The 57671-nt window shown below is 57.3% G+C and carries 48 protein-coding genes and 1 tRNA gene; 18 read left to right on the top strand and 31 right to left on the bottom strand.

All coding sequences use genetic code 11. The features are described from left to right. Positions 1 to 30: 30 nt before the first annotated feature. Positions 31 to 231 carry a hypothetical protein gene (locus HEQ61_RS07865; protein WP_168020434.1) on the bottom strand — a complete coding sequence of 67 codons (201 nt, stop codon included), beginning with the start codon at positions 229 to 231 and terminating at the stop codon, positions 31 to 33. 232 nt (positions 232 to 463) lie between these two features. Here HEQ61_RS07865 and HEQ61_RS07860 point away from each other — a divergent pair, with 232 nt between their 5' ends. Then, positions 464 to 817, top strand: a complete 354-nt coding sequence (locus HEQ61_RS07860) for a hypothetical protein (protein ID WP_168020432.1) — start codon at positions 464 to 466, stop codon at positions 815 to 817. A 52-nt stretch (positions 818 to 869) separates the two neighbouring features. Here the strand turns inward: HEQ61_RS07860 and rlmN are convergent, their stop codons facing one another. The 4 genes from rlmN to HEQ61_RS07840 all read right to left on the bottom strand — a co-directional run bounded on the left by rlmN (position 870) and on the right by HEQ61_RS07840 (position 4680). Then, positions 870 to 2081, bottom strand: coding sequence for a 23S rRNA (adenine(2503)-C(2))-methyltransferase RlmN (rlmN, locus tag HEQ61_RS07855; RefSeq protein WP_415877253.1), 1212 nt, complete (start codon positions 2079 to 2081; stop codon positions 870 to 872). A 67-nt stretch (positions 2082 to 2148) separates the two neighbouring features. Next, positions 2149 to 2694: an invasion associated locus B family protein gene (locus HEQ61_RS07850; protein ID WP_168020430.1), complete on the bottom strand. Its 546-nt coding sequence runs from the start codon at positions 2692 to 2694 to the stop codon at positions 2149 to 2151. Positions 2695 to 2836: 142 nt separating this feature from the next. Continuing rightward, entirely contained in the window at positions 2837 to 3292 is a 456-nt protein-coding gene (mutT, locus tag HEQ61_RS11600) for an 8-oxo-dGTP diphosphatase MutT (RefSeq protein WP_168020511.1), read from the bottom strand. A 512-nt stretch (positions 3293 to 3804) separates the two neighbouring features. Next, a complete protein-coding gene (locus HEQ61_RS07840; RefSeq protein ID WP_168020428.1) occupies positions 3805 to 4680 on the bottom strand; it encodes a peptidylprolyl isomerase in 876 nt (291 codons plus the stop codon). Between the two features lie 229 nt (positions 4681 to 4909). On the opposite strand from HEQ61_RS07840, the gene secA reads away from it, so the two are divergent. Then, on the top strand, positions 4910 to 7615 hold the full coding sequence (gene secA / locus HEQ61_RS07835) for a preprotein translocase subunit SecA (protein WP_168020426.1): 2706 nt from the start codon (positions 4910 to 4912) through the stop codon (positions 7613 to 7615). Between the two features lie 25 nt (positions 7616 to 7640). Here secA and HEQ61_RS07830 read toward each other — a convergent pair whose 3' ends face one another. The 6 genes from HEQ61_RS07830 to HEQ61_RS07805 form a co-directional block, all read right to left on the bottom strand. Then, complete coding sequence (locus HEQ61_RS07830; RefSeq protein WP_168020424.1) at positions 7641 to 8021, bottom strand: MarR family winged helix-turn-helix transcriptional regulator; 381 nt, start codon at positions 8019 to 8021, stop codon at positions 7641 to 7643. A 188-nt stretch (positions 8022 to 8209) separates the two neighbouring features. Continuing rightward, positions 8210 to 8425, bottom strand: coding sequence for a hypothetical protein (locus HEQ61_RS07825; RefSeq protein ID WP_168020422.1), 216 nt, complete (start codon positions 8423 to 8425; stop codon positions 8210 to 8212). Between the two features lie 243 nt (positions 8426 to 8668). Beyond that, positions 8669 to 9316, bottom strand: coding sequence for an acetyltransferase (locus tag HEQ61_RS07820; protein ID WP_168020420.1), 648 nt, complete (start codon positions 9314 to 9316; stop codon positions 8669 to 8671). Positions 9317 to 9343: 27 nt separating this feature from the next. Then, positions 9344 to 10102, bottom strand: coding sequence for an SDR family NAD(P)-dependent oxidoreductase (locus HEQ61_RS07815; RefSeq protein ID WP_168020418.1), 759 nt, complete (start codon positions 10100 to 10102; stop codon positions 9344 to 9346). Further along, entirely contained in the window at positions 10089 to 10334 is a 246-nt protein-coding gene (locus tag HEQ61_RS07810; RefSeq protein WP_168020416.1) for an acyl carrier protein, read from the bottom strand. The genes HEQ61_RS07815 and HEQ61_RS07810 overlap by 14 nt, the downstream gene beginning before the upstream one ends. Before the next feature lie 52 nt (positions 10335 to 10386). Further along, a complete protein-coding gene (locus HEQ61_RS07805; RefSeq protein WP_168020414.1) occupies positions 10387 to 11514 on the bottom strand; it encodes an aminotransferase class I/II-fold pyridoxal phosphate-dependent enzyme in 1128 nt (375 codons plus the stop codon). 129 nt (positions 11515 to 11643) lie between these two features. Between HEQ61_RS07805 and HEQ61_RS07800 the strand changes: the two genes are divergently transcribed. Continuing rightward, entirely contained in the window at positions 11644 to 17430 is a 5787-nt protein-coding gene (locus tag HEQ61_RS07800; protein ID WP_168020412.1) for an AAA family ATPase, read from the top strand. Between the two features lie 47 nt (positions 17431 to 17477). On the opposite strand, the gene HEQ61_RS07795 is transcribed toward HEQ61_RS07800, so the two are convergent. From HEQ61_RS07795 to pseB, 4 genes are all read right to left on the bottom strand, one after another. Continuing rightward, the gene (locus HEQ61_RS07795) at positions 17478 to 18608 is read right to left on the bottom strand and encodes a hypothetical protein (RefSeq protein WP_168020411.1); all 1131 of its coding nucleotides are present in this window, start codon (positions 18606 to 18608) and stop codon (positions 17478 to 17480) included. Positions 18609 to 18965: 357 nt separating this feature from the next. Beyond that, positions 18966 to 21089 (bottom strand): UDP-2,4-diacetamido-2,4,6-trideoxy-beta-L-altropyranose hydrolase, encoded by a 2124-nt coding sequence (gene pseG / locus HEQ61_RS07790; protein ID WP_168020410.1) that lies wholly within the window; start codon positions 21087 to 21089, stop codon positions 18966 to 18968. Further along, positions 21089 to 22309 (bottom strand): UDP-4-amino-4,6-dideoxy-N-acetyl-beta-L-altrosamine transaminase, encoded by a 1221-nt coding sequence (pseC, locus tag HEQ61_RS07785; protein WP_322099226.1) that lies wholly within the window; start codon positions 22307 to 22309, stop codon positions 21089 to 21091. The genes pseG and pseC overlap by 1 nt, the downstream gene beginning before the upstream one ends. Positions 22310 to 22331: 22 nt before the next feature. Beyond that, positions 22332 to 23396: a UDP-N-acetylglucosamine 4,6-dehydratase (inverting) gene (gene pseB, locus HEQ61_RS07780; protein WP_168020409.1), complete on the bottom strand. Its 1065-nt coding sequence runs from the start codon at positions 23394 to 23396 to the stop codon at positions 22332 to 22334. A gap of 313 nt (positions 23397 to 23709) precedes the next feature. Between pseB and HEQ61_RS07775 the strand changes: the two genes are divergently transcribed. Both HEQ61_RS07775 and HEQ61_RS07770 read left to right on the top strand, forming a co-directional pair. Then, complete coding sequence (locus tag HEQ61_RS07775) at positions 23710 to 24630, top strand: flagellin (RefSeq protein ID WP_168020408.1); 921 nt, start codon at positions 23710 to 23712, stop codon at positions 24628 to 24630. Between the two features lie 145 nt (positions 24631 to 24775). Continuing rightward, on the top strand, positions 24776 to 25096 hold the full coding sequence (locus HEQ61_RS07770; RefSeq protein WP_168020407.1) for a DMT family transporter: 321 nt from the start codon (positions 24776 to 24778) through the stop codon (positions 25094 to 25096). A gap of 18 nt (positions 25097 to 25114) precedes the next feature. On the opposite strand, the gene HEQ61_RS07765 is transcribed toward HEQ61_RS07770, so the two are convergent. From HEQ61_RS07765 to HEQ61_RS07735, 7 genes are all read right to left on the bottom strand, one after another. Continuing rightward, the gene (locus HEQ61_RS07765; RefSeq protein ID WP_168020406.1) at positions 25115 to 25342 is read right to left on the bottom strand and encodes a DUF2892 domain-containing protein; all 228 of its coding nucleotides are present in this window, start codon (positions 25340 to 25342) and stop codon (positions 25115 to 25117) included. Then, positions 25339 to 25977, bottom strand: coding sequence for a 3'-5' exonuclease (locus tag HEQ61_RS07760; RefSeq protein ID WP_168020405.1), 639 nt, complete (start codon positions 25975 to 25977; stop codon positions 25339 to 25341). Before HEQ61_RS07760 ends, HEQ61_RS07765 begins: the two co-directional genes overlap by 4 nt. 14 nt (positions 25978 to 25991) lie before the next feature. Beyond that, entirely contained in the window at positions 25992 to 27806 is a 1815-nt protein-coding gene (locus tag HEQ61_RS07755) for a DUF294 nucleotidyltransferase-like domain-containing protein (RefSeq protein ID WP_168020402.1), read from the bottom strand. A 101-nt stretch (positions 27807 to 27907) separates the two neighbouring features. Beyond that, on the bottom strand, positions 27908 to 29581 hold the full coding sequence (locus HEQ61_RS07750) for a cation acetate symporter (RefSeq protein ID WP_168020400.1): 1674 nt from the start codon (positions 29579 to 29581) through the stop codon (positions 27908 to 27910). Next, complete coding sequence (locus tag HEQ61_RS07745; RefSeq protein ID WP_168020398.1) at positions 29581 to 29889, bottom strand: DUF485 domain-containing protein; 309 nt, start codon at positions 29887 to 29889, stop codon at positions 29581 to 29583. Before HEQ61_RS07745 ends, HEQ61_RS07750 begins: the two co-directional genes overlap by 1 nt. A gap of 435 nt (positions 29890 to 30324) precedes the next feature. Beyond that, on the bottom strand, positions 30325 to 31245 hold the full coding sequence (locus HEQ61_RS07740; RefSeq protein WP_168020396.1) for a DMT family transporter: 921 nt from the start codon (positions 31243 to 31245) through the stop codon (positions 30325 to 30327). Positions 31246 to 31286: 41 nt separating this feature from the next. Next, on the bottom strand, positions 31287 to 32048 hold the full coding sequence (locus HEQ61_RS07735) for a DnaJ domain-containing protein (protein ID WP_168020394.1): 762 nt from the start codon (positions 32046 to 32048) through the stop codon (positions 31287 to 31289). Positions 32049 to 32166: 118 nt separating this feature from the next. Here HEQ61_RS07735 and HEQ61_RS07730 point away from each other — a divergent pair, with 118 nt between their 5' ends. Then, positions 32167 to 32712, top strand: coding sequence for a prolyl-tRNA synthetase associated domain-containing protein (locus HEQ61_RS07730; protein WP_168020392.1), 546 nt, complete (start codon positions 32167 to 32169; stop codon positions 32710 to 32712). Here HEQ61_RS07730 and queF read toward each other — a convergent pair. From queF to queA, 3 genes are read right to left on the bottom strand one after another with little or no spacing between them, the layout of a single operon-like run. After that, a complete protein-coding gene (gene queF / locus HEQ61_RS07725) occupies positions 32709 to 33173 on the bottom strand; it encodes a preQ(1) synthase (protein WP_168020390.1) in 465 nt (154 codons plus the stop codon). The genes HEQ61_RS07730 and queF overlap by 4 nt on opposite strands. Continuing rightward, positions 33170 to 34315 (bottom strand): tRNA guanosine(34) transglycosylase Tgt, encoded by a 1146-nt coding sequence (gene tgt, locus HEQ61_RS07720; protein ID WP_168020388.1) that lies wholly within the window; start codon positions 34313 to 34315, stop codon positions 33170 to 33172. The genes queF and tgt overlap by 4 nt, the downstream gene beginning before the upstream one ends. Continuing rightward, on the bottom strand, positions 34315 to 35376 hold the full coding sequence (queA, locus tag HEQ61_RS07715) for a tRNA preQ1(34) S-adenosylmethionine ribosyltransferase-isomerase QueA (RefSeq protein ID WP_168020386.1): 1062 nt from the start codon (positions 35374 to 35376) through the stop codon (positions 34315 to 34317). The genes tgt and queA overlap by 1 nt, the downstream gene beginning before the upstream one ends. 375 nt (positions 35377 to 35751) lie before the next feature. Between queA and HEQ61_RS11275 the strand changes: the two genes are divergently transcribed. Together HEQ61_RS11275 and HEQ61_RS07680 are read left to right on the top strand one after the other, a co-directional pair. After that, the gene (locus tag HEQ61_RS11275) at positions 35752 to 40488 is read left to right on the top strand and encodes a hypothetical protein (RefSeq protein ID WP_280730276.1); all 4737 of its coding nucleotides are present in this window, start codon (positions 35752 to 35754) and stop codon (positions 40486 to 40488) included. Positions 40489 to 40720: 232 nt separating this feature from the next. Continuing rightward, positions 40721 to 42022: a calcium-binding protein gene (locus HEQ61_RS07680; RefSeq protein ID WP_168020384.1), complete on the top strand. Its 1302-nt coding sequence runs from the start codon at positions 40721 to 40723 to the stop codon at positions 42020 to 42022. A gap of 70 nt (positions 42023 to 42092) precedes the next feature. On the opposite strand, the gene purU is transcribed toward HEQ61_RS07680, so the two are convergent. Next, complete coding sequence (gene purU, locus HEQ61_RS07675; RefSeq protein WP_168020382.1) at positions 42093 to 42971, bottom strand: formyltetrahydrofolate deformylase; 879 nt, start codon at positions 42969 to 42971, stop codon at positions 42093 to 42095. A gap of 65 nt (positions 42972 to 43036) precedes the next feature. Beyond that, positions 43037 to 43121, bottom strand: a tRNA-Leu gene (locus HEQ61_RS07670). A 171-nt stretch (positions 43122 to 43292) separates the two neighbouring features. Between HEQ61_RS07670 and HEQ61_RS07665 the strand changes: the two genes are divergently transcribed. Both HEQ61_RS07665 and HEQ61_RS07660 read left to right on the top strand, forming a co-directional pair. Continuing rightward, on the top strand, positions 43293 to 43808 hold the full coding sequence (locus tag HEQ61_RS07665) for a disulfide bond formation protein B (RefSeq protein ID WP_168020380.1): 516 nt from the start codon (positions 43293 to 43295) through the stop codon (positions 43806 to 43808). Between the two features lie 3 nt (positions 43809 to 43811). Next, on the top strand, positions 43812 to 44417 hold the full coding sequence (locus tag HEQ61_RS07660; protein WP_168020378.1) for a demethoxyubiquinone hydroxylase family protein: 606 nt from the start codon (positions 43812 to 43814) through the stop codon (positions 44415 to 44417). 63 nt (positions 44418 to 44480) lie between these two features. Here HEQ61_RS07660 and HEQ61_RS07655 read toward each other — a convergent pair whose 3' ends face one another. Together HEQ61_RS07655 and purD are read right to left on the bottom strand one after the other, a co-directional pair. Beyond that, on the bottom strand, positions 44481 to 45479 hold the full coding sequence (locus tag HEQ61_RS07655) for a hypothetical protein (protein WP_168020376.1): 999 nt from the start codon (positions 45477 to 45479) through the stop codon (positions 44481 to 44483). A gap of 91 nt (positions 45480 to 45570) precedes the next feature. Beyond that, positions 45571 to 46851 (bottom strand): phosphoribosylamine--glycine ligase, encoded by a 1281-nt coding sequence (gene purD, locus HEQ61_RS07650; RefSeq protein WP_168020375.1) that lies wholly within the window; start codon positions 46849 to 46851, stop codon positions 45571 to 45573. Positions 46852 to 46962: 111 nt separating this feature from the next. On the opposite strand from purD, the gene xseA reads away from it, so the two are divergent. Both xseA and HEQ61_RS07640 read left to right on the top strand, forming a co-directional pair. Continuing rightward, the gene (xseA, locus tag HEQ61_RS07645; RefSeq protein WP_168020374.1) at positions 46963 to 48525 is read left to right on the top strand and encodes an exodeoxyribonuclease VII large subunit; all 1563 of its coding nucleotides are present in this window, start codon (positions 46963 to 46965) and stop codon (positions 48523 to 48525) included. A gap of 130 nt (positions 48526 to 48655) precedes the next feature. Further along, on the top strand, positions 48656 to 48991 hold the full coding sequence (locus HEQ61_RS07640) for a hypothetical protein (protein WP_168020373.1): 336 nt from the start codon (positions 48656 to 48658) through the stop codon (positions 48989 to 48991). Here HEQ61_RS07640 and HEQ61_RS07635 read toward each other — a convergent pair. After that, a complete protein-coding gene (locus HEQ61_RS07635) occupies positions 48972 to 49799 on the bottom strand; it encodes an alpha/beta fold hydrolase (protein ID WP_168020372.1) in 828 nt (275 codons plus the stop codon). The two genes, HEQ61_RS07640 and HEQ61_RS07635, sit on opposite strands and share 20 nt — an antisense overlap. 50 nt (positions 49800 to 49849) lie before the next feature. On the opposite strand from HEQ61_RS07635, the gene HEQ61_RS07630 reads away from it, so the two are divergent. The 4 genes from HEQ61_RS07630 (at position 49850) to infC (ending at position 54881) form a co-directional block, all read left to right on the top strand. After that, positions 49850 to 51016, top strand: coding sequence for a glycosyltransferase family 4 protein (locus HEQ61_RS07630; RefSeq protein ID WP_168020371.1), 1167 nt, complete (start codon positions 49850 to 49852; stop codon positions 51014 to 51016). Further along, positions 51013 to 51963 (top strand): glycosyltransferase family 9 protein, encoded by a 951-nt coding sequence (locus HEQ61_RS07625; protein ID WP_322099225.1) that lies wholly within the window; start codon positions 51013 to 51015, stop codon positions 51961 to 51963. The genes HEQ61_RS07630 and HEQ61_RS07625 overlap by 4 nt, the downstream gene beginning before the upstream one ends. A gap of 311 nt (positions 51964 to 52274) precedes the next feature. After that, entirely contained in the window at positions 52275 to 54185 is a 1911-nt protein-coding gene (gene thrS, locus HEQ61_RS07620; protein ID WP_168020370.1) for a threonine--tRNA ligase, read from the top strand. Positions 54186 to 54359: 174 nt separating this feature from the next. After that, positions 54360 to 54881: a translation initiation factor IF-3 gene (gene infC / locus HEQ61_RS07615; RefSeq protein WP_066134279.1), complete on the top strand. Its 522-nt coding sequence runs from the start codon at positions 54360 to 54362 to the stop codon at positions 54879 to 54881. Positions 54882 to 54982: 101 nt separating this feature from the next. Here the strand turns inward: infC and HEQ61_RS07610 are convergent, their stop codons facing one another. Then, positions 54983 to 55906 (bottom strand): SDR family oxidoreductase, encoded by a 924-nt coding sequence (locus HEQ61_RS07610; protein WP_168020369.1) that lies wholly within the window; start codon positions 55904 to 55906, stop codon positions 54983 to 54985. A 121-nt stretch (positions 55907 to 56027) separates the two neighbouring features. Here HEQ61_RS07610 and HEQ61_RS07605 point away from each other — a divergent pair, with 121 nt between their 5' ends. Both HEQ61_RS07605 and HEQ61_RS07600 read left to right on the top strand, forming a co-directional pair. Next, positions 56028 to 56777 (top strand): tetratricopeptide repeat protein, encoded by a 750-nt coding sequence (locus HEQ61_RS07605; protein ID WP_168020368.1) that lies wholly within the window; start codon positions 56028 to 56030, stop codon positions 56775 to 56777. Between the two features lie 146 nt (positions 56778 to 56923). Further along, the coding region (locus HEQ61_RS07600; RefSeq protein ID WP_168020367.1) for a matrixin family metalloprotease at positions 56924 to 57671 on the top strand (748 nt) is incomplete at its 3' end.

Below are 57671 nucleotides of genomic sequence, written 5' to 3'. Positions count from 1 at the left end.
ACACAGGCTTGACGTGAAGTACTCGTTGTCTCAGACCGAGATATCCACGTTCAGCCCGCGACCGGGTCCAAGTGCAGAGAGTATAGCGCTTCTCTGGCTTGCTTTGTCCAAGGTTTCGACCAGTAATTTATCGACATTTCCTTGCTGACGGACAAATGACGTCATCATGTTCCGGCGTGTTGCAAGGCGCCCCATGGTTTCCAAGGTGCTGGCCGTTGACAGTGCATCCATGGTTCTTCCCCCATTTTGAAATGGCATGGTGATTGTATTGTACGTCTTCATGCATCTCAAGGTGAAGGAATGTATTGATGCGTAAACACGGCTGCTGCGCAACAAAAGGAGATCACGCGGATGTGAGCGTTTCTTCTTTTCTTTTCAAGCTTCGCTGATATTGTACGCCTACACATTATTTGAGGTGGAGGTGAAAGAGCCTCTTTCTTTATTTTTCGGAGAATCGTGCAAGATGGAACTTGCCTTTGTTGCCACAGATGTTGAGTGGCACGATGATGGTCATGGTTTGGCCTGTGCTCTTCTTTCCAAGGATTGCTATCTGACCTTCCGTAGGAGCGCGGGCAACGCTGGACCCTCTGTATTGTCGATGGAATGTGATGGTATGCCTCCAGTTGAAGCCCGGCAAATCCATTTGTGTACACTTGGACTGTCCAGCCTGACTGTGCAATGGTCATGCCCTGTGCATGGAGAAACGACACTTCAGGTTGAATTTCAACTTGCCCCCACGCTTCTCAGCCTGGTTGGCGCTGTCATGCCGCGCTTGTTTTCTGAGAACAAGCGAATCCTGAGGTTCCTGAAAGCCTGATCGGGAAGAGAGGCTGCTATCCCGTATTCCCGTGCAGGAGACTTGTTTCTAGTCAGGCCGCAGAGGGCGTTTCGGTCGTTTGACGATTTTTCAGACGTTCTCTTTGACTGGCGCTCTTCAACTGTCCGCACGCAGCCAAGATGTCCCGTCCACGCGGGCGACGGACAGGAGCCGAGTAGCCAAGGTCGCACAGAATATCGGCAAACCGCTCGATTCGGTCCCACGACGAGCATTCCAGATCACTGCCGGGCCACTTGTTGAAGGGAATCAGGTTGAACTTGCAGGGAATGCCCCGGACCAGACGTGCCAGCTCGCGCGCATCGGCGTCGGAATCGTTGATCCCCTTGAGCATGACGTACTCAAATGTAATGCGGCGGGCATTCGATACAGCCGGATATTCCCGGCAGGCCTTGATCAGATCCTTCAGGGGCCATTTCTTGTTGATCGGCATGATCTGGTCGCGAATATCATCGCGGGCCGCATGCAGCGAAACCGCCAGGTTGACCCCGACATCCCGGCCAAGGTCATACATCCGCGGCACAACACCGGATGTTGACAGGGTGACCCGCCGCTTGGACAAGGCAATGCCATCTGGGTCTGTCAGAATCTTCAGGGCCGTGACCGTATTGTCATAGTTGAACAGCGGTTCCCCCATCCCCATGACAACCACGTTCGACAAAAGCCGCCCGGTTTCATTGGGTGTCGGCCATTCACCGTAGGAATCCCGTGCGGTCAGGAACTGGCCGACAATCTCGGCGGCACCCAGGTTCCGTACCAGTTTTTGTGTGCCGGTATGACAGAAGCGGCACGTTAGCGTACACCCGACCTGGGTGGAGATGCATACCGATCCCCGGTCCCGATCCGGAATGTAGACCGTTTCTGCTTCATTCCTGTCCCCGAACTTCAGAAGCCACTTGCGGGTTCCATCTTCGGAATCCTGCTGGCTTGTGATGCAGGGACGCGAGATATGGAAGACATCCTGCATTTTTGCTCGGGTCTCGCGCGAGATGTTGGTCATCGCGTCAATATCCCGGACCCCGCGATTGTAAAGCCAGCTCCAGACCTGATTCACCCGGAACGACTTCTCGCCAAGAAGAGCAAAACGCTCAGCCAGTTGCTCGCGGGAAAGCCCTATCAGGTCCTCGCGTCCCTGATGGTCGGGGTTGTTGGGGATGTGGCCGGCGGCAGAAACCGGGATCTCTACCTGCGGGGTTTTCATGAAGGATGTATCTGTCATGCCCGCTGTATAGCGCTCTCTGGGCATTCTATAAAGAGGTTTCCAGCCTCTTGTTGAGTGCCAAGGTGGCATTTAACCGCTGGGACGCTGCTCTTCAGCCGTTCTTGACCCCACAGGCCTCGCTGATGGCCTCCCAGGCCTGGGTAGCGCCGCTCAGGCTGTATGTATCTGTGGTAAGCGTGCCCCGGGAAGATGTTCCCCGAATCACCATTTCGTTGCCTTTGCGGATCTGGGTGCTGATGGTTGTGTCAGTCTTGGAGTCGTGAGCCCACGCCCGCCCCCCGCTTGTGAACAGGGAGAATGTTTTCTTGCCGATTTTCAGTTCAACCGAGCTTCCATCCTTGTACGTGTAACCGGCTACAATCTGGAACACATCAAGGGCATTCTGGGCAGGTCGATGCGTGATCAGGGCAAAGATGTCACCGCGGTTGATATAGTCACCTTCTGCCTTCAGGGGTTGGCTTGCCATGTAGCACAGCTTTTTCCCTTTCTCCGTTGCTGTGTAGGCGGTCCATTCTCCATAAGTCCCCAAACGCTGAAGCTCCCCTGTTTCGGTGGCATGGACCGGCTGGGCCAGCAGGCGCAGAAGCGTCAGTACCGGAAAAAGGAGAGTACAGGACAGGACCAAGCGCAGGAACATGGGTACGCCTCCGACGTCGGGGCTGCGGTGACAGCAACCAAGCTCTTGGCATTCTAGCACAATCAAGGCGTGTTAAAAACCCTGTGCCTGGCGGCCTCATGTGCTTCTGACTTGTTCTGACCTGTTATTGTTTGCCTCTGCCCTACAGCCACATGTCGAGGATTGGGATCAGGGGAAGGTCGGCCTCGGGCATGGGGTAGGAGCGCAGGGCTTGTCGAGAAACCCATGCCAGCTCCTGTTCCTCGTGGCTGCGCGGTGTTCCTTCCCATTGCCGGCAAATATAAAGAGGCATCAACAGGTGGAAATCATCATAGTGATGGCTGGCAAAAGTCAGCGGAGCCAGGCAGCCAGTGCGAATATCAATGCCAAGCTCTTCGTACAGTTCTCGTACCAAGGCCTGCTCGGGTGTTTCCCCCGGGTCGACTTTGCCCCCCGGAAATTCCCATAGACCTGCCATGGGCTTACCTGCCGGTCTTTTCTGGAGGAGAATCCGGTTGTCCGGATCAATCAGGGCCGCTGCGCTGACCAGAACCGTGCGCCGTGTTGTATGGCTGCGGAAGGAGCCGCGCTCCAGGATCAGGCCCTGAGGTGCCTGCATGAAGCCAAGGGCGTCAAGTATTGCATGTGCGTCATCGGCTTTGAAAGGATGATCGTTCAGCAGGATCTGTGCAACAGGTTGGCTGTTGAATACGAAATCGATAATGGTCCGCAGGACGATGGTTGCCTGTTGTCCACACAGCAGGGGTGTTGCGTTCTCCACCCACATTGTGCAGCAACCATCTATTGTGCAGCGTAACCGAACGTATCCAAGCTGTTCTTTTCCGGGCTTGCTTTCTGCGGTGAGCAGAAGGTCTTGATCTGGCGATGTATGGGTATGGCTGGGGTATATCAGCGTCTTCTGGGTTACGAGCGGGAAGTGGGCAAGGCAGCCGGCTGTCTCCACGTCGTGGAACCACGGATTCGCATGCGCTGTGACGGGCGGGGTGTGGTTTTCGGACATTGAGCCAGATTTCCCTTGATAGGGCGTGAAAGAGCACGCTTTCCGAAGAAAAATACCGGCTGCCCTAGCGGGGCCGCCGGTATGTCAAATGCCTGTATCAGGATGGCTTGTCAGTCGGTCGGCTTGCTGCCGTCGGCATTGAAGACTTCGATAGCAGCCTCTTTACGCAGGTCTGACAGAACCTCTGCCGCCACTTTTGCCGTAAGCTCCTCACGGATCTGTTCGGCTACGTCCTCGAATTTCGGGGGCTGAACCGGGCGCTTGTCACTGACCTGAATAATGTGCCAGCCGAACTGGGTCTTTACGGGAGCCTTGGAGATATCGCCTTTTTCCATGGCAAAGGCGGCATCGGCAAATTCCGGCACGACATTGGCGCGGGTGAAGTACCCAAGGTCACCATCTTCGGATGGGCCTGGATTCTGGCTTTCAGCCTTGGCCAGATCCTCGAACTTGGCGCCTTTGCGCAGCTTGGCGATCAGTTGCTTGGCCTTGCCTTCATCATCGACCAGAATGTGACGGGCACGTACCTCTTCTTCATTGGGTACGTCCTTGACCAGCTCTTCGTAGCGGGCCTTGATGCGTTCATCGGTCAGCTTTTTCTCTATGGCTTCTGCAATCCAGGCGTGGCGGACCAGCTCTCCCTCCACTTCCTTCAGGCGAGTCTTGATATCCGCACTGTCTGCAAGGCCGGTCTTTCCAGCCTCGCGCGCGACCAGCTTCTGGTCAATGGCCCGGTCCAGAAGCCCCTTGTAGACGGCGTCCAGATCAACGGATGCCAGCTGTGGAACCTGCTTTGTGATTTGTTCCTTCAGGCTTTCCAGATCGGATCTGTGGATCTTCTCGCCATCAATGGTGGCCACAACCGGATCGTTGGCTGGTGCCTGTTCGTCGGTGCTGATGTCACCATAGGCAAAATAGGCGGCCACAGCGGCAGCAGAGGCAACAACCACGGCCAGGATCGTACCGCGAATCAAGGAAACAGACATGACAAACCCTCTTTGAACCCCAATGGAGACAGCAGACCACACAATCCGGGTGTACAGGCAACCCCGGAACGGGCAGTACAACACCACAGATAGCGCTTTCTGGCAAGGCTTGCGGCGGCATAAAATCCGCGCTTTCGTTGACACTGCCGATGGCAGGCACTATGTGTGGTCGCGGCCTTGTACGATATGTCCCTGTGTCGTTACGCCCCATGATGTCTTGAGGTTTTTAATGTTTGGTGCTCTTGCCCGGCGGCTTTTCGGGACCGCCAATGATCGCTTGATAAAGTCCCTGCGCGGCACGGTTGATGCTGTCAACGCGCTGGAGCCGTCCCTGGAGTCCTTGTCTGACGAGGCCCTGAGAGGACGTACGCAGTGGCTGAGGGAGCGTCTGGCCGCGGGGGAGTCCCTTGACGATCTGCTGGTCGATGCCTTTGCCACGGTACGCGAAGGCTCCCGCCGGGTTATGGGCATGCGGCACTTTGACGTCCAGATCATGGGCGGGATTGTCCTGCATCAGGGTCGCATTGCCGAGATGAAGACCGGGGAAGGGAAGACCCTGGTGGCCACCTTGCCGACGTACCTCAATGCCCTGACGGGGAAGGGTGTTCACGTTGTGACCGTGAACGACTACCTTGCCAGCCGTGATGCGGAGTGGATGGGGCGTTTGTACCGGTTCCTGGGGCTGACGACCGGGGTGATTGTCAACGCCATGTCCGATGCCGAGCGCCAGGCCGCCTATGCCTGCGACATCACCTATGGGACCAATAACGAAATCGGCTTTGACTACTTGCGCGACAACATGAAGTTCCGCCTGGAGGATATGGTCCAGCGGTCCTTTCACTACGCCATTGTTGACGAGGTGGATTCCATTCTTGTCGATGAAGCCCGCACGCCGTTGATTATCTCCGGTCCGTCGGAAACGTCGACAAGCCTGTATGCGGATGTTGATCGGCTGATCCGCGATGTTCGTCCCGAGCATTATGAGAAGGATGAAAAAGCCCGTACTGTTACCTTTACCGAAGAAGGAACCGAGTTTGTCGAGCAGATCATGCGTCAGGCCGGGCTTCTGGGTGAGGGCGGGCTTTATGACCTGAACAATGTCAGCCTTGTGCACCATGCCCAGCAAGCCCTGCGGGCGCATGCCCTGTTCTCACGTGATGTGGATTATATCGTCAAGGACGGCCGGGTCGTCATTATTGACGAATTCACCGGTCGTATGATGGACGGGCGGCGCTACTCCGAGGGGTTGCACCAGGCGCTTGAAGCCAAGGAAGGCGTGGCTGTCCAGAACGAGAACCAGACTCTCGCCTCCATCACGTTCCAGAACCTGTTCCGCCTGTACCCCAAGCTTGCCGGTATGACCGGAACGGCCATGACCGAAGCTGGCGAGTTCATGGAAATCTATAATCTGGAGGTGGTCGAGATCCCCTCCAATCGTCCCTTTTCCCGTGATGACCAAGATGATGAGGTCTATCGCATGGCCAAGGACAAGTACAAGGCCATTGCCGACCTGATTGCGGAGTGTCACAAGCGGGGGCAGCCTTGCCTGGTTGGTACCACCTCGATCGAGAAGTCTGAATACCTTGCGGATCTTCTGCGCAAGGACAAGAAGATCAAGCCGCAGGTGCTCAATGCCCGTTATCACGAGCAGGAAGCCCATATCATTGCGCAGGCTGGTGTTCCCGGTGCCGTGACCATTGCGACGAACATGGCCGGTCGCGGGACGGATATCCAGCTTGGCGGCAACTTGGATATGCGTGTGGCGATCGAGCTGGCCAAGGTCACCGATGAGGCTGATCGTACCCGCCGTATTGCAGCTATTCGTGCCGACGTGGAAGACAAGAAGCAAAAGGCGCTTGCTGCGGGTGGCCTGTTTGTGATCGGTACGGAACGTCACGAGAGCCGTCGTATCGACAACCAGCTGCGGGGCCGTTCAGGGCGTCAGGGAGACCCCGGGGCATCACGTTTCTTCCTGTCACTGGAAGATGACCTGATGCGGATTTTCGGGTCGGAGCGTATGGATGGCATGTTGCGCAAGCTTGGTCTGCGTGAGGACGAGGCCATTGTTCATCCATGGATCAACAAGGCCTTGGAGAAAGCGCAGCAGAAAGTCGAGGCACGGAACTTTGAGGTTCGCAAGAATCTGTTGAAGTACGACGATGTGATGAATGACCAGCGCAAGGTCATTTATGAGCAGCGCCGCGAGTTGATGCAGGGTGACACTGTATCGGCTGATCTGGCCCAGATGCGGGCCGAGACAGTTGCTGATCTTGTGCAGCGCTGTATCCCCCGTCGGGCAATGGCGTCCCAGTGGGATGTGCCTACCCTGCATGAGGAATGCCTGAGGCTGTTCGGTCTTGATCTTCCGGTGCAGGGCTGGGCTGCCGAGGAAGGGATTGCCGAGGAGGAACTTCACGACCGTATTCTGGCGGCTGTCGAGGAAAAGATGGCGGCCCGGCGTGAACGCTACGGGGATGATATCTGGCTGATGATGGAACGCGGGCTGCTGCTCCAGATTCTGGATCAGGTCTGGAAAGATCACCTTTTGCAGCTGGATCATTTACGGCAGGGGATTACGCTTCGGGCCTATGCCCAGCGTGACCCGCTGAATGAATACAAGAGTGAAGCGTTTGAAATGTTCCAGGCGATGCTTGTGCATCTTCGCGAACGTGTGACGCAAGTCATGGCTTTGGTCGAGTTGCAGGTTGATCCGGAGCAGGACATTCAGGACCGTGTCCGTTCTCCACGCCGTCCGGAGTCCCATCCCCGGCATGAAATGGCGCATGCCATGGCCGGGTCTGCTGATGCGCCTCTGCGTCATCCTCCGATGCGTGATCCGGCCAACCCGGAAACGTGGGGGCGGGTTTCGCGGAACGAGGGATGCCCATGCGGGTCCGGGCGCAAGTACAAGCATTGCCACGGTTCCCTGAAATAATTGAATGGATCCCGGAGTCAGGGCATCAGCCATGCAGGCGGCCGTGCCTGTCTACAAGCTGTTCCCTGATCGTCTCACCTTTGGGGCTGAGTACGATGATACGCCGCCGCGCGTCGTCTTGGTCCGGTTGGGTTCTGACAAGCCCCAGTCCGCCAGCGCTTCCCGCCAGGACTGCAACTTGCCGCCCTATCGTTGGGGTTGAGGTTCGCAGTTGCCTTGCAAGGTCCCGGAAGCAGACATCCTTGGTGTGCCCAAGGCAGGCCTGCACGAAGACAATCACGCTGTTGAGCGGGATATCCGGATCAATGGTCTTGAACAGCATAAGGCAGCGCTCAAGGTATCTGAGTCCGGCGTCGGTATTCCGCGTTGTCATTGTTGCGGGTAGATGATTCAGGCGTATGGACATGCAGAGCTTCCCCATCAGTGCTGTCTGTCACCAGAGCCTAAACCTTATTCGCGTATAATTCCAGATTAATACTACTTTTAATGGTTCTGCCTTCTGTGGGTTCGGTCTTTTGTTGCTTTTGTGCAGACATAAAGAAGCGCACGCCAGTCTTGCAATATGGCGCGCGTTTCTTTTGGCAGCGGGATATCTTACTCGGCTGTTTCCAGTTCAACCTGGCGGAACCGGCGCTGGTCAGAAATGACATCACAGCTGTACGTTCTGGAATCCACACGGGTTGTCAGATTGCGCAACCGGGCATGCGGAACGCCGTGGCCATCCGTATAAAGGAACTCTACTTCCCAGAGCGAGCGCGGGTTTTCAACCCCCCTGAATCGCTGTCCGAGTTCTATTGGTTTGCGAGCCATAAAAGTCCTCTATTCTTGCACACGTCACACGCAACAACAAAAGATGCAGGCTATAAAAAAAACGCCGACACCATTCTGTTACCAGTTTCTGTCACAGCGCAGCATTCTAGTGCATTGGCGCATGGTGCGGCGAGCTTTTTTATGACGGCAAGGTGTTGCCCGGTTGTTGTTGTGCATTCATCTGGACAGGATAGCGGTATAAACGACGCTCTTTCCTGCATGCATCCGACAATGGCAGGCTTGTCATTTTCCGACTGCTGCGGGCATGGGGAAAGCCCGTGCCGGGTTCCCCGATGCAGTCAATCCTGGTCCGACATGTGTATAGACAACGGAGCCCGCAGCAACACGCCCATGATTTCCTATCTGGCATCGTGCTGTGACAACGGCCCCTGATCCAATCAGGACGCAGCGACCCGTTTCAACCCACCCATTGAGCACACTGTGTGGGCCAAGGGTTGATCCATCGCCAACTCTGGCATCATGACCTATGGCCGCGTGAGTATTGGCCAGCACATGTGCTCCTAGGCTGGCCCCGGTTCCTATGGTGACAAATGGTGCAATGACACAACCCGGGCCCGGTTGGATACCAGGCGCAGGCCATGCCAGTGGATGAACAAGCGGCGGGGCAAACAGGGCGCCCAGGTCGTGTAGTCGTTGTGCAAGGGAAAGGCGATTTTCTGGGTCACCCAGCGCAACAATAACCCTGTCGCCCTGCGAGGGTTGCCAGTGCTCTATGGGCTCAGGCTGTGGCAGGGAAAGACCCGCTATATCCGGCCTTGCACCCGTGTCATCCAGAAAAAGAACGGGAACCTGGAAGTCCGGGCACTGGCTGGCGTACACGGCAACTTCACGACCAAGGCTGCCTGCGCCAACAATGATCAGGCGTTGCATGCTCTTCCTCGCCTTTCTGCTGTCGTGTCAGATCACCATGCCGCCGTCGATGCCCAGTGTTTGACCGGTAATGTACGATGCGGCATCGGATGCCAGAAAGCAAACAGCGCTGGCGACATCATCGGGTGTACCTGGCCGCCCCATTGGAATGCTGTCCATGTGATTCTGTCGCGTTTTTTCATCCAGGTGTTCTGTCATGGCTGTATCGATGAAGCCCGGTGCTACGGCATTGACCCGTATGTGGTCACGCCCCAGTTCCTTGGCAGCAGACAGCGTCATGCCGATAAGGCCCGCCTTGGCCGAGGCGTAGGCAACCTGTCCTGCATTTCCGCGCAGCCCGATAATCGAGCTGATTGTAACCACAGCACCCCCGCGCTTTCCACGGCGCATTAGGCGGCTGGCTGTTTGCAGGTTCAAGAGGGCAGCCCCCAGGTTGGTTCGTAACATCTGGTCCATCCTGTCAGGACTGATCATGCCCAGTCTGGCATCGTCCAGAATACCGGCATTGTTGACCAGAATGTCCAGCCGTTTGCATCGGGTATCAATTGTCCTGTACAGATCGGATACAGCCTTTGGGTCAGCGGCATCTGAAAGCAGGGCAAGACAGTCCTGCCCTGTCTCTGCGCGGATTGCCGTGGCTGTTTTATTCAGGGTTTCCCGGGATTGTCGTCCGGTAATAATGACCTGTGCTCCGGATCGGGCCAAAGATCTTGCAATGGCTTGGCCAATGCCACGGCTTCCCCCTGTGACAAGGGCGACTTTGCCTGACAGATCAGCGTGATACATCGATACCGTACCGCTCAAGAATCTCGACGGCTTTATCAAAGCTCGACAGTTCTATGATATCCTGTGTTTCCATCATGACTTCGAAATTATTTTCTATGGCAGCGACCAACTGCATGTGTCCAACAGAATCCCAAGCGGGCACGGCGCGATAGGCCAAGGAATGGATATCAATACCCTCGGGCAAGTCCAGGCTGTGCAGGAATGTATCAATCAAACGACGACGGGCAGACATGGGTACGGGTATCCTTCTTTGGTATTTGGTGCCCTGAAGGCATATGGTTTGTTCATGCTGTGGGCTGTTTCTGGCGGATGTGTACGCGAGCCGTATTTGCAATGCGCTGTATCGTTTCGTGATCCATGTCTTCGGAAAAAGGAAGCCCGATTGTGCTGCGTGCCAGATGCTGTGCGACGGGTGTATCGTGTGCCGAGAAGGATGCGAAGGCGGGTTGCTCCGGCAAGGGACACGGCCACCAGCGGCGGGTTTCAATATGTGCCCGTGCCATATCCCTCTCCAAGTTTTCTATGATAGCGGGCTTTGCCGATACCAGGCATGTAGAGGTAATCCAGTCCTGCCCCCATCCGGGAAGCAGGCTTATCTCATCGACCGTGGACAACGACCGGCGCATGGCCCTGGCGACGCTGTATTGACGGGACCGGCGTTCCGGCCATTCCTCCAAAGCCGCGAGGCCTACGGCTGCGTGATATTCACTCAGCTTGCCATTGATTGCGATCCGCTCTGCATTGCGTACCCCGAGGTAACCGAAATTTCCGCAGCATGCGGCAGCACGACAGAATGCGAGATCAAGCGATACGATAAACCCACCTTCCCCGATACCAAAGCATTTGGTGGCGTGAAGGCTGACAACTTGCGGAATATGTGTAATACGCAGGCTGTCAAACCCTGATGCAGAGTCAATGACGACGGCAATGTTGTGATTGTCTTGCAGGTCTTCCCAGGCTGCTGGATCCAGTGGTTGTCCGAAGGCCCTGACAGGCATGGCTGCGCGCAAGGGGGGGGCACCTTTGTGGCGGTTGTGTGCTGCGGCCAGCACGGAATCCGGAGTGATGGTCCAGCCATTCTGGCTGACATCCAACAGTACAGGTTCCAGACCGGCAGCCAGGACAGCATGGGCGCAGGCCGGAAAGGTCCAGGCCGGAATGGCGCACGCCGAGGGACGCGGCAGATCCAGAGCCAGCAGTGCCATGGTCAAGGCTGCTGTTCCGCTGCTGGAAAGGACGATTGCGTCAGGAGGGGCACCAAGACAGGACGCAAGGTTGGCCCGGAACAGATTGGCCAGTGGTCCGTGGTTGGAATAGATGCGCGTTTCATCGATCTGTTTCAGCCATGGAAGGAGATGTTCCGTCCGTGGAAGGGAAGGGCGAAGGACCGGGACACTGTCAGGGAAAGACATGGAGCCATTCCAGAGAAGAGGACGAGATAATCCGGGGATGGAAATGAAAAGTAAAAGCCCCTTTATGGTCATGCCATTGCATGTCCCCGTCGTCAATATTTGCGCATAATCCGTTAATGGCGAGTGATTGTGACACGTTATCCTGCCATTGTGTATGATCGCTTCTTGACATTCAGCCGGGGAGTCCGGTTCTCTATGCGCCTGATTAGTGGTTACACTTTGGAATCATGCCTCCATGCTGGGCGTATACATACAGTATGGCGCGGTCGGCGCGATAGCGATGCCCTTGCTGTTGTGGTTAAATATATCAACACCGGCCTGCCGTCTCTGGATGCCGTCGAGCGTTTGTACCGCGAGTATCGGCTCCTTGTTCGTCTGGGGGGGACTGTAACGCCTCCGGCTGTCGATTTTCTGGAAGATCAGGCTGGCGTTGTTCTGGTTATGGCTGATACCGGTGCCCGGACATTGGCAACCGAGATCTCGCGTGGTCCCTTTGACCGTACGACATTCATTGATACCTCGATCGGGCTTGTGCGTGCGCTGTCGTATCTGCATGCGGCAGGCCTTCTGCACCGCAATGTATCAACTGTCAATGTTCTTCTTGATCATGATGGTACCGTACGTTTGGCTGACCTGGACGCGGTTCTGGACCGGACAGATCCGGCGACATTTCCCTTGCCACCCGAACTGCCACAAATGCGTTCCGTGCATGGTGATGGTCGCGGACCTGTCCGTCCGGATGATTTCCGTAATGATTACTATGCGCTTGGTTGCGTTCTTTTTGAGATGCTGACGGGGAACCTGGTACGCTCCGGTTCTTCGTCGGTTCAGGTTGCCTTGCGCAGTCCGGGTATTTCACGCCCGTTGGCAGCTATTGTACTCAAGTTACTGGCTCCGGCACCCGAGGACCGATACCAGAGTCTGGTTGGCCTTGAGGCTGACCTTCTGGCATGCCGGACACCTTCTGCTTCCCCTGTACCTGCTACGGATACGTCATCGCGTGCCGTAGGGTTCCACCCCGGTCGCTTTGATCGTTTTGAACGGTTTGCCCAGCCCAGTCGCTTGTATGGACGATCACGCGAAATCACGATGCTTCGCCGCTGTCGCGACAATGTTCTTAATGGCGAGGGTGGTTTTGTCATGGTTTGCGGACCGGCCGGGATTGGTAAGACAACCTTGGTGAATGAGGTGTTTCCGCTTTCCGGTCATTTGATGGCCGTCATGGTTGCCCGTTTTGGTGGACGCGAAAGCCGGTCTCCCCATGGTGTTCTGGCAGAAGCCTTCTCGGAGTTTGTTGCTGGTCTGCTGGGGGGTGGAGAGGCGGATCTGCACGCGGCCCGCGCCCGTCTTGAGGCTTTGCCACCGGATTATCTCGGAGTTTTGCTGGATCTGGTACCTGACCTTGCCTTGATTGTTGGCCGCCGTCCTTTGCCTGATCCCCTTCCGCTCCGTGAGAACCAGGCGCGATTGTTCCGGTCTGTTTTGCGTTTCCTGCAGGCTGTTGCCGGTCCATCCAGGCCCCTGGTTCTGGTCATGGACGATCTGCATGAAGCGGATTCCTCCAGTATTGCCCTGGTACGTTATATCCTGGCCGAGGGTGACCTTCGCCACTTACTGGTTGTTGTCGCGTGGCAGGAAGATGCGGTGGGGGCCAATCACCCTGTTTCGTCCTTGCTGCGTCGCAGTGACCGTAATGGAAGCATGCCACCTCTCGTCGCGCTTGGCGCCTTGTCGGTTGATCATGTCGTTGCCCTGCTGACAGATATGTTCGGCGGTGCTCCATCAGGTATAGAGGAGCTGGCCAACCTGCTTATTGTCCACAGCGGGGGGAATCCATTCTGGATTCACACGCTGTTGCGTATATTGAATGACCAAGGGAAAATTGTGCTGGACCGTACCACATGGACGTGGTCCTGGGATGGTGTTGCTCTTGCCGAATACCTGTCTGTCCATGAGCCCCGCGACGCTTTGGGTCAAGCCATTGATGACCTGGGGGCAGAGTGCTGCAAGATTTTGATGACGGCGGCGTGTCTTGGATCTCTTGTATCCATGGATCTCTTGACCCGGGTTGTACACCTTGCTCCCGCTGTTATTCTCGAGCGTCTCGGTATTGCCCTGGAGCGTGGCGTTCTGCTTTTGCCTCATGCTCCTGTTCCTGATCCGGATGGCGGTCACGGTGTTCCCTGCCTGATATTCAATCATCATCTTGTTCGTGATGCTGTTATTTCCCTGATATCGGAAGAGGATCAGGCGCTTCACCATCAGATGATTGGCCTGACCCTGTGTCAGGAATTGGGCACCGATGCCCCCTCTGTTCTTTTGTTTACAGCACTGGATCATGTGCGCGCCGGCCATATCGAGCCGGATGACCCCCGGCTTGGGGGGCGTCTGGCCGAGCTGGAGCACGAGGCAGCCCGGCGGGCTGCGGCCCTGGCAGCCTATGCTGTGGCCTATGATCATGCCGTCTCTGGTATCGACAGTCTTGGACCTGATCCATGGCAGTCTCACCCCGTTCTGGCCCATGATCTTTTTCTTGCGCAAGCGGAGTCAGCCTGTGCACTGGATTTCAGGGACAGTCTGCAACATGCTGCGGATGCCTTGCTTGCCGGGACGGGGGATGTTGCGGCGGCAGCACCGGCTCTCGAGTACCGTATTTTTTCCCTTGCCGCAGAAGGGAACCGGGCGGAAGCTATGGCTGTTGCCGTTTCTGCTCTTGCTTCCATGGGCCTGAATGTTCGGCCCGATGACAATTGGCTTGGCCGTATCCTGACCAAGATTCGGTTGTCTTGGCTTCTTCCTCGTTTGATGGCGACAGAACCTCGTGCAAATTCTGATGCCAGTCGCTCGCTGGATGCAGCAGTGGGGCTTCTGTTTACAGCGGCAACAGCTTGCTTCCCATCAGGGCCGGCCCTGTCTCCGCGGGCTGTTACCGTGCTCGTCCGGCTTGCGTTGGACAGTGGGACGCCGGGATCCCTTGCTGCCGCACATGCCTCGGCGGTTATGCAGGTTGCCAGTGAGGGGCGTATCCGTCTGGCTGAAAGTCTGGCCCGCCGTACAGTCCGTTTTATTGCCGCTCTGCCTTCCGGGATGATGCGGGTTCGGGCAGAGCTGGCTGCGCGTTGCCTTGGGCTGCATTGGGGGGAAAACCTGCATGCTGCCCGCGATGCGTTGCGTGCCTGTGCCGCCGAGGCAGGCCGTATCGGGGATGATGGCTCTGTTGTCATGGCCATGGGACTTTCTGTTGAACTGGCTTTCTACAACGGTGGGTCTTTGCCCCAGCTGGCCTCTGAAACCTCAGGAACCTTGGAGTTCTGCCAGCGCACGGGAAGCCGTGACTTTCGTCCCTGGTTGATGACGGTTCAGCGTACCTGCCGTCTTTTGATGCAGGACAGCCTTGTATCTGCCGATCTTCCCGGGCTTCTTGAGGAGGAGCGTGCCTTTCTGGAGCGTCTTTTCAATTCGGCACATCCTGCGCTGGCAGGCGGGGCTGGAATTGTTGTGCTGTTTCTCGCGGTCATTTGTGGAGAATACGGTCATGCCCTGGAGTTTGCACGTCGTATCGCGGCTGTTGCACGCCGTATCGAGGGTACATTATCTGTCGCCATTTATGACTGGCTCTATCTCCTGACGATTCTGAACAGTCGCAGTGTTGGCGAATCCGAGCGGCGGCTGGCACTGCGGCGCTTTCTGCCCCTGATGCAGGAGCGAGCTGATATCGGGCCGGTGAATCATCTGCAACGCCTGTTGCTGGTCGAGGCCGAAGTTGCCCGCGTATCGTTCCGCCTGACAGTGGCCGAGGGCCTGTATGCCAAAGCCTTCCAGACAGCAGCGGATAACGGTATTTATGCTGACGAAATCCTGATTTGTCTTATGGCGGCATCCTTCCATGACGGGCAACGCCAGTCCCGTATCGCCTTGTCGTGGCGGCGGCAGGCTCTTGATGTTGCACGCAGTTGGGGAGCAGAGGGACTGGTATCTCTTTTGCGCAGCCGTTGGGTTGATTTGCGTGATGATGTGGGAGAGCGCCCCGGGCGATCGGTTAAAACATCCCGCGAGGGAGGTCTTGATCTTGCGACCGCCATGCGGGCTGCCCGCGTTATTTCCGGCGAGCTTCAGCGCTCGGTCCTGCTGGAGAATATTCTACGAATTACAATGGGTGCTGCAAGTGCCAGCCGTGGGTTGTTATTCCTGAGGGGAGGCGATGGCTGGGCTATCGAGGCTGAAAGTGATGCCTCAACAGCGCGGGTGGACAGTATCCGGCGGCCGGTTGCTGTAACCGGGGATCCAGGGCAGAATGATGTTGCGATGCTGTTCAGTCCGGCTGTTTTTGCCTTGGCCGAGAGCACTGGCGAACCCGTGCTGCTGGATGATGCGACGAAAACGGGTCCGTTCGTTCTGGATCCCTATATCAGTCATACCCAGACGCGTTCCTTGCTGTGCATGCCCCTCTCAAAAGGCGGCGCACCCGGTGGAATGCTATGGCTGGAGCATGCCCGGACCGCCGGCCTTTTTACACCGGCCCGGATGGAGTTCTTGCACTATCTTGCTGCACAGGCTGTTGTTGCCTTGGAGAATGCAAGGCTCTACCAGCACCTGTCGGCCCTGAACAGTGATCTTGAGACCCAGGTAGCCGAATTGGCCAGAACGCTTGGTCGCCAGAGCCGGTTGGTGGATGCAACCCTGGAATCCATACCCGATGCGTTGATTGCCTGCGATCCAGAAGGGCGACTGGTGGCCTGGAACCGACGGGCCTGTGATTTGTTCCGTATTCCACCGGGTTTGCGACGACGGGGAACGCCCCTGTCATCTGTTATGGAAGCTGCCGTTGCACCGGGTTCTGCAGATACCGATGCTGTGCGTCTTCTGGAAAGGGGTGGGCGCTCGCAGGGTGCTGATGGTGGCTCGGAGATGGAGAGTGCTGACCTTGTTTTTGCCGATGGGCGGATACTGCGGGTCCGGCGGCAGGTGATGCCTGGCGGGGGGGAGGTCCTGATTTTCAGGGAAGTTACTGGCGAGCTGAAGCGCGAGCAGGAACTGGAAACGGCGCGCACGGCGGCAGAGCGTGCCTTGTCTGATTTGCGCAGCGCCCGCCATGACCTGATCCAGGCAGAAAAGATGGCATCCCTGGGTGAACTGGTAGCCGGCGTTTCCCACGAAATTAATACCCCGGTTGGTGTGACCCTGACAGCCGCTTCTTTCTTGATGGAGCGGGCCAATGTGATCAACCGCCAAATGGCATTAGGGGTGTTGCGTAAATCCGAGTTCGAACAGTTTGTGGCGCAGGCCACGGAAACGACGTCCCTGATGGTAGCAAATATCCAGCGCGCGGCAGATCTGATCAACAGTTTCAAACAGATTGCTGTTGATCGGAGCGGGGGTGAAAAAACGCGCTTCCGGTTGTCGGAGTATATCAATGATGTCTTGCGTAGTTTCGGGCCCATGCTGCGGAAAGCCGGTCATCGTCTTGAGGTTTCCTGCCCCGAGGATCTGGAGATTGTCAGTTGGCCGGGAGCCTTGTCCCAAATTTTATCCAATTTTGTGACAAATGCTGTCATGCATGCTTATGACGAAGGGCAGAAAGGCATCCTGTCCGTCAGTGTTCGTCCGATTGTCGGAGGTATGCTGGAGCTGGTGTTTGCTGATGATGGAAAGGGAGTATCCGGAGAAGTGAGGGACCGTATGTTCGATCCCTTCTTTACAACCCGTCGCGGATCCGGTGGATCGGGGTTGGGTCTGAACATTGTGTTCAATCTTGTGACCGGTGTTCTTGGGGGAACGATAACGGTGGACTCCGAACCTGGAAGAGGCACCCGGCTTGTTATCACTATGCCGGTTGAACCAGAAGGAGCAACGCAAAGTGGGCCTTTGGCAGCCCTGACGGTTACAAACCAAGGGCCGCCACGTCTTCACGACTGATCAGGAGACAATCCGGATTTTGCTTCTGATCGAGGGTAGGCCCATGCCTAGACGGAGACCTTGAGGATCGTGTCAAAAATCTTTGCGTTCCGGATCTTTTTCTTGAGAAGGAGGGGATTGTCCCGGATCTTGAGGACAGAGGCATAGGTTTGTGAGAGCTGTTCACTTTGCATGACAGAGCGCAGCAGAACCTGGGCCTTCAGGGACTCCTCGCTTTTCAGTTTCTCGATTTCCGCTGCCTGGGCTTCCGCAGTCTTGATATTCTCGGCATCAATTGATGCAACGGCAGCTTTTGCCCTTTGTGCATAGAACTCAGCGGTAATTTTCATGCTTTCAATGCGGATCTTTTGTACGGCAATGGTGCCCCGCGCAGTCTCGATATCTTTTAGCGCACGCGCACGTCCGTCATCAGTTGCCAAATCTTCGTAGAACCATGAATCAGCAACGTCAAGCCCACTACGTTTCAACGTAAAGCCTGTCATTGTTTGCGGTACAGCGGTGCTGGATCCGATCGTGAAGTCCACAGTTCCATCGGTATTGATTGCGTCCAGGCGCACACCACCGGTTAGAAGACCAGAATTATTGGTTGCTTTCCCATCAACATACTCGATCAAGGAGTTTGATGTTCTGTCTGCTTCCCACCGGATATTATCTTTTTCGAGGGAGAAGCGCGTAGAAAGATCCCGCCCATATTCAATCTGTTCGCCCTCAGTGATTCCGGTCCTGTAGATCAGTCCGCCGCTCTGGCTGTCCAGAAGCGGGGTTCGCCCCCGTGCACTGGTAATGGAGACGTCCATGGAGCGGATGTAAGACTGAAGGGTTTGTGCATAGGCTTTCAGATTCTCCGGTTTCTCAACAGAATCAGCCGTTGCCTTCTGGACGACGTACTTCATCTGGGGCAGCATTTTGGAGATATCGGTCAGAGCCTGAAGTGCATAGTCAATCTTGTCAACGGCATCCCGCACACTGTCTTCGGCACGGGACCATTTTGCGCGATCCAGACCGTTTGCCGATACCGATGCGGCATAGCGATCGCCGATCATGGTCGCCTTGGCATTCAGCTGATTTTGTATGGTTTCCTGAAGCTTGGCGGTTACAACCAAAGACTTGTTGAACGTATTGACAGCGGTCAAGACGTTGGGTGTTGGCATTCTGCGTAGTTGGGTCAGGTCTACCATAAGTTGCCATACCCTTTTGTTAGAAGCTCCTGACGGTAATGCTGCCAGAAAAGCCTTACGGAAAGCTTTCCAAACACAGCTTACATAGTGCGTGCTTTGCCACGGCGAGTCATCCGCAAAGAGAAGCAAGGTGTTTCACCATTCCCCTGCGTTGCTTTTTCTCGTTGTCCAACAAGGAGGAAGAGGTACGGATTGCTTCCGGAAGACTCGTGTCAGATGTCAAAACATGTCTGTTCTGCAACGAATCGCGGGCTATGGAGTCCCTTGCCGTTTTCAAGGGGTGGCTGGAGCAGTCTTGTGCCCGATTCGTTTTGCAGGATGGGTGCCGCAGGCTGTATCCGGGAAGCGGGGATATGTTCATGACGATGGCTCCTGTACAAACAGGTTGTCGGCCCGGGGTGTGTATCCGGCCTGTATCAGTATGGTGTCCGGGGCTATGTTTTTACGGACATGAAACCTCTCCTGCGGGGCCAGGCGACGGGCCAGGATCAGGGCAGCTTCGATCACATCTGATGCCTCTGTTTCCAAGGATACTGTGAGCATCATTGCTGGCATTTTTGCATTCTCATCATCGTTACCTGCGTTGGCAGATATCTGTTCCAGTGTTAGTGATCCGGCCTTCTGACCATCGACCAGGATATCGGATACGAGATGATCGTGCCCTTGCACCTTCTGCGTTGCTGGTTGGGCTGGATAGAGGATAACGGAAGACCCTGTCGGGGTAAGGACTGGAAACAAGGCACACATGGCCCGTAACAAGCCACGTCCGTCACACAGGGATGATGCTGTTTGCGCCATTGCCGCCCGTTTGCCCGGATTATGGATCAGGGCTTGTATTGCCCTCTCTAGGTCATCAATCCGGAGATCATGCCGGGATCCCAGATCCAGCGCGGCCCGGTGATCTGACAACAATGCACTTGTTTCCTTCTGGTTGTCAGCAATCTGGATCAGGATGGATGGCAAGCCAAGACAACACCGCTCAAAGGCGCTGACGCCTCCGGCACCGATGGCCATGTCAGCCTCGAGAAGCAATGCGGGTATATTGTCCGCATCAATGTGAAGCTGTGCGGGGGGATCACATTGAGCGGCCGTTGCCCTGATAGCCTCCAGCCATGGTGAACCCGAGCCAATGACAACATCAATGGACAGGCCACGGCCCGCTGTGCGCAGGACACCCAGAACCAATGATGTTGTATTGTCCGGATCGGTCAGGCCGAATGAGACCACAATCCTTTCGACAGGCTGCATGCGTTTACGCCGTTCCAGTGCCTTGTGACGCACGGCCTGGAATGCAGGATTGAGAATTGCCCAGTCGGGGCCACACAGCCACGGCCCTGGTCCCGCCGGAGGCAGGGGAATGGCAGACAGAACAGCGCCGCAATGCGGGCGTCCGGGGATGTCATCAAGGCTCAGGAGTGTCCTTGCCCAGCCGTACAGGCTCTGTTCCCACGTGATACCCAAGTCATAGTGATCGACGACAAGAAGGTCGCAGCCATCGGGCATCCAGTGACGCAGGGCATCAGGGTCCATGACGGAATCACCCGATAATTCAAGGGTTCCCGGTGGCTTGGTCCGGCCTGTTGCCTCAAAGCTACCCGCCGCAACAGCAAAATGACAGGACCAGCCCATGGCTGACAGCCCATGGCTGAGATTCAGGCAGCGCATCAGGTGCCCCCCTCCGCGCCTTGGATCGGCATCACACCGGATGATTGCCGTCTTGCTTGTACGGAGGGCATCTGCCCGCAGCGACTTTTTCAGCCCTTCCAGACGGTCATGTCCGGCATTGATGGATGCCAGTTCGGGGTACCGATGCATGATGGCTGCCGGTACGGACCAACTGAAACGGTTTTCATCCACAGGCATCCTGGAAAAAAGAGTGCGCAGAAAAACCAGATCATCCGGGGTATCAAGAGTCCAGCGCCACAAGCATTCCGGCTCGCCCGGGCCGGGCAGGGTGGCCTTGCGCGCAGCCGGATGGTTACGGATAAAGGGACCAACATGTTCCCGCTCGCTGGGGCGACGGGCTTCCCTGTGGGCACGGTCAAGCCATTGCAGGGTGAATGCCTCTGCTTCCAGTCCGTGTGGCCACAGAGGAGGAGCCGCATTGCAGGCATAATCGATATCGGTCGTAACCAGTGCCAGAACCTGTCCATTGACCGCCGGGTCTGTCAGCGGGCAGTCGCTGGTGACCCTGAGAATGATATCGGCGCCAAAGGCATGGGCTGCGCCGTGGAACCGCGACAGGACGTCATCGCGCGATCCCCTCCATACGGGAAAGCCAAGGCGGGTTGCTTCCTGTACAACGGGTTCATCGGTTTGTTCGTCGGGGATTGCCACTACAACTTGGTTTACCCCGGGTGTTGCGGCACATCGTTCCAGGACATGTGCCAGAACAGTCTTTCCTGCCAGGTCTTCCAGTACCTTTCCCGGCAAACGGGATGATGTCATCCGGGCCTGGACAATGCAGACTGTTTTGGTCATCAAGCCTGCAGCTCCGGCAGGGACTGCAGGGTATCGACAACGCGGTCAACCTGATCGACAGTCATCCCTGGGAACAGGGGCAATGACAGTGTGCGGCGATAATATTCCATGGCACCCGGTAGTTCAGCCCATGGACTGTGCTGGCGGTAATAGGGCTGCGTATGCACCGGGATATAATGAACCTGTGTTCCTATACCCGCCTTGTGCAGTGCGCCCATGACATGTGCCCGGCTGGTTCCGGTAGCGTCAAAGTCGATCAGGGCGACAAAAAGGTGCCATCCGGTCTGTGGGCGGTGCAGGTTCTTCAGCGGACGGATCCGGGGAGCCATGGGAGCAAGTCGCTCGTGGTAGCGGGCGACATGGGCTGCTCTGCTTTCCAGGAACCGGTCCAGCTTGCCAAGCTGGCTCAGGCCAAGGGCGCACTGGATATCGGTAATACGGTAATTCGGGCCGATATCCTGTAGCTCATAGTACCATGGATTGGCGTGCTCTTCGGTAAACCCCATGTCCCTGTTCATGAAGGCAGCTGGCTCTCGTGTGATGCCATGACTGCGCAGGCGCTGCAACGTATGTCCCAAATCGGGGTCTGCGGTGGTGACAGCCCCGCCCTCGCCGGTGGTAATCGTTTTGACAGGATGGAACGAGAAGCACGTCATATGTGCCGTGCTTCGGTCACTGCCGACCGGAATGCCACCCGGTTCCCGAGACCCCAGCGCATGAGCGGCATCCACCACTACGGTACAACCGGCACTGCTGGCAATATCAACCAGAACCGGGATATCGGCGCTTTGTCCGGCAAAATGAACAGGCAGGACAACACGGGGAATCAATCCATCCGAGCGGGCCCGGAACAGGGCGGCTTCCAGATCGCAATCCCGCATCAGTCCTGTATCTGGATCGACATCGGAAAAGACCACGTGCAGACCGATAAAACGGGCCACGTTAGCCGTGGCTGCAAAGGTAATGCTGGGAACAATCGCTGCATCCCGCTTTCCTAGTTGCAGGTTCAGGGCCAAGAGTGCCAGGTGCAGGGCTGCTGTGCCACTGGAGCAGGCGACGACAGAAGACGCTTCGACGCGCTGACCCAGCGCGTGCTCAAAGTGTGTGACAAACGGCCCGGTGGTGATCCGGTCTCCACGCAGGACCTGCACGACAGATTCTATATCGTCCTCGTCAATAAGCTGGCGCCCATAAGGCAGGAACGGTTCCAGGCTCATCATGTTGCTCCGGCGTAGTGCCCACCTACGATGAGGAAAGAAGATGGCGTTTGTCAGGAAATTTGCTGTGAACGGCAGACAGAAAAGCGTCTTGGTCAATCCACTCGTTATTTTTGTCTGATGTATACGAGAAGGACTCATCAACCGGTGTTGCCCCGGCAAATTCCCGGCGCGGTGTGTCTGAGTGCGTTGGTACCGGCAATAAAATGTAGCGGTCCGGCAGTTCGAGCGTAGACCGGGCATCGTCCAGGGGGATCATGGCTTCGTGCAGTTTCTCGCCCGGTCTTATGCCAACGGTGTGCAGTTTCAGGTGAGGGGCCATCCATTTTGCAATATCAACAACACGGGCACTGGGAATTTTTGGAATAAACACTTCGCTATCCTGCATCAGAGCCAGACTGGACAGGACGAAATCCACACCTTGTTCCAAGGAAATCCAGAACCGTGTCATCCGCTCGTCCGTTACGGGCAGGCTGTCGACGCCTTGTGCCATCAAGTCCAGGAAGAAAGGTACCACGCTGCCCCGTGATCCCAGAACGTTGCCATAACGGACAACGCAAAAGCGGGGAGAGCCGCCCGCAATGTGGCGTGCTGCGACAAAGATTTTGTCCGAGGCCAGTTTGCTGGCCCCATACAGGTTGACAGGATTGGCAGCCTTGTCAGTAGACAGTGCAACAACCTTTTTCACGCCAGCCCGGACGGCGGCGTATACAATGTTCTTGGCCCCTATGATGTTGGTATGGACGCACTCTATCGGATTGTATTCGGCTGCCGGAACCTGTTTCAGGGCAGCGGCATGAATGACGTAATCAATGTTCCGCATGGCAAATTCCAGGCGCATGCGATCGCGTACATCACCCAGAAAATAACGCATGCAGCGGTGCGTCTCCGGTCGGAAGACAGCCGCCATTTCACTTTGCTTCAGTTCATCGCGGGAGAAGACAACCAAGCGTTTGGGGCGGTAGCGGTCCAGAACCGTGCGCACAAACTGCTGACCAAAAGACCCGGTTCCACCGGTTACCAGAATGGAAGCGCCGTCCAGATCGGGTGACGGAGAGTCGAACCGACGAATGGGAACTGGGTCGTGCATAAGATTTCCCCCTGTTAATGACAATCGGGAAACAATGGTGATTGATAAAATTCCCCGTCGGTACTGTACACGGAATCTGATGCAGATGATGTTTGTTTTTATATTTCATAGCCCTTTCCGGCACTAGGCAATATCTGCCTATATGTTTGTGTTTTGAAGGGGTTAGCCACTAACCATTGGGTAACACTTCTCCTGTAAATGCAGTATTGCGTCATCGGGACAGCCTGCACGGACAGATCTTCCGGGCGCGCTTGTGCTGGAGATCCCCCAGAACGGGGTTGAAGGCATTTTCAAGAATAGAGGATGCAAACCCATGGCTGATATCTCCCTTACTGCCTCCAGCCGGGCGAACCTGTTGTCACTGCAGTATACGCAGTCTTTGGTCAATCGTACCCAAGGGCGTCTGTCAACAGGCAAGGCCGTGTCTTCGGTTATCGATGATGCCCTGAAATACTTTCAGGCCAAATCACTCAGTGACCGCTCCCGCGATCTCTCTGCGCGCAAGGACTCGATTGACCAAGGGATCAATGCCCTGAAGGTGGTGGTCGAGACAACCGAGCGTCTGGAGCAGCTGGCCAACCAGATGCGCGGTATTGTCAACAGCTCGCGTACGGCGACCAAGGAACAGCGGCAGGAATTCACGTCGCAGCTTGGTTCGTTGGCTTGGCAGATCCAGAAGCTGGTGGATGACACATCCTACCAAGGTCAAAACCTGCTGAATTCTTCAGCGGCCAAGCTGACAGTCTATTTCTCTGAAAAAGCGGACTCGAAGCTGGAGATCAACGGCCTGAACTTCAACGCCTCACGCTTGTTCCGTACGACGCTCAATGGCATATTGAGTATGAATGTTTCAAAAGCTGGTTTGGGGATTACTGTTCTCAAGCGCCTCGGATTTACGGCGGCTCTTTCATCCTATAATCTTTCGGTTGCACCGAATCTGGCCAGCTATAACAACTTTGCCGACAAGGTTACCAACCGGTTGGAGCGCACAATCGACAACGTGCGTGCCAAGGCGGCATCCTTCGGTGGTGCGGTTGCTATTCTCCAGGTGCGACTGGACTTTACCAAGAACTATACAAACATCCTGTCTGAAGGGTCTGACAAGCTTGTTCTTGCCGACCTGAACGAGGAAGGTGCAAACCTTCTGGCCCTGCAGACCCGGCAGCAGCTGGGTATTCAGGCGCTGTCGTTCGCCGGTCAGTCTGAACAGTCGGTGCTGCAGCTCTTCAGGTAGTGTGCTGTTTCCTTGTTGCGTACGGGCGGTGCCGGATGAACAACCCGGCACCGTTTTTCTTTGCCACAGTTTGCAAACGTTTCTTATGGTGATACCCGTTTCCGGGCACAGGCGGTGTTGGCCTGTTTATCTGTGGGGTATCGGAATGTCTGTTTACTGGGGGGTCTTGTTTCTGGCGGTTGTTACCGAGGTAATGTGGGCACTCAGCCTCAAGGCCATCCAACAGGAGCCCGGGGTTATGACACTTGGAAGCTGCTTATTTCTGACGGTTCTGAATATCGGGCTTTTGTCCTTTGTCACGAGGGGAATTCCGATCGGGACGGCATATGCGGTCTGGACTGGATTAGGGGCTGTCGGGGTTGTTGCTGCCGGAATCATCCTGCACCAAGACCCGCTTACGGTCCGGCGGGTTGTCTTTACCGCACTGATTGTCTGCGGAGTCATAGGCTTGAAACTGGAATCCTGACTCACGCAAATGTCATCGTTATGCGTTGGCTGGTGGATTCCCCTGGCTGGTGTCCTCAGTCTCAAGCGGGCAGGTCTGGAAACCGAACAGGACGTAAACCGGGCAGTAGCCGAATACGGCGGTCAGCAGCGGGATCACTCCTACATAGCCCCACACGTCAATGGCCCCGACAAGGGCTGAACCAATCAGTGCAACGCCTGCAATCAGGCGCAGGGCCCGGTCTATTGTTCCCATGTTGCGTTTCATGATCGTTCTCCGTGTTTCCGCACAGGTTTGCTACGAAGTTTCACATACATCAGGGCCGTCATAACGGCGTCATCCAAGGCATTGTGAGCCTGGAGGCGTGGCAGGTCCAGTGTTTGCATCATGGTATCGAAGCGCAGGTCAACATGCCCCCTCCACAGCGGATCGTGTCGTGCAATTTCTCTGTCGTAGTAGAGAGAGGACACCTCGATTCGACGATTTGGCAGGCGAATCCCCAGCCATGGTTTCAGCAGGCGGTTTACCAGTGCAACGTCAAATTCCAGATAATAGCCGACCAGCGGGCGTGTGCCGATGAAATGCAGGAAGCGCGCCATGGCCTCCTGTGGGGCAAAGCCACCGGCCACATCGGTTTCACGCAGATGGTGGATGCGGATGGCATCCCGGTTTATGGCCCGACCCGGGCGAATGAACAGTTCCAAGCTCCGGCTGGTCAGGATCCGGTTTCCGCGAATCCGGACCGCAGCCAGCGAGATAATATCATCCTTTTCCCGGTCCAGTCCGGTTGTTTCGCAATCAAAGCAGACGACTTCGTCCGGGTGTTCCGGCCCGAACAAAAAGCGCCACGACAGATCTTTCAGGCAGCGTCTGTTCCAAGCATGGCTGAGCAGCGAGAACACAGGATAAGCCTCTCCTAGAATGCATCCAGACGCAGGCGCGTCACCAGGTGATTGCGGAAACGACGGACAATCGCCAAGGAATCCCGCAGGGCATCGTACTGCAGCTTGCCAAGGGTCCCGGGATTAATCAGGGTGTCTGTGCCTGTGATATCCGTACCTTTATGGCCAATGCTGATTCCAAGGCGCAGCTCCATCATGAACTGCAGGGCCTCTACCAGTTCGTCGGCCAGGCCCCGGTCAAGCCTTCCAGTGTCCCGCAGGGAATCAATGCGGTCAAAGGTATTGGTTTCCATGATCCGTCCCTGCAGGGCGAGTGCCCTGACACCATGTATAACGGGAAAGATTCCGGCCTTCTTGATATCCAGGGGTTCGCTGCGACCGCCTCCTTGCAGCAGGGTGTGCCATAGGCCGCCCCCGGGGGTATCAAACCACAATACAGGTCGTGCAAAATGGCTGATGAACATGTCGCTGTCGCTGACACGGCTGAAAAGGTCTTCTTTCAGGCTGTGGAGCAATAACGGAGACCCGGCAACCGGCTGTGCATCCAGGAATGCGGCCAGGTTGATGAAGCTCTGTTCACTGGGTTGATCTATCCACTGGAACAGGCTGTCGCGGAAGGCAGAACAGGTTTTGCGCCATTGGGGATTGGAGACCATGATGTTGCCGGGGCAGGGTGGCCATCCAAACCGGATCATGGCTTCGGTAAAGCGCTGACACAGGGGTTCCAGCGTATCCGGATCAATACTGTCCTCGACAATCAGGGCATTGTCCTGGTCGGTCCGGGCCATTTGTTCGCCACGTCCTTCCGATCCCATTACAATCAGGCAGCTTTTTTCCCCAAGTTCCGGTTCAGCCAGAAACTGGAACAGGCGCCTTTGCAGCTTGCGCGAAAGATCCGAGACCATTTCGGCAATAAAGCGGACCTTGACCCCTGAGCCATGCAGTCCCCTTAACAGGGGATCAAATGACCGGGCGGCCTTGTCCAGGGTATCTACAGAGTCAGCCCGCTCGATCTGGATGGCAACCAGATGGGAATGACTGGACATGTAGCCAAGCAGATCGATCAATTCCAGGACACCGATAACATGGCCGTCATGAAGGACAGGCAGCCGACGCACACCGTGCCTGGTCATCGTGACCTGGGCATTGAACAGGAAATCATCGGCACGGACGGTGATTGTTCCGAAGCTGGCGCATTGTTCGACCGGTGTATCCAACGGCTTCTGTTCAATCAGAACCGCTTCGCGGATATCACTGCCGGACAGAATACCAATGCGACCATCCGCGTGTTTTACCAACAGGCTGGTGGCGTGGTTTTTCTTCATCATCAGTGCGGCATCGCGCAGCCCCGTTGCGCCATCGGCAAAAACAGGTGGATGCAGGTAGGCATCACCGACCTTGGCAACCATGAAGGCCGCCATGCCCCTGTTTGTCCGGGCTTCGGCACGAGCCAGAAGACGTTCGCTGACCGATGCGGTGAAGTACCGTTCAAAGGGCAGGTTGCTCCGGCACAGGTCCAGCAGCAGCTGGCGCGGAAGTGTATAGGCCAGCGTTTCTTCCCGTGCCTCGCATACAGGGGACGCGCGCCCCCGGATCAAGGTCATGGCACCTACGCAGTCCCCCGGTCCGTGGACGGTGACCAGGGTGTCACCGTCATATTCCGTGACAATGCCCTTCATGATGACAAACAGGTGGTCTTGCGCCGTGTCTGGCGATGTCAGGCGTTCACCGGGCTGGAAGTAGGCAATGTCGGCCGCGCGTGCCACCTTCTCCCGTCCCGGGACGTCCAGAAGGTCAAACGGTGGCATGGAGAAATCAAAGGCACTCATCGGGCCTGTATCCACAACATCAGGCGGGTTTACAGATGAAAAAGCCCCCGGCGTGCCTTGTGTGCATCCCGGGGGCTTTCGTTTTGCCGGGGTTCTTGTTCCTAGTGCTTGGATGCCCCCTCTGCGCCCAAGCCGGTCTGTGAACGGACATATTGGTCTTCAAAGGCCACCATTTCGGCGGCGGCCGTGGCGGAAGAGTCCATCTTCGACATAATCCACGCGACCAGGAACGCCAGAGGCATGGAAATGATGGCCGGGTTGCTGTACGGGAAAATGGCAGCAGGATGTCCCAGAACCGTTTTCCATACCGGCGGACCCAGCACAACAAGAACCGTGGCGCAGATCAGCCCGGAAAAGCCGCCATAAAAGGCCCCTTTTGTCGTCAGTCCTTTCCAGAACATCGACAGGAAGAGAACCGGGAAATTGGCGGATGCCGCAACCGAGAACGCCAAGCCAACCATGAAAGCGATATTTTGGCTTTCGAAGGCAATGCCCAGCAGGATTGCGACAACTCCCAGGCACAGGGTCGTGATCTTGGAGACCCTGATCTCGTCGGCTTCCTCGGCTTTCCCGTCGCGGAAGACCGAAGCATAGAGATCATGGGAAACAGCCGAGGCACCGGACAGGGTCAACCCGGCGACAACGGCCAGGATTGTGGCAAAGGCAACCGCAGAGATAAAGCCCAGGAAGACATCACCCCCCACTGCGGCGGCCAGATGAATGGCGGCCATGTTTGATCCGCCCTTGATCCCTTTTCCATCTGCGGCCATGAACTCCGGATGCCCAAGAACCAGAACAATGGCCCCGAACCCGATGATGAAGGTCAGGATGTAGAAGTACCCGATGAATCCGGTCGCATAGAAAACGGATTTGCGGGCCTCCTTGGCATCCGAGACGGTAAAAAAGCGCATGAGAATGTGGGGCAGCCCCGCTGTTCCGAACATCAGGGCAATGCCCAGCGATATGGCATCAATCGGGTCGGCCACCAGGCCACCGGGGGCCATCAGGGCTTTGCCCTTGGGGCTGTTGGCTACAGCACGCGCGAACATTTCCTCCGGCGAGAAGCCAACAGCGGAGAGTACCATGACGGCCATGAAGGTTGCGCCTGACAACAGCAAGACAGCCTTGATGATCTGGACCCACGTTGTGGCCAGCATGCCGCCGAACATGACGTAGGCTACCATCAGAACACCAACCACCGCGACGGCAAGGCCGTAGTCCAGACCAAAAAGCAGCTGGATCAGCTTGCCGGCTCCGACCATCTGGGCAATCAGGTACAGGATGACAACAACCAATGTTCCGGATGCGGCCATGGACCGAACCGGCGTTTGCTGGAGCCGGAAAGATGCGACATCGGCAAAGGTGTATTTACCCAGGTTGCGCAGGCGTTCAGCCACCAGGAACAGGATAATCGGCCATCCGACAAGGAAGCCGATCGAGTAGATCAGGCCATCGAAGCCTGATGTAAACACCAAGCCTGCAATCCCCAGGAACGAGGCTGCGGACATGTAGTCACCGGCAATGGCCAGCCCATTCTGGAAGCCAGTGATACCGCCTCCCGCAGCATAGAAATCCTTGGCCGATTTTGTGCGTTTGGCAGCCCAGTATGTAATACCGAGTGTTGCTGCAACAAAGGCAAGGAACATGGCAATGGCGGTCCAGTTGGTTGCCTGTTTCTGGACAGCGCCGTCAACGGAACCTGCCCCCAGGGCTGTGGATGCAGCCAGAACAAGGGGGCAGGAAAGAAGGAGGGAAAAGCCGGAACGATGCAACATCAGCGGGATTCCTCCACAATCTGGCGGGTCAGATCATCGTATTCGCTATTGGCTCGGGCAACATAGATCCCTGTCAGGACAAAGGCGGACACGATAACACCAATTCCTATGGGAATCCCGATTGTTGTAATGCCTTTATCTGAAATGGGGATTCCGAACAGGGATGGAGAGAAGGCGATAACAGCAATAAAGCCGAAGTATATGGCCAGCATGATCACCGAAAGAATCCATGCAAAACGGGTGCGCCGTGTGCAGAGATCGTGAAATTTTGGATTGGATCGAACTTTCTCGTACACTGTGCTGGACACGATATTCCTCCCGTTTTCTACTGCATCGTATTTCTTGATCCATCTTGGCTTGTAAAAGCTGGCTATGACATGCAGCGCCTATTACGGCTCTGTACACAGCGTGTTGTTTGACACCAATTACGCTTATAGCGTGTGAGACGTAATCAAGATATCGTGAATAAGGAAGAATTCCACAACAAAATATGCAAGAGACTCTGGCCTGGGTTGCATTTGTAGGCCGGAGTGTTTCCGGAAGAGATAAAGAGAACAGATACGGACGTTATGTATTGTCTGTCTTGGCGTGATTTCAATGTTTCATGATCACCGCGCTTTTTCTCTGATTGCCACGTTAACAGGTGCCCCAGAGCCTGTTGCGCTTGTGCAGTCACGACGTGATACCGTCCCGGATGACCCTGCCTGCTTTCGTGGCGGCAAGGGTCATCCGGGACGTGTCTTTTATGAGGATGGTTTTGTTTCCGGGGAGACAGACGGGAGAGGATCTGTCTGGGTTTCTTCCGTTTTCCGGTTTGCGTGCAAGGCTTGTCTCCACAAGATGGTCCCGACGCCCGTCAGGGTAAGAAGGGCACCACCAACCTTCCACGCTGTTACATCCTCGCCAAGCAGCAGAACGCCAACAGTCATGCCGACAACGGGATTGAGCAGGGAGAAGGGGACAACATGGCTGACCGGGTGTCGGCGCAACAGCCAGTACCACAGGCCGTATGCGATAATCGATGATGCGATCGCTGTATAAAGAAGGGCTATCCAGGTCTGGTATCCGGCAGATGCGATGGCTTGCATCTGCCCCTCCTCGGTCAACCAGGACCACAGGGCGGTTTGCGGGAAGGCAAACAAGCTCATCCAGCCGGACAAGGCGACGGGGTTGACGGTGCTGGTTTTCTTGGCCAACAAGTTGGATGCTGCCCACGCAAAAGCCGAGATGATCAGCAACAAGGCCGGTGCAAGTTCGGGTACGTCGGGTCCGCCAGCCAGAAGAGCCGCGCCGGAGAAAGCAACGGCCAACCCCCCTATACGCCAGGGACCAAGCTTTTCGCGGTACAAGATGACACCAAGAAGGGCAGAAAACGGAACACCCAACTGAATCAGGATGCCTGTTGTTCCGGCGCTGATATCAGCCATGCCGATAAACAGCAGGGCAAAGTGGAGTGTGCCCAGTGTAAAGGAAAGCAGGATGACATCACGCAACGCATTTAGCGGGATACGCAGAAAAGGAACGACCAGAAGGGCGACCAGGCCAAAGCGCAGTGTGACCAGGAGAATGGGGGGAAGGTCTGCAAGTCCGGTTTTGACGGCAACAAAGTTCAGGCCCCACAAAACCTGAACCAACAGGGCAAGAAAGATGTCAACAGGGCGCACGAAAAAAAAACTCCGCAAAACGGGAATGTGGGATCTGGAGGTTAACGGCGCAGGCCACGATGGCGGGCAATCTCATCCCATGCTGCGTTGATGGATGCCATGCGTACACCGGCTGCGGCTACATCAGCCGGGCTTGCACCCTGTGCCGTCAGGGCATCGGGATGATTTCTGCGCAGCAGGGCCCGGTAGGCCTTGCGCACCGTGTCATCGTCGTCACGGTCCTGGACACCAAGAGTGGAGTACGCTTCCTGCAGCCCCATTCCAACTCCGCCTGGCATCGTGCCAGGCCGACGTCCCAAGGCGGCGGCTATTGTGTCCAGCGCTTTATGAACCGCGACTGAAGGTTTTCCTTCACTGGCCGAAAAAGCGCCCAAAGCAGCAAGTAGGGCATCGGCCCTGTCGGGGTCATTGTCCAGAAGAACAGCCAGTCCCCGCAGCAGGGGGAGCGGAAGCTCGGGCATATCATAGCCCCGGGTGAACAGGGCAATCGCGGTTTCCCTGTCCTGGGGCGCCAGCGACAGGACCCGGAACAAGGCTGTTTGCCCCCGGTCGGGGTCCCAGCCAGACAATCTGGCCAGATGACCGGACAGGATCAGCAGGGCCGCTGACAGGGCGGTGTCGGTTGTCCCCGCTTGGAACTGGCGCAGGGATACTTCGGCAATGCGGAAGAAGCCCAGAGGATCAAAGGCACGGAAAACGCCTTGGCGATCCCAGAAAAAGTGGCCGAAAGACGCCCCCAGGAGAGCGCCAAGCGGTCCCCCCGTCATCAGTCCGGCCATTCCACCGAATACCTTGCCCCACATTGCTCCAGTCCATCGTATGCGCCCGGTCACCATGTCCCTTGACCGGCGTGCCGTCAAGACGGCACGATTTTTCTTTTGTGCAGGACAGGTAGCGTTCTTTGTCAGTGCTGGAGGTTTTATGACATCTTTTATATCCCGGGCGGAGCTGTTTACCTTTCTGGATCACCTTGGAATCAAGACCACAACCCGGGAGCATGCTCCGGTTTTTACCGTGGAGGATGGGGCTGAATGCTGGGCTGATATCCCCGGCGTGCATTGCAAGAACCTGTTTCTGCGGGATGCTGGCCGCCAGAACTGGCTTCTGGTTGCCCCGGTACAGCGCCGGATTGATCTGAAGGCCTTGCCTGATCGCATCGGGTCACGGCGGTTGTCCTTTGGTTCAGCCGATCGCCTGTGGGCAACCCTTGGGGTCCGCCCGGGATCAGTGACACCGTTTGCCCTTCTCAATGATCGTCAGGCGCAATCCGTGCGCGTGGTTCTGGATGCCTGGATGATGCAGCAACCGCTGCTGAACTTTCATCCCCTGGAAAATACGGCGACAACCACCATTGCGGCATCGGATTTGCGCCGTTTTCTGGAGGCCTGCGGACACGTGGTGTCGCTGGCTGTGCTGGATCCAGAGGCTGTTGACCCCGTCAGCGCAACGGCCTGCGATACGATCTAGCCCCGCCCGCGGTATGGAGGCACGCCCTGATCCGGAAGCCAGACCCCCTCCGGCACTGGACCGGTCTGATAAAAGACGTCAATCGGGATTCCTCCACGCGGGTACCAGTACCCCCCGATCCGCAGCCATACTGGCTTCAGGACTTCGGCAAGACGTTTCCCGATGTAGACGGTGCAGTCTTCATGAAAGGCCCCGTGATTGCGGAATGAGCCAAGAAAAAGCTTCAGGCTCTTGGATTCAACCAGCGTGGCACCGGGTACATAGTCGATGACCAGGTGGGCAAAGTCCGGCTGTCCCGTGACCGGGCACAGGCTGGTGAATTCCGGTGCAGCAAAGCGTGCGACATACAGCGTGCCCGGATGCGGGTTGGGCACGGTCTCAAGGGTGGCTGCTTCCGGAGAGGAGGGCAGGGCAGACGCGTGGCCAAGCTGGGTCAGGCCCGAGGGGTCGCTGTTGGTCATTCCGGTTTCTCCACCGTCAGGGGTTCGATATCACCAAGCGCTTGGCTTGCTTCAAACTGTGTTTTGTACTGCGACAGGGTTCCCTGCCCGATGGCCGAGCGAAGATCCTTCATGATATCCTGATAGTGCTGGATGTTATGCCATGTCAGCAGCATCGGCCCCAGCATTTCCCCGGCCCGGATCAGATGGTGCAGATAAGCGCGCGTGTATTGGCGACACGCCGGGCAGGAACAGTTTTCTTCCAGTGGTCGCGGGTCGTCCTGGTGACGGGCATTGCGAAGGTTAACGGTGCCACGGCGGGTGAAGGCTTGCGCCGTGCGTCCCGACCGGGTGGGCATGACGCAGTCAAACATGTCGATGCCACGGGCCACGGCACCAACCATGTCCGAAGGTTTCCCAACCCCCATCAGATAGCGGGGCTTGCCGACCGGCATGTCGGGTACCGTGCTGTCAAGGGTCTGGAACATCAGTTCCTGTCCTTCCCCGACGGCCAAGCCCCCGACGGCATAGCCCTCGAAATCAATGTCCCGCAGCCGGGCCATGCTTTCCGCCCGCAGGTCAGGGAAGACGCTGCCTTGTACAATGCCGAACTGGCCATAGCCTTCCCGCGGGACAAAGGCATTACGCGAGCGTACAGCCCACCGCATGGACAGCCGCATTGAATGGGCAGCTGTTTTCTTGTCCACGGGCCAAGGGGTGCATTCATCAAAGGCCATGGTTACCGTGGCATCCAGTTTGTACTGGATATCGGTGGAATATTCCGGGGTCAGGGTCCACGAGGATCCATCAATATGGCTGCGGAAGGTGACGCCGTCTTCGGTCATCCTGCGCAGCTTGGCCAGGCTCATGACCTGGAATCCGCCGGAATCCGTCAGGATCGGGCCGGGCCAGTTCATCATCCGGTGCAATCCCCCCAAGGTCTGCACCCGATCGGCCCCGGGCCGCAGCATCAGGTGATAGGTATTGCCCAGAATCATCTGTGCCCCCGTGGACGCAACGCTTTCAGGCAGCATGCCCTTGACCGTTCCGGCTGTGCCAACCGGCATGAAGGTGGGTGTATCCACGGGGCCGTGTGCGGTTTCAATGCGCCCCAGGCGGGCCGCGCCGTCTGTTTTCAGGACCGAGAAGGAGAAAGCCGTCATCAACAGGAATCCTTGCACCGCAACAGCGACCCGTCGCCGTAGGAATAAAACCGGTATCCGGCCTTTATAGCGTGAGCATAGGCCGCGTGCATCGTGTCCAGGCCGGCCATGGCGCAGACAAGCATGAACAGGGTGGAACGCGGCAGATGGAAGTTGGTAACCAGAAGATCGGCGATCCGGAATTGATAGCCGGGTGTGATAAAAATAGAGGTGGAACCGGACCACGCCGACAGGGAACCATCCGGTGCAGCCGCACTTTCCAGCAACCGCAGAGATGTTGTACCAACGCAGACGACCCGTCCGCCCTGTTTCCGTGCTTGTGTGATGGCCCGGGCAGCTTCGGCTGAGATGTCCCCGGTCTCGGCGTGCATGCGGTGATCACGGGTGTCTTCGGCCTTTACGGGCAGAAAGGTGCCGGCACCGACATGCAGGGTGACGTGTACCCGACGTATCCCCCGGCCATCAATGGCTTCCAGAAGTTCCGGCGTGAAGTGGAGACCGGCCGTGGGGGCGGCAACAGCGCCATCGCGGGAGGCATAAACCGTCTGGTAGTCCTGCCGGTCGCGGGCGTCATCTTTCCGCCCCATGTAGGGGGGGAGGGGAATATGGCCGTGATGCTCCAGGGCGGCCATCAGATCAGCCCCGCTGCGGTCAAAGCGCAGGACAATCTCGCCCCCTTCCTGCCTGTCTTCGACACGGGCCGTAAAGTCCCCGTCTGCTGACAGAACAACGGTTTGCCCGGGAGACAGCTTGCGGGCACCCTTTGCAAAGGCAGCCCAGGTATCTGGCCCCAGGCATTGATGAAGGGTGATGTCCACGCTGGCAGGTTGCCCCCCGGGCTGAATGGCAGGCCGCAATCCGGACAGGCGTGCCGGAATGACGCGGGTGTCATTGAACACCATCACATCGCCCGGTTCCAGAAGCCCGGGAAGGTCCAGCATGATCCGGTCGTGCAGGCCATCAGGCGCCACATCCAGGAGCCGGGCGCTGTGGCGCGGTGACACGGGGCGCGTGGCAATCTGTTCACGTGGCAGATCAAAGTCAAAGGCATCAACCCGCATCGGGCGCCGTATCCTGTTTCCGTTTGCAGGCAAGAAAAGAAGGGAGGGTATGCCTTGCCCTGTCTCTGTGGGCAAGAGGGAAATCTGTTTGATCTATGTTTGGGTCTGAGGAACATAATTAGGGATTGCGTCTTTCGGATATGAAAAACGCATGGGTGGAACATAAGTCTGGGCAGAGACTGTTGTTAATGTGAGTTCATCTGCTGTCGCGTCTTGGTGTATTGCGCTTTACATAGATATTCATAGTTAAAAAGTATCCATATAATACCGTGTATTATAATTAATGGGCTGATTTTCAATGTAGTTTTATTGTTGACGTTGTCGTTGATTATCAATGCAATTGACGGGGTATTTCCACAGCCTGCGGGGGGGCAGATGTCTGTCGAAAGAGAATTCCAGCCTATGGATTTTGGTCCTAGCCGTGCGGTTATTGGCTCACACGGTCATGACAAAATCATCGGGACAGACCAGCGTGATCGTCTGATCGGCGAAGAGGGTGACGACCACTTGTTCGGTCTTGATGGCGATGATCTCCTGATTGGTGCCGAAGGCGATGACTACCTCGATGGTGGTGACGGGGCTGACAGGCTGATGGGCAATGAGGGTGCCGATACGTTTGTTTTCCGCGAGCTGGCATCTGACAAGCGTGACACAATTGTCGATTTCAAGAGTGTTGAAGGCGATAAAATTAATGTGTCGGTAATCAGCGAGCATATGATCAGGGCCGGACTTCCATCCCTTCGCTTCAGTGGTCAGGAACCATCTCCCTACTCTGTCTGGTACCGTGGTGCTCCGGGGGAACAGGGTGTAACACTGGCTGTTGACGTGGATGGTGATGCGTCGCCAGATCGTGTTGTCTGGTTGAGAAGTACGTCTTCTCTCTCCAGTCAGGATCTGGTTCTGACCGGACCCGCGATAACGGTTGCCGATTCTTCGGTGCAGAAAGGGACGGATTATAATGACCGGCTGGTTGCCGGTTTCGGGCCTGATCACGTGGACGGTCGGGGTGGTGAGGATGCCATCGATTACCGGGACGCCCTGTTGCCCGTCAATGTGGCTCTTGCGGGATCCCAAAGCGCAGCCGTTCTTGTGGATGGTCGTGAGGAAGACACGATCGTCAATATCGAGCATGCTTTTGGTGGTTTTGGTGATGACTGGTTAGCCGGGGACGATGGCAGCAACATTCTGTCCGGTCGTGGCGGCTCTGATATCCTGGTTGGTGGTCAGGGTGCAGATACCTTGACCGGTGGTCTTGGTGCAGACCGTTTCCTCTACAGGGATTTTGTGGAAACCCACGGTGACCTGATTGTTGATTTCAATCGGTCCCAAGGGGATGTGGTCGATGTGTCATCGATTGATGCCAATGTTGACGTGCCCGGTCGGCAGGAATTTGTGTTCTCCGGTCAGTTGCCCCAGGCAAATTCCATCTGGTACAGGATCTTTATCGACGGTGACGATACGGTTCACGTTCAGGGTGATGTAGACGGTGACCCTGAAACCCCGGAGATTGATATCGCCATGGAAGGGGTGACCAGTGTCAACGCCCGTGATCTGGGTCTGTTGACAGTCATCCGCGGAAATGCTGTCGATTTTTCGGCTCATATCCAGCCGACAGAGGTCAACCTGGATCAACTGACTTTCCAGGGTGTCAGTTCGGTCGTTGGTGCCCTGAATGCCTGGAACAGGATACAGGGATCCGACAGTGTCACCGGGGCCTTTGTCGGGGGTGACAAGGGGGATAACATTGTTGGTGCCAGTGGCGATGATACCCTGCGCGGGGGGCGCGGCAATGACAGTCTGCACGGAGAAGGCGGCCGCGATATTCTGGATGGCGGTGATGGTGATGACTTCCTCAGGGGAGGATCCGGCGCTGATATCCTGACCGGTGGCCCGGGTATGGACCGGTTCCATTATCGGACCTCTGCCGAAGTGCAGGGCGATGTTATCAGTGACTTCAACCGTGATCAGGGTGACTGGGTTGATCTGTATCGCATTGATGCCAACACGCATGTGGATGGGTGGCAGCTTTTCACGTTCAGCGGCGAAGAGCCACGTCCCCATGCCTTGTGGTCCGGGCCTGATCCAGACGGGTCAGGTATGCGTCTTTATGGAGATACGGATGGCAATCCTGAGACGGTTGAGCTTGATCTCCAGTTTCTGGGCATCGAGGTTCTTGATGCATCGGATGTTCAATTGCCTGTCAGCAGGGATGGTACCCTGGATTTTTCCGACCTGATTCATTACGACCTGGTCAACCTGCATGAACATCATCCCTTCCTTCAGGTTATGGGGCCAAGGTCTGTTTCCGCAACACTCTTGGGTGGTAGTGGTGCCAATATCCTGATTGGCGGTATGGACGGTGACGCGGTCATCGGGGATGAGGGGCATGACACGCTGTATGGCATGGAAGGTGATGATCGTGTCAACGGCGGGGCCGGCGACGATTATCTTGATGGCGGGGAAGGTGACGACCTTGTTGCGGGCGGCCCCGGTGCGGACACGATGACCGGAGGGCACGGAGCCGATCGTTTCGTCTACAGCAGTGTCGAGGAAGCCCGGGGTGATGTGATCACCGATTTCAATATGCTGGAAGGGGACTGGATTGACCTGACCATAGTTGATGCGGGAAGTGCATCAGGCGAGCCTTCATGGCGTGGCTTTGTTTTCTCCGGTACCACACCGCAGGCTCATGCGCTCTGGTCTCGTTTTGACCGGGAACGGTTTGGTACGGAGCTGCTGGGTGATACAGATGGCAATCCTGAAACAGCGGAGATTTCCATCTACCTCAAGGGTGCCGAGTTCTTTGGCCCCGAGGCGCTCCAGCTTCCCTCCCTTGCGGGGGATACGGTCGATTTCTCGGCCACAACAAAGAATACCTATATCCATCTTGATTACTACAACGGCGTGAATCATGTGCGTGGCCCCCTTGAGGTCGCGACAGAAATTCATGGCAATGCCGACGCCAATACCCTGTCCGGTGGAGACAAGGGTGATACGCTGTCGGGGCGTGACGGTAATGATACCCTGATCGGTGGAGGTGGGGATGACCTGCTCTATGGCGGAGTGGGAGACGATATTTTGCGCGGTGGAGATGGCCGCGATATTCTTGATGGTGGTCCCGGTGCCGACACATTGAGCGGTGGTGCAGGGGCTGATCGTTTCGGCTACGCACTTGCCGATTATACCGTTGACGATGTGATCCTTGACTTCAATCGGGATGAAGGAGACTGGCTTGACCTGCATCAGGTTGATGCCAACGTTTACGAGCCAGGATGGCAGGTCATGTCCTTTGGCGGCACAAAAGCAGCGCGCCATTCACTGTGGTTCAAGCCGGGGGAAGACGGGAACAGTGTGATCTTGTGCGGGGATACAGACGGAAACATCCGTACCCATGAGGTCAGTCTGGAAATCAGGGGGATAACGTCACTTCTGGTATCGGACCTTGATATGCCTGTGCTGCGTGCCGAGACACCGGATCTTTCTGGAACATTGCAGGCGCTGCGCGGGGTTTTTGTCCCATCGCCTCATGATGGTTCCAAGGTAGATTTCCGTTTCGATGACAGTGCGTTGTCGGCGGAAACAATGCCGGAGCAGGTTCCCGGCAGCGATGAGAACGGCGCTCTGCAGGCCCCGCTTGTCATTTCGCCGGGCGATGGGGCTTACGATACCCCCCAGGCTTCCGTATCCGGTTATACGGCATCCCAGTTCTCCAAGTTCCTGTTGCGTGTTCTGGATGACGAGGGGCGTTTCTCGGGGTTACAGGGGCGCGATGCAGGTGGCAAGACCCCGGCGCCGGAGACCCTTGACTTCTCGATGACGTCAAATCACCGTCATATTGATATTAACACCTACAGGGGCTTCAACAACGTCGTTGGCCCGGCTGATTCCGGTGCGCAAATTCGTGGTGACAGCGGTCCCAACGTACTGACAGGGGGGGATGGTCCCGACCAGATATACGGAGAAGCCGGGGATGATATCTTGGTCGGTGGATCCGGTGATGATACCCTGCGCGGTGGTAGCGGCAATGACATCCTGACCGGAGAAGCAGGCAATGACACCCTCTACGGTGATGATGGCAATGACATCCTGACCGGCGGGACCGGGGCTGACATCATGCATGGCGGTCGTGGCCACGATACTCTGACCGGCGATGCCGGCAATGATACGCTGGAAGGTGATGATGGAAACGATACCCTTTCCGGCGGTGCCGGGGCCGATATCCTGCGTGGTGGTCTTGGTCGGGATACGTTGTCCGGTGGGTGGGGTGCGGATCGCTTCCATTACCGCTCTGTCGATGAAACCGTCGGCGATGTGATTGCAGACTTCAACCCGTCACAGGGGGACTGGATTGATTTGCACGGGATAGACTCGGGCGACAATCCGGATGTATGGCAGGGTCTTGTCTTCCATGGAGCCAACGTGCGTCCACATTCCCTGTGGTATCAGGTCGATGGCAATGGAAAAGGTGTACACCTTTACGGAGACACCGATGGCAATGTGGACACGCACGAAATCAATATTGCTGTGAAAGGCGTTGCCGTTCTTGAGGCCCGCTCTGTTCCCCTGCCGGTCTTTACCATGGATACTGTCGACTTCTCGTCAAGCCGGTCTTATACGGCCATTGATCTGGCCGATTATCGGGGTATATCCAATCTGGTTGGTTCCCGTATTGTCGGGATGGAGCTGCATGGAACCGGTGCGGACAATGCCCTGACCGGGGGCGATGGTGACGACCACTTGCATGGTGGTGGTGGTAACGATGTGCTGGCCGGTGGGGATGGCAAGGATGTGCTGACCGGCGGTAGTGGTGCGGATGCTTTTGTATATTGGTCTGCTGCTGCAACGGTTGGTGATGTTATTACAGATTTCAGTCAGGATGACGGCGATACCCTGGATTTCAGCCTGATTGATGCCAATACGTCCGCAGCCGGCGTTCAGGATCTTGTATTTTCTGATACGGTGCCGCGTGCACATGCTGTGTGGTATGTGCCCAATGCTGCGGGCAGTGACCTTGTTTTGTGTGGTGATACGGATGGTCATGTTGAAACCACGGAGATAGCCTTCCTTCTCAAGGGTGTCTCGTCACTTGCCGCATCAGATTTCCTGTTCTGAGATATTCTGATCTGCAGGGTTCCGTGGTACGGCATGCCGTACCACGGAACCTTTATTTTTTGCAAGAGACAGGACGGGCGCTGTGGCCTGTTATGAGTGCAGCATTAGTTGATATATGGGCACATCTCTAACCTAAGAGGGTGTATATTGTTAGAGGTGCTTCCGGGATAGGGCGGTGTGTTCCGGTCCCGCGTTGCGGATTATTTGACAGGCAGGAGCAGGGATGTTGAACGTGACAAACCATTCCACGTATGACAGCAAGACCTTGCCCGCTTCGGGTGGGCTTGTTCTTGTTGGGGGAGCGACGTCGGATACGTTGCAGGGAAGTCGTCTGTCCGACGTCCTTGTTGGTGGAGACGGGAACGACACGCTGTATGGCAAGAATGGCGCTGATACACTTGTTGGCGGAGACGGGAACGACACACTGTATGGCGGACGTGGCGCTGACCTTCTGGATGGACAGGGCGGGAATGACGCATTACATGGCGGGCCCGGTCGCGATATCCTTTCCGGTGGGGATGGAAACGATTTTCTGGACGGGGGGCGAGGTAACGATACCTTGGTTGGCGGTGTCGGCAATGATGTCCTTGTTGGTGGTGTTGGTGCTGATGTGCTCGTCGGTGGACCAGGTGCCGATCGCTTTCGCTATCGTTCTGCCGGTGAGGCGCTGGGCGATGTGCTGATGGATTTTGATCCACAGCAGGGGGACCGGATTGAGATGAGGCTTCTTGATGTTGGTCCCGGCTCGGATGCTTGGCATGGTTTTGCTTTTACCTATGAAGATCCTGCCCCTTTTTCGGTGTGGTTTGTGATTCCCGAAATTGTGGAGCCAGTTTTTCTCCCGTGGGTGGGCGAAGAATTGAATGTGTCCCGCAAGGGAGGAAATATCAAGCTGCGCGGTGATACCGACGGTGATCCCGAGACGCTTGAAATTGATATGGTGATCCGGGGCATGGACTCTCTGGATGGAACACATCTTGATCTGCCAACCATTTCGGGAGGCATTGCCGATTTCTCATCCCAGATCCGGTATCGGGTCATTGATCTGGGGCAGCGTTCCGATGTGACCAGTATTCTGGGCCCCCGGAATGTGGGTGCCGAGATCCGCTCCAGCAAGCAAGGGACGTTTATGTCTGGTGGGGATCTGGACGATTGGCTGATTGGTTCTGACGGTGATGATGCCATTGCAGGAGGGCGCGGATTCGACATCCTGACCGGTGGAGGTGGCGCAGACCGGTTCTGGTTCTGGCATGGCGACAGTACCGTGACGGAAGATGTCATAACAGATTTCCGTCGCACTGAAGGCGATCGTATTGACTTTGCCCGCGTTGATGTGGACAAGGATGCCGAGGGGCGCCAACCCTTGTCCTTCTCCGGCACAACGCCAAAGGCGCATGCCGTTTGGTATCAGGTGCGTGATGACGGGGTCGGTGTCACGTGTTATGCAGATTTGGACGGCGATCCAGCCAGCGCAGAGATTCGTATTTTGGTCAGCGATAACACGTTTCTGGAAGAGTCTGATTTTCTGTTCTGACAGACCCCATGCGAACAAGGCCCCTGTTATGCAGGGGCCTTGTTCATTCAGGGCAAGCTTTAGAATATGCCTACCGGAAGACAACAGTCTTGTTGCCGTTGGCCATAACCCGCTTCTCGACATGCCAGCGAACAGCCCGTGACAGGACCATCGTCTCGATATCACGCCCGGTCCGTACCAGGGCATCGACAGAGAAGGTGTGGTCTACCCGTTCAACGGCCTGCTCGATAATCGGTCCCTCGTCCAGGTCACCGGTTACGTAATGCGCTGTTGCCCCGATCAGCTTGACCCCCTTGCTGTGTGCCTGCTGATAGGGCTTGGCACCCTTGAAGCTGGGGAGGAAGGAGTGGTGGATGTTGATGGCGCGTCCCGACAAGGTCTTGCAGGCTTCTTCCGACAAAATCTGCATGTAACGCGCCAGCACCAGCAGGTCGGACTTCGTTTCCGCAAACAGCTCCAGCATCCGTGCTTCCTGGTCTGTCTTGGTTTCCCTTGTCACCGGCAGATAGTGGAAGGGAATGCCGTGCCATTCCACCAGATCACGGAAATCAACGTGGTTGGACACCACCCCGGTGATGTCGATCGTCAGCTGTCCCGTACGCCAGCTGTGCAGCAGGTCATTGAGACAGTGCCCGAAGCGGGATACGGCAATCATGACCTTGGGGCGGTCGCCGGAACTGTCAATGCTCCACTCCATCCCGAACCGGCTGCCGATCAGGTCAAAGCCTGCTTTCAACCGATCCAGGGCCGGAAAACTTTTGCCACCGGCGCGGAAAGAGGTACGCATGAAAAAGAGGCCGGTATCCGGGTCGCCGTAGTGGGCGCTGTCGGTTATGAAAGCTTCGTTTTCGGCCAGAAAACCGGACACGGCAGCAACAATGCCGACAGCATCCGGGCATTTGATGGTCAGCACATAAAGCGGTTCGGTGACGACAGCGGCAACGTTCATTCGGGCCGGCTTCCTGTTTTGCGGGATCTCGGGATGCGGGGCAATCTTTCGCGGCGGGCCAGCCATGGTGGGGGTGGAGGGACTCGAACCCACACTCCTTGCAGAACACGATTTTGAGTCGCGCGCGTCTACCAATTCCGCCACACCCCCGTGCGTGGCCCGCCAATGCGAAGGCGAAACTCTATAGAGGCTTTTCAGGACTCCGCCAAGGAAAAAATGGCGTTATCCTGATTGTATGCTGAAAATTATGGTGTCGGGGCTGGTCATTTTGTCGCCAGAGGTGCACTCTGCGACGGTGTTTGCCATGTGTGCGGAAGTTCCATGCCTTTATCTGCAATATCCTGTCGCCTGTTCTTTTCCTGTATCCTGGGGGCTGCGGTCCTGGCTCTTGCCGGTGCCCTGACGGCCGAGCATGTCTTCGGCCTGGAGCCGTGTATCCTGTGTCTGTACGAACGGGTCCCCTGGGTTCTGGCCGGCTTGCTTTCCGCATGCTGGCTTGGTGTTCCCCTTGCCCGACGCAGCCCCATGTCGGGGGTTCTTCTTGTCACGGCGGCCTTTTCCGCAGGTGCTTTTCTGGCCAGCTATCATGTCGGGGTTGAACAGGGATGGTGGGCTTTTCAGGGATGCACCGGCGAGCTTCCCGGTCCCTTGGGGCTTGCCGATCTGATGGATGGACTGGACCGTCCGGTGCGCCCGGCCTGCAATGTCGTGCAGTGGACCCTGTTCGGGGTGTCCTTTGCCGGTTACAATGCCTTGGCCTCCCTGTTCATGATGGGGCTGGGTATGTTTGTATTCCTGTCGGGCATGTTCCCGGTTTCCCGGCAGAAGGGGGAATAAGCCATGACCAAAAGCCTTGTTCGTGAATCGTCTTCTGCGGCCCGGGATGTGCCACCTGCCGGGCAGACAGCCGACAGGCATATCCCCGGTGACTTGACCCGCGAGCAGCTTCTGGACCGTTTTGTGCGGGTCAATCATGCCGGAGAATATGGTGCCGTACGGATCTATACCGGGCAGCTTGCTGTTCTGTCGAAAGGAAGGCATGCGCAAACCCTGCGTCATATGCTGGACCAGGAAGTAGAGCACTGCACCTACTTCGAGAGACAGGTTGCCGCGCGGCATGTGCGTCCGACCGCCCTGCAGCCGTTGTGGCATGTCGCCGGCTGGATGCTGGGGGCGGGGACAGCCCTGTTGGGTGAAAAAGCAGCGATGGCCTGCACCGTGGCTGTCGAGGAAGCGATCGACGCGCATTATCAGGGCCAGATCGACCAGCTGGGTGATGACGAGAAGCCCCTGCGTGACGCGATTGTCCGCTTCCGTGAGGAAGAGCTGGAGCACCGCGACATCGGGTATGAGAACGGTGCAGAGCAGGCGCCGGCCTATACCCTTCTGCATGGGGCGGTCAAGGCCGGGACCCGGCTGGCAATCTGGCTGTCCGAGCGTATCTGAGAACAGCCTTCACCCCGGGGCCATGCGTTCAGACAACGCTTGCCCCGGGATTGGTCTTTCCGGTCAGGATGATGCGGCTTTGGCGTCGCCGTCCTGCGGTTCCCGGCAGAAAACCAGGCGATGGAACAAGCTGTCCGGCATGGCGTGGATGATGCGCGCCAGAATCGCAATTACGCCGACGGCCATGATGATGCGGGCGACGATGATGCCGCTCCAGTGTCCGCCCATGGCCAGGACGAGCAGGCTGTCCTCGATCAGATTGTGGCACAGCGACATGAAGCACACCGAGATCACCACATCCCGTGCCTTCAGGGCACCGCTGCGGGCCCGGTCGATAATCAGCCCGCCGCCATAGGTCAGGCCCAATAGCACACCGACCATGGTCAGGGGGGCTGCATCACGGCTCATGCCCATAACGCGCAGAAGGGGGCCCATGATCCGGGTCAGCCAGGCGGTGATCCCGGTACGGTCCATGATGCGCAGGACCAGCACAAGCCCGGCAATAACCGGCAGAATGACGGCCAGCGATTTCAGGCTTTCGATCAGCCATACCAGACGGGTTTGTGTCTGTGATGCGCCTTCTGTTGCCAACAGGACCGTGCCCGGTTCCTGCAGGATATCCAAGTGTCCGTAAAAGGCTTGCAGAAGCGCCCCCTGTCCAACAGCAAAGGCCATGCGCAGAAGAACGGTCAGCCCGATGCCGACGCCGGTACGGCGGGCAACCCGCAGTTCGATCGGGAAGCTGTGTGCGGCCAGCATCATACCGCCCAGAACGGTCAGGTCGGCGGCACTCAGGGAGAGCTCGGGCAGCAGGCCCAGCAAGACAGCCACGCCGCCGTAAATACCCACCAGGCAGGTGGTGGCCCAGACCATGCCGGTCTCCGGGGGCAGGCCGACCAGGCCGGTCAGGGGTTCAAAGGCTGCGGCCAAGAGTGGAACCGCATCAAGTTCGACGGCAATGCGCACCAGCACCATCACCGGGACCATGATTTTCAGCAGTGACCAGTACAGGCGCAGGGTGTCGTGGCCAATAGCCTTTGCAAAGGAAGCAGGAGAGGACATGTACAATCCGGTTTCAGAGAAAGGGCATGCCTGATGTTTATCAGGCAGCCGTGTGGAGAGAGTGTTTTGAAAAAGAGGTGTGACAGTATGGTCACGTCTGTTCACGGGCTACGGCACGCCAGCCGATATCCCGCCGGCAGAATCCATCCGGCCAGTCCAGGGTATCGACAGCGGTGTAGGCGCGTTTCTGTGCCTCGGTGACCGTTTCGCCAAGGGCGGTGATTCCCAGGACCCGCCCCCCGGTCGCAAGAATACGCCCGTTTTCTTCACGGGTTCCGGCGTGGCAGACAAAGACACCTTCGCAGCGGGACGCGGCATCAAGCCCACGGATTTCGGTATTGCGGGCATAGGCACCGGGATAGCCACGTGCTGCCATCACTACCACCAGGGCTGCCTGATCCTTCCAGCGCAGGCGGATATCGGCCAGTCGTCCTTCGGCTGCGGCCAGCAGGACTTCCAGGATGTCACTGTCCAGCCGCTCCATCAGAACCTGACACTCGGGGTCGCCGAAGCGCACATTGTATTCCAGAACCTTGGGGCCATCAGCGGTCAGCATGACCCCGCAGAAGAGGACACCGCGATAGGGGCGCCCCAGCTTCTTCATGTGGGCCACAGTGGGCAGGATGGCTTTCTGCATCAGTTCGTCACGCAGGGCATCGGTAAAAGCCGGGGCTGGACAATAGGCCCCCATTCCACCGGTATTGGGGCCTGTATCCCCGTCTCCGACCGCCTTGTGATCCTGTGCTGCGGCCAGAGGAATGGCCGTTTCGCCGTCACTGATGGCAAAGAAGCTGAGCTCCTCGCCTTCCAGAAACTGTTCAATGATAATTTCTGTGCCGGCATCTCCGAAAATGCGTCGGTCCATGATGTCCGTGACCGCTTGAAGGGCCTCTGCGGTGTTCTGGCACAGGATCACGCCCTTGCCTGCGGCCAGGCCATCGGTCTTGATGACAATCGGAGCGCCTTTTTCGGTGACAAAGGCCCGGGCGGCATGGCTGTCGGTAAAGCGCTGGTACCAGGCCGTCGGGACACCGGCATCACGCAGGACATCTTTCATGAAGCCTTTGGATCCTTCCAGTGCCGCTGCTGCTGCCGATGGGCCGAAGACCTTGATACCGGCTTCTTGCAAACGGTCGGCAAGGCCGAGAACCAGCGGTGCTTCCGGGCCGATAACCACCAGGTCCACGGCATGGGTTTTGGCCCACGCGGTCAGGTCAACCACCGCTTCGGCGGCAACAGGTACCAAGGTCGCAAGGCTGGCAATGCCGGCATTGCCAGGGGCGCAAAACAGTGCAGAACAGCGCGGAGACTGCTTCAGGGCCCGGCACAGCGCATGCTCCCGCCCGCCTGAGCCAACAACCAGAACTTTCATGGTGTTCTCTTTCGACCAAAGATGTTTACCGGCAACGGCTGTTGTTCTAGCATCCTGTTTTCGCCCCGTCACCTTCTGTGCTGAAGACAAGAAACGGCCATCGCCCACGTTATGACAGCAACTGAAACCACCGGCCAGGCAGATCCGGTTCACAATCTGCCCGAACGCACTGTTTCCGAGGTCTCCGCCGACCTGAAGCGCACGGTGGAGGATCATTTTGCCCGTGTCCGGGTGCGTGGTGAAATCAGCCAGCCCAAGCTGGCCGGGTCCGGCCATTGTTATCTGCGTCTGAAGGATGACAATGCTGTTCTGGATGGCGTGATCTGGAAGGGCACGTACCCGAAGCTGGGAACAAAGCCGCAGGATGGTCTGGAGGTTATCGTTACCGGGCGTCTGACCACGTGGCCCGGGCGTTCGTCCTATCAGATTGTGATTGAATCCCTTGAGCTGGCCGGAGAAGGCGCCCTGCTCAAGCTTCTGGAAGAACGCCGGCGTCGGTTGGCCGCAGAAGGTCTTTTTGATCCTGCAACCAAGAAAGCGCTGCCGTTCCTGCCCAGGGTGATCGGTGTGGTCACCAGCCCGACGGGGGCCGTTATCCGCGACATTCTGCACCGCTTGTCCGACCGCTTTCCGGTTCATGTTCTGATCTGGCCGGTTCTTGTGCAGGGAGAGGGCGCTGCCGCCCAGATTGCCGCAGCGGTCCGGGGTTTCAACGCGCTGGACCCAGACAGCCCTGTTGTTCGTCCCGATCTTGTGATCGTGGCCCGGGGTGGCGGATCTTTGGAAGACCTGATGGCCTTCAACGAGGAAGAGGTTGTGCGGGCTGTTGCCGCCTCGGATATTCCTGTTATTTCCGCCGTAGGGCACGAGACGGATACGACCCTGTGTGACTTTGCTGCTGACCGGCGGGCTCCCACCCCGACCGGGGCTGCGGAAATTGCCGTGCCGGTGCGTCTGGACCTGTGTGTGCAGGTGGCCGATGTGGCCCGCCGTTTGACAGCGGCAACACGGTGGAGCTTTGCAGAGCAGGGGACCCGGTTGCAGGGCCTGGCTCGTGGCCTGCCACCCCTTGACCGTTTGGTGCAGGGCCATGTGCAGCGTCTGGAAGACCGGGCGGAGCGTCTGGGAACCGCTGTTGGCAGTTTTCTGGAACGGAACAGGTCCAGCTTTCTGGCTCTGGCGGCGGCCTTGCGTCATCCGCGTGACCGGGTGGCAATGGCCTCTGCCCGTCTGGACACGGCTGGATCGGCTCTGTCCGGTGCCTTTCGGCTGTCTCTGGGAGGTGCTTCTACCCGACTGGGGGCCGCTTCGGTCCGTTTGGCAGCCGTATCGCCGGTGCGTGGTCTTGCGCAGGGGCGGGATCGTGTAACCGGTCTGGAGCAGCGCCTGGTGGCCGCAATGCGCCGTTTGCAGCAAGATGAGGGGCAGCGGTTGCTCAATGCCGCAGAGCGTCTTGAGGCAGCTTCGTGGCAGCGTGCCCTGCAGCGTGGTTATGCTGTGGTTCGGGACTCGAACGGTCTCCTGGTTGACCGCAGGGCTTCCGTGCGCGTCGGGGATGTCCTGTCAATCCAGCTTGCGGATGGAGACCTGCCTGTTGTAGCCCGTGGCCCCGGGGGGCGGGTTTCACGCCGGACTCGGCAGGATTCCGACCCCCGGCAGGATTCGCTGTTTTGACCCTCTGTTTTCGGCTGTGTTCGCACAGTCATATTCCTTGTCCGGGGCTTGACGGCCCACAGTGGCGGGGATTGTCTTGTCCATCAGGCCTGCCCCCTGACGTGCCGGGGCTGGGATCAGGGAGCCCGTTATGGCGTTTGTTGAATGGTCTGTTTATGCGGTTCGTCTGAAGCGGTGTGCTGAACGTATGAGCCGGGCGCGAACCGTGGAAGAACTTCGGGTTTGTGTTGCCGAGAACACCCAGCTCTGGGCCCAGCTGGACGAGCTTCTGAGCGAGCGTCTGGAGGCCCGGTGCGCAGATTGTCGTACCCTGCACAACCGGGCTCGTTATGTAGCCGAGACATCCGCCGTGATCCCGACCCTGTCGGATTCGCACATCGAGGCTTTTATTGCCATCAACCGTCAGAGCGCCGAAATCCTGCCGATGCTGGATCTGTCGGCCGATATCAACCCGGTACGGAACTGACGGCGCGCTTCTTCTCTTCCTGCTGTTCAAGGACGGAGTCCAGAGCCCTGCCCAGACAGGCCAGATCCTGGGGGCGGGAAAGCCTGTGTTCTGCAGACTTGATCAGGATACATTCCACACTGGCTGAATGCAGATGCTCTGCTAGTCTTACGGATGTTTCCCACGGTACGCTGTCATCCTGCTGGCCGTGCAGAAGGCATACGGGGCCATCAAAGGGCAAAGGGGTTCGCAGTACAAGGTTCTGTCGGCCATCCTCAAAGAAGGCTTTCGTGAAAACATAGGGCTGTTCCAAATAAGGGCACGGAATTTCCGTGCGTCCCCGTGTTTCCACATCTTGGCGCTGGGTCGGACTCAAGCCTGGCAAGACAATATCTTCGGTAAAGTCGGGTGCGGCGGCAATCCCCACCAGTCCGGCCACACGCTGCGGACGGGCCCGGGCCGCCAGAAGCATCAGCCACCCGCCCATGGATGATCCGACCAGGATCTGTGGCCCTTCTGTCAGGGTATCCAGAACGGCCAAGGTGTCTTCAACCCATGCGCCAATCGTGCCTTCGTCGAAGCGTCCGGACGAGGCACCGTGACCCATCTGATCAAAGCGAATAAAGGCTCGCCCTTGCATCCGGCACCGTTGCTCCATATACAGGGCTTTGTCACCCTCCATGTCCGACATCAGGCCGTGCAGGAATACAACGCCGGTCGTGGCGTTCGGGTTTGTTTGTGTCAGGCTCCGGAATGCAAGGAAACGTCCGCCGGGTCGCGGCATGTTTTGTAGTTTTGCAGATGCAGGGTACCCGGTTGTGGTATTCATCAGGAATGGCCTTTCGAAATGAAAACAGAGTTTGTGAGTTTGCCAGAGTGATGCACCTTAGCACTGATTCTGCAGGCGAGCAGCCTGCCCCGGTGATTTTGCAGGTTCTGCCCCGTCTGGTGACAGGTGGCGTGGAGCGGGGCACGGTCGAAGTGGCGGCAGCGCTGCAGGCCGCAGGCTGGAAGGCGGTTGTCGCCAGCGAGGGTGGCCCGATGGTGCGCGAGCTGGAACGGGTTGGTGCCTTGCACGTGACCTTGCCGATGGCCAGCAAGAACCCCTGTCGCCTGCGCGCCAATGCCGATGCCTTGCGGGCCCTGATCCGCGAGCACGGTGTTTCCCTGGTTCATGTTCGTTCCCGGGCACCGGGCTGGGCGGCCTTGCGGGCGGCGCGGAGTGAGGGGGTGCCCCTGGTCACGACCTTCCACGGTACCTATAACCTTGGCCTTCTGGGGCTCAAGCGTCCCTATAACAAGGTGATGGTGATGGGGGACCGGGTTATCGCCATTTCCCGTTTTATCCGTGGCCATATCCTGGACCATTACCTGCCTGATGACGGCCCGGTCCGGGTTATCCATCGCGGTGTGGATATCAGCCGCTTTGATCCGGATCGGGTCAGCGCGGAACGCATGATCCAGCTCAGTCGTCGCTGGCGCCTGTCCGACGGGGAGCCGGTGATCATGTTGCCCGGGCGTCTGACCCGCTGGAAGGGGCAATTGCTTTTGATTGATGCCCTGTCGCGTCTGAAGGATCGTCGTTTCCGCTGTATTCTTGTTGGCTCGGACCAGGGGCGGACGTCGTTCCGGCGCAAGCTGGAGCGCGCGGTGGCCCGTGCCGGCCTTGAAGACCGTGTGCTTCTGGCCGGGGAGTGCAATGACATGCCCGCTGCCTACATGGTCAGCGATGTCGTTGTCAGTGCCTCTACGGATCCGGAGGCCTTTGGCCGGGTATGTGCTGAAGGTCAGGCCATGGGGCGCCCTGTTGTGGCTCCTGATCACGGGGCCGCGCCGGAGATTGTCGAGCCGGGTCGCACCGGTTGGCTGTTTGCCCCCGGACACGCCGACAGTTTGGCCGCCGCCCTGGCCGAGTGTCTGGATCTGGATGCCGCGCAACGTCTGGAACTGTCCGCCCGTGCCATTGCACATGTGCGGGAGCAGTTTACAACCGACGCCATGTGTCGGCAGACCCTGGACGTGTACCGGGAGCTTCTGGGGCGGTGAGTGCCGGTTTGCAGCGTATCCTGGTGATCAAGCTCTCGGCGCTGGGCGATTTTGTCCAGGCTTTTGGTCCGTTTGCGGCTCTTCGTGCAGCCCATCCGCGTGCACACATCACCTTGCTGACAACAGCCCCGTATGTGGCCTTGGCAGAAGCGTCTCCCTGGTTTGACGCGGTGTGGACAGACAGCCGTCCCTGCATCTGGCAGGTGCCATCCCTGCTTGCGTTGCGGTCCCGTTTGCGCGGTGGGCAGTTCGACCGGGTTTATGACCTGCAGACATCCGGGCGTTCATCGTCCTACCGATGGCTGATTGGTGATCATGTGGAGTGGAATGGCATTGCCCGTAGCTGCAGCCATCCGCATGACAATCCGCAACGGGACCTGATGCATACGGTTGAACGCCAGGCCGAGCAGCTGCGTGTAGCCGGTATTGAGACTATTCCGTCTCCGGATTTCTCCTGGCTGGAGAGGGGAGCCCTGTCGTGTGGTCCCGTGCCCGACGGTCCTTTTGCCCTTCTTGTACCCGGCGGAGCCCCGCACCGTCCTGACAAGCGCTGGCCTGCAGACCACTATGCTGCACTGGCCCGTGTTCTGCTGCAATCCGGACAGACGCCGGTTATTATCGGGACTGCGGCTGAGCAGTCCGAGGCGGATGCCATCATGTCCCGGTGTCCCGGTGTCCTGTCGCTGGTTGGCAGGACTTCTATCATGGATCTGGCCGTTCTGGCCCGTCGGGCAACGCTGGCAGTCGGGAATGATACCGGTCCGATGCATCTTCTGGCCGGTATCGGGTGTCGGTCGGTTGTGTTGTATTCATCCGCTTCCGATCCGCGCCTGTGTGGGCAACGTGGTCCGGATGTCACCATTCTGCAGTCCTCTGATCTGGCGGCCATGCCGGTTGCCCGTGTGTGTGAGACCCTGGGTCTGCCCGGACTCGACAGTGCAGGGTAAAATGCGCTATTCCGGGGCTTGGTTTTTTCTCGGGATGGGACTCTCCTGCGTGTCGTGTATTGTCGTTTGCCCCGGCGCTTCCGGTTTTGCCGCTGCCCTGTTTCATGGCAGGGACGGGATCCGAACTAGTGGCACGGGGCCCGCAGTGACCCCTGTGGTCTGATCCTGCCGTTCCCCGTTTTGTTGTGTTGCTGATTCCGGATCTTGTCGATCCGTGTTCCGGCTGATGTTTTCCCTGTTCCGGCCCGATATCCTGTTTTCCGTACTGCGGTGCGACGGGCTGCGACGCTGAAGAGATATAGAGATAAATCATGGTTGCCATTACCCTGCCTGACGGCAATGTCCGTGTGTTTGATCATCCGGTAACGGGTGTGGATCTTGCCCGTTCCATCAGTCCCGGTCTGGCAAAAGCCGCCTTGGCAGTGCTGGTGGATGGTGAGATGCGGGATCTGAACCGTGTGATCGAATCCGATGCAACCGTATCCATCCTGACGGCCCGTGACGATGCCGTGCTGGAGCTGTTGCGTCACGATGCCGCGCACGTGATGGCCCAGGCGGTTCAGGAATTGTACCCGGGGACCCAGGTGACAATTGGCCCGTCTATCGAGAATGGCTTTTATTACGATTTTGCTCGTGATGAACCCTTTTCGACCGATGACCTGGAGGCGATCGAGGCCCGCATGCGGGAGATCGTGGACCGTAATCTGGATATTGTGCGCGAGGTTTGGGACCGGAACGAGGCGATCGCCCACTTTGAGTCCATCGGCGAGGCTTACAAAGCCGAAATCATTCGTGACTTGCCGGAGAGCGAGACGATAACAGTATATCGCCAAGGCGACTGGAAAGACCTGTGTCGTGGCCCGCATTTGCCGTCCACCGGGCGTCTGGGGAAAGCCTTCCGTTTGATGAAGGTGGCCGGTGCTTATTGGCGTGGGGATTCCCGCAATGCCATGCTGCAGCGCATTTACGGGACTGCTTGGGCTACCTCGCGTCAGCTGGATGATCACCTGCACATGCTGGAGGAAGCCGAAAAGCGTGACCATCGTCGGCTGGGCAAGGAGCTGGACCTGTTCCATTTCCAGTCTGAAGCGCATGGCGCGGTGTTCTGGCATCCCAAGGGGTGGTCCATTTACCGGACCCTGCAAACCTATATGCGCAACCGCCTGGAAGCATCCGGCTATGTGGAGGTGAATACACCCCAGCTTGTGGACAGTGTGTTGTGGGAACAATCCGGTCACTGGGGCAAATACCGCGAGCATATGTTTGTGACCGGGTCTGAGGACAAGACCTTGGCCATCAAGCCAATGAACTGTCCATGCCACATCCAGATTTTCCGGCAGGGGATCAAGTCTTATCGTGATCTGCCCCTGCGTATGGCTGAGTTTGGCAGCTGTCACCGAAATGAACCCTCCGGGTCCCTGCATGGGTTGATGCGGGTGCGGGCCTTTACCCAGGATGATGCCCATATTTTCTGTACCGACGAGCAGATCGAAAGCGAGACCCGCGCGTTCTGTGATCTTTTGCAGTCTGTGTATGCGGACTTTGGCTTTACCGAGATCAAGGTCAAATTCTCGGACCGTCCCGAGAATCGGGCCGGATCAGATGATGTCTGGGACCGGGCGGAAGATGCCCTGCGCCGGGCGACGGCGGCGGCTGGGCTGGAAGCGCTGCCAAACCCGGGTGAGGGGGCTTTCTATGGCCCGAAGCTGGAATTTGTCTTGAGAGATGCTATCGGGCGTGACTGGCAGTGTGGCACCTTGCAGGTTGACTATGTTCTGCCCGAGCGTCTGGATGCCAGCTATGTTGCCGAGGATGGCAGCCGGCAGCGTCCGGTTATGCTGCATCGTGCGGTTCTCGGGTCCTTTGAACGCTTTGTCGGCATTTTGATCGAGAATTTTGCAGGGCGCTTTCCCGCATGGTTGGCACCTGTTCAGGTTGTTGTCGCAACAATCACATCCGATGGCAATGCCTGGGCTTCCGAAGTCCTTGCAGCCCTGAAAGAGCGGGGGATCAGGGCCGATTTGGATGTGCGCAACGAAAAGATCAACTTCAAGGTCCGCGAGCATTCACACGCCAAGGTTCCATGGATACTGGTTGTTGGTCGCCGTGAGGCCGAAGAACGAACGGTTGCCTTGCGTTGTTTGGGCGGTCAGGCGCAAGAAGTACTTGCGCTGGAAGCTGCCCTGGTTAAGATTGCAGGGGAAGCGCGGATGCCGGGCTAGCTGTTCGCCCCGCCGCTTTAATGAACCGGACCCCGGTTCACGACCGGAAAGGAGCCACCCGCGTATCATCCGACTGACCATACAGGAAGGATAAGATAGGGGGCTCCACCGAATCGGTCTGGGGTCCTTGTTGTTTCTGTATGTCATGGAGAGGGTTACATAGCCAGGTCACCGATGCAGACGCCGCCGTCCAAAGATGGACCGCGCGTCAATGATATGATCACCGCCCAGATGATCCGCCTGATCGACCAGGATGGCGAGCAGGTCGGTGTGGTGCATATCCGCGAAGCCCAGGAAATGGCTGACGAAGCTGGTCTTGACCTTGTCGAGATCTCGCCGAATGCAGAGCCGCCGGTTTGCAAGATTCTCGACTATGGCAAGTTCAAGTACGAGAATCAGAAGCGCAAGGCCGAGCAGCGCAAGAAGGCCAAGATCATCGAGGTCAAGGAAATCAAGATGCGTCCCAATATTGATGATAACGACTACAACGTGAAAATGCGCGCGTTGAAGCGGTTCATCGAGGAAGGTGACAAGGTCAAGGTAACCTTGCGCTTTCGCGGGCGTGAGCTGGCGCACCAGAATATCGGCATGGACGTGCTGAACCGGGTGCGTGAGGAGACTGTGGAATTTGTCAAGGTCGAGCAGTTTCCGAAGATGGAGGGGCGGCAGATGACCATGCTGCTGGCTCCCAAATAATCCCGGATTCTGGTTTCCTTTGCATCAGGTGACCAGAACAGTTTGAAAGGCGGGCCGCTTTGTCAGGTGGCTCCGCCTTTTTTGTTATCATAACCCTGCCTTTATGTTCCTGCCGGCTGTAGCTGCTGGGCGGCTTGCCTGTTGATCTGTTCGAACTCCAGAATAGACCGCAGGCCATCCCTGTATGTGGGAAAAGCCAGGGTGATGCCCAGTTCTTCCTTGATCCGTGTATTGTCCACCCTCCGGCAGGCATTATAGAAACCAGCGCTCATTGGGCTGAGCTGTGCCTGTTCCCACGGGATCTCGGGGGGTGGTGTCACGCCCAGCAGTGTGCAGGCCCACGTTACAACATCGGCATACGGGGCTGGTTCGTCATCGGCAACGTTATAAATCCGTCCCGGATTTGGTCGCAGTGCAGAGGTCCTCAGAACTGTGGCGATGTCATCAACATGGATGCGGCAGAAAACGTGCCCGGGTTTTACAATCCGCTGTGCCCGTCCGCTGCGTACACTGTCCAGGGCGCTACGTCCGGGGCCATAAATGCCGGACAGGCGGAAAATATGTATCGGACCACCATGTTCCAGCCATTGTTGTTCCGCCTCGATCCTGGCTGTGGAGGAGGTGCTGCCGGAACCGTTTCCGGAAACAGGGGTGTCTTCGGTCACAATGGCGCCCTGGTGGTCGCCATAGACGCCCGTTGATGACAGGTACCCGACCCAGCGGAGGGTTCCGGCTTCGGCTGCCTGGCGCAGTTGTTCACGGTGACAGTCCAGTACCGGATCAACGATTCTTCCATCGTGTTCCCGGGGGGCTGCCGAGACCAGGATGTGGGTGACGCCATCCAGTGCTTCGGCAGGCATGGGGGATTGTCCGTCAAAGATCCAGGTTTCAATCCCGGCTGCCCGTAAAGCACCGGCCTTCTCCGGGTGACGCGTTGTGCCCCGTACGGTCCAGCCTTCTTCAAGAAGGCGACTGGCAAGGGCAGCGGCGCAGAATCCGAAACCAGAACAGAGAAGTGTTGGCATGTGGTGTCCTGACTCTTTGTTTGGCTGCAAGAACATCATGTTCTGTCATGACAGGCAATCTCTGAGTATCGTATGCCTGTTTTCGTGTGTTGAACGTGTTTGCGGGCAGGGAGTCTGGCTGGTGATGATCAAGGGTATTGCACCCGTTCTGGTGATGGTTGTCTGTGCGGCACTTCCTGTGGCAGGGCTGACGGCAGAATACGGTGCGTGTATGGAGCAAAGCCGGCAGGATCCTCATGCTGCCCTGCGTCTGGCCATATCCTGGGAAGGGCAGGCTGGTGGAGCATCGGCTCGCCATTGCCGTGCGTCGGCCCTGATCGAGTTGGGGCAGTTCAGTGAGGCTGCAGTCATCCTGGAGGCGCTTGCCGGGGAGCATCGTGAGAATCCCGCACAATACGCGCCGCTGTTGCATCAGGCAGCATCCGCCTGGATTCAGGCCGGAGATCCCGTTCATGCCTTGTCTCTTCTGGGACAGGTTCGCGATATTACCCCAGCAAATGCCACAATTCTTGAAGATCGTGCAGAGCTGTCAGCGGCTGCGGGTCACTTGTGGGAAGCGGTGGATGATCTGAATACCCTTGTGGATTATCGGCCGGAATATGGACCCGCGTTGGTTCTGCGCGCCTCTGTCTGGAGGCAACTGGATGCTACGGATCTGGCTTTGGCCGATCTGGAGCGTGCGCTTGTCTTGAGCCCAAACGATCGTGGTGCGCTGGTCGAGCGTGGTGTCCTGTTATGCCAGGCAGGTAATACCTCAGCGGCCCGCCGTGACTGGATGGCCGTTATTCTCGGGAGTCCTGGCTCTGCCGAAGCGGAGCGTGCGCGGACGCATCTGGCTGCCATGGATATCAGACACAGTTCTGCCCCCTGACCCAACTCTATATGTACAAAAAGAAAAGTTTTTATCTTCTGGTTGTAATATCAGGGGGAAATTGCATGTTGACTTATTTTAGGTAGAGGAGCCTGATTGTTATCCCTTTATGATTGTGTTGGCGATGGCCAAGGAGGAATCAGGTTATGGGTATCGGATCTACCAGATATAATAGTGCGTTTACCGCGCCTTCCAGCGGGAGGCATGAAATTGACTCACTGCTTGGGGGGAAGTTCTGGTCCTCCGACGGTGTTCCAGGAAAAGCCCTGAGGCTGACGTACAGTTTTGTATCCCCAGAGTACGAGAGTGTAACCACAGACTGGCAGGAAGGTACGGCGCTTGATCCTTCCTTCATTACGGATGGTCTGAAGTCATCGATTGCCGGGACGTTTAGGCATCTTGCAGATTTTACCGGTCTCTCGTTCACGGAACAAAAGGGAGGAGGGGAACCCGGAAGAATTCTGATAGGTGCCAGCAAGACATTGTCCGGAACCAGTCTTCTGGGTGTGGCGGCCCATGCATCCTATCCTTCGGAGGATGCTTTTGCCGGATCTGTCTGGTTTGATGCTTGGTACAGTTATCCAAGAATGGATGCTCCCGTCGGGAGTGAGCTGCGTTCCATTGCCATGCACGAGATTGGTCATGCCCTGGGGCTGAAGCACCCACATGATGATGATAATGATCACGGCTTCCCCGTGACGCGCACGTATGATTCTTCAGCCTATTCATTAATGTCGTACAAGTCCAAGATTGGCGATGATGGCTCCGGCGGCTTCAAGTCCACGCCGCTGACCTACATGCTCAATGACATGGCCGCGTTGCAGTACTTGTACGGGAAGAACATGACAACCCGCACCGGTGACAACCGGTATGACTTTGCCGGCAAGACCTATG

Source organism: Haematospirillum sp. H4485 (assembly GCF_012102745.1).
Taxonomy (GTDB): Bacteria; Pseudomonadota; Alphaproteobacteria; order Rhodospirillales; family Rhodospirillaceae; genus Haematospirillum.
Note: the sequence above shows the minus strand (reverse complement) of the source record. Positions and strands in the feature narration are given on the sequence as shown.

Coding starts and splice junctions, on each gene's coding strand:
- HEQ61_RS07865 (WP_168020434.1), bottom strand. CDS start 231: ATGGATGCACTGTCAACGGCCAGCACCTTGGAAACCATGGGGCGCCTT.
- HEQ61_RS07860 (WP_168020432.1), top strand. CDS start 464: ATGGAACTTGCCTTTGTTGCCACAGATGTTGAGTGGCACGATGATGGT.
- rlmN (WP_415877253.1), bottom strand. CDS start 2,081: ATGCCCAGAGAGCGCTATACAGCGGGCATGACAGATACATCCTTCATG.
- HEQ61_RS07850 (WP_168020430.1), bottom strand. CDS start 2,694: ATGTTCCTGCGCTTGGTCCTGTCCTGTACTCTCCTTTTTCCGGTACTG.
- mutT (WP_168020511.1), bottom strand. CDS start 3,292: ATGCAGGCACCTCAGGGCCTGATCCTGGAGCGCGGCTCCTTCCGCAGC.
- HEQ61_RS07840 (WP_168020428.1), bottom strand. CDS start 4,680: ATGTCTGTTTCCTTGATTCGCGGTACGATCCTGGCCGTGGTTGTTGCC.
- secA (WP_168020426.1), top strand. CDS start 4,910: ATGTTTGGTGCTCTTGCCCGGCGGCTTTTCGGGACCGCCAATGATCGC.
- HEQ61_RS07830 (WP_168020424.1), bottom strand. CDS start 8,021: ATGTCCATACGCCTGAATCATCTACCCGCAACAATGACAACGCGGAAT.
- HEQ61_RS07825 (WP_168020422.1), bottom strand. CDS start 8,425: ATGGCTCGCAAACCAATAGAACTCGGACAGCGATTCAGGGGGGTTGAA.
- HEQ61_RS07820 (WP_168020420.1), bottom strand. CDS start 9,316: ATGCAACGCCTGATCATTGTTGGCGCAGGCAGCCTTGGTCGTGAAGTT.
- HEQ61_RS07815 (WP_168020418.1), bottom strand. CDS start 10,102: ATGTATCACGCTGATCTGTCAGGCAAAGTCGCCCTTGTCACAGGGGGA.
- HEQ61_RS07810 (WP_168020416.1), bottom strand. CDS start 10,334: ATGTCTGCCCGTCGTCGTTTGATTGATACATTCCTGCACAGCCTGGAC.
- HEQ61_RS07805 (WP_168020414.1), bottom strand. CDS start 11,514: ATGTCTTTCCCTGACAGTGTCCCGGTCCTTCGCCCTTCCCTTCCACGG.
- HEQ61_RS07795 (WP_168020411.1), bottom strand. CDS start 18,608: ATGGTAGACCTGACCCAACTACGCAGAATGCCAACACCCAACGTCTTG.
- pseG (WP_168020410.1), bottom strand. CDS start 21,089: ATGACCAAAACAGTCTGCATTGTCCAGGCCCGGATGACATCATCCCGT.
- pseC (WP_322099226.1), bottom strand. CDS start 22,309: ATGATGAGCCTGGAACCGTTCCTGCCTTATGGGCGCCAGCTTATTGAC.
- pseB (WP_168020409.1), bottom strand. CDS start 23,396: ATGCACGACCCAGTTCCCATTCGTCGGTTCGACTCTCCGTCACCCGAT.
- HEQ61_RS07775 (WP_168020408.1), top strand. CDS start 23,710: ATGGCTGATATCTCCCTTACTGCCTCCAGCCGGGCGAACCTGTTGTCA.
- HEQ61_RS07770 (WP_168020407.1), top strand. CDS start 24,776: ATGTCTGTTTACTGGGGGGTCTTGTTTCTGGCGGTTGTTACCGAGGTA.
- HEQ61_RS07765 (WP_168020406.1), bottom strand. CDS start 25,342: ATGAAACGCAACATGGGAACAATAGACCGGGCCCTGCGCCTGATTGCA.
- HEQ61_RS07755 (WP_168020402.1), bottom strand. CDS start 27,806: ATGAGTGCCTTTGATTTCTCCATGCCACCGTTTGACCTTCTGGACGTC.
- HEQ61_RS07750 (WP_168020400.1), bottom strand. CDS start 29,581: ATGTTGCATCGTTCCGGCTTTTCCCTCCTTCTTTCCTGCCCCCTTGTT.
- HEQ61_RS07735 (WP_168020394.1), bottom strand. CDS start 32,048: ATGTGGGGCAAGGTATTCGGTGGAATGGCCGGACTGATGACGGGGGGA.
- HEQ61_RS07730 (WP_168020392.1), top strand. CDS start 32,167: ATGACATCTTTTATATCCCGGGCGGAGCTGTTTACCTTTCTGGATCAC.
- queF (WP_168020390.1), bottom strand. CDS start 33,173: ATGACCAACAGCGACCCCTCGGGCCTGACCCAGCTTGGCCACGCGTCT.
- tgt (WP_168020388.1), bottom strand. CDS start 34,315: ATGACGGCTTTCTCCTTCTCGGTCCTGAAAACAGACGGCGCGGCCCGC.
- queA (WP_168020386.1), bottom strand. CDS start 35,376: ATGCGGGTTGATGCCTTTGACTTTGATCTGCCACGTGAACAGATTGCC.
- HEQ61_RS11275 (WP_280730276.1), top strand. CDS start 35,752: ATGTCTGTCGAAAGAGAATTCCAGCCTATGGATTTTGGTCCTAGCCGT.
- purU (WP_168020382.1), bottom strand. CDS start 42,971: ATGAACGTTGCCGCTGTCGTCACCGAACCGCTTTATGTGCTGACCATC.
- HEQ61_RS07665 (WP_168020380.1), top strand. CDS start 43,293: ATGCCTTTATCTGCAATATCCTGTCGCCTGTTCTTTTCCTGTATCCTG.
- HEQ61_RS07660 (WP_168020378.1), top strand. CDS start 43,812: ATGACCAAAAGCCTTGTTCGTGAATCGTCTTCTGCGGCCCGGGATGTG.
- HEQ61_RS07655 (WP_168020376.1), bottom strand. CDS start 45,479: ATGTCCTCTCCTGCTTCCTTTGCAAAGGCTATTGGCCACGACACCCTG.
- purD (WP_168020375.1), bottom strand. CDS start 46,851: ATGAAAGTTCTGGTTGTTGGCTCAGGCGGGCGGGAGCATGCGCTGTGC.
- xseA (WP_168020374.1), top strand. CDS start 46,963: ATGACAGCAACTGAAACCACCGGCCAGGCAGATCCGGTTCACAATCTG.
- HEQ61_RS07640 (WP_168020373.1), top strand. CDS start 48,656: ATGGCGTTTGTTGAATGGTCTGTTTATGCGGTTCGTCTGAAGCGGTGT.
- HEQ61_RS07635 (WP_168020372.1), bottom strand. CDS start 49,799: ATGAATACCACAACCGGGTACCCTGCATCTGCAAAACTACAAAACATG.
- HEQ61_RS07630 (WP_168020371.1), top strand. CDS start 49,850: ATGCACCTTAGCACTGATTCTGCAGGCGAGCAGCCTGCCCCGGTGATT.
- thrS (WP_168020370.1), top strand. CDS start 52,275: ATGGTTGCCATTACCCTGCCTGACGGCAATGTCCGTGTGTTTGATCAT.
- infC (WP_066134279.1), top strand. CDS start 54,360: ATGCAGACGCCGCCGTCCAAAGATGGACCGCGCGTCAATGATATGATC.
- HEQ61_RS07610 (WP_168020369.1), bottom strand. CDS start 55,906: ATGCCAACACTTCTCTGTTCTGGTTTCGGATTCTGCGCCGCTGCCCTT.